The 57,671-nt window shown below is 49.9% G+C and carries 48 protein-coding genes (1 of these 48 running past the window's edge); 34 read left to right on the forward strand and 14 right to left on the reverse strand.

Annotated features, from left to right (window positions below):
• Both LSE01S_RS05185 and LSE01S_RS05190 read left to right on the forward strand, forming a co-directional pair.
• Positions 1-823 (forward strand): MFS transporter (locus LSE01S_RS05185; protein ID WP_061776568.1); only part of this gene is annotated, 823 nt, incomplete at its 5' end.
• A 13-nt stretch (positions 824-836) separates the two neighbouring features.
• Positions 837-1,496 carry a GTP pyrophosphokinase gene (locus LSE01S_RS05190; RefSeq protein WP_061776569.1) on the forward strand — a complete coding sequence of 220 codons (660 nt, stop codon included), beginning with the start codon at positions 837-839 and terminating at the stop codon, positions 1,494-1,496.
• Positions 1,497-1,649: 153 nt separating this feature from the next.
• Here the strand turns inward: LSE01S_RS05190 and LSE01S_RS05195 are convergent, their stop codons facing one another.
• Positions 1,650-1,865 (reverse strand): YjzD family protein, encoded by a 216-nt coding sequence (locus tag LSE01S_RS05195; RefSeq protein WP_061776570.1) that lies wholly within the window; start codon positions 1,863-1,865, stop codon positions 1,650-1,652.
• Positions 1,866-2,110: 245 nt separating this feature from the next.
• Between LSE01S_RS05195 and LSE01S_RS05200 the strand changes: the two genes are divergently transcribed.
• On the forward strand, positions 2,111-3,301 hold the full coding sequence (locus LSE01S_RS05200; protein ID WP_061776571.1) for a cation:proton antiporter: 1,191 nt from the start codon (positions 2,111-2,113) through the stop codon (positions 3,299-3,301).
• Between the two features lie 204 nt (positions 3,302-3,505).
• Here LSE01S_RS05200 and LSE01S_RS05205 read toward each other — a convergent pair whose 3' ends face one another.
• Positions 3,506-6,223, reverse strand: coding sequence for a YfhO family protein (locus LSE01S_RS05205; protein ID WP_061776572.1), 2,718 nt, complete (start codon positions 6,221-6,223; stop codon positions 3,506-3,508).
• 219 nt (positions 6,224-6,442) lie between these two features.
• Here LSE01S_RS05205 and LSE01S_RS05210 point away from each other — a divergent pair, with 219 nt between their 5' ends.
• From LSE01S_RS05210 to LSE01S_RS05230, 5 genes are all read left to right on the forward strand, one after another.
• Entirely contained in the window at positions 6,443-7,135 is a 693-nt protein-coding gene (locus LSE01S_RS05210) for a response regulator transcription factor (protein WP_061776573.1), read from the forward strand.
• A complete protein-coding gene (locus tag LSE01S_RS05215) occupies positions 7,125-8,450 on the forward strand; it encodes a HAMP domain-containing sensor histidine kinase (protein ID WP_061776574.1) in 1,326 nt (441 codons plus the stop codon). The genes LSE01S_RS05210 and LSE01S_RS05215 overlap by 11 nt, the downstream gene beginning before the upstream one ends.
• A gap of 177 nt (positions 8,451-8,627) precedes the next feature.
• Positions 8,628-9,593, forward strand: coding sequence for a LacI family DNA-binding transcriptional regulator (locus LSE01S_RS05220; RefSeq protein WP_061776575.1), 966 nt, complete (start codon positions 8,628-8,630; stop codon positions 9,591-9,593).
• A gap of 203 nt (positions 9,594-9,796) precedes the next feature.
• Positions 9,797-11,158, forward strand: coding sequence for an SLC45 family MFS transporter (locus LSE01S_RS05225; protein ID WP_061776576.1), 1,362 nt, complete (start codon positions 9,797-9,799; stop codon positions 11,156-11,158).
• An 88-nt stretch (positions 11,159-11,246) separates the two neighbouring features.
• Positions 11,247-13,502, forward strand: a complete 2,256-nt coding sequence (locus LSE01S_RS05230; protein WP_061776577.1) for a glycoside hydrolase family 65 protein — start codon at positions 11,247-11,249, stop codon at positions 13,500-13,502.
• A gap of 56 nt (positions 13,503-13,558) precedes the next feature.
• Here the strand turns inward: LSE01S_RS05230 and LSE01S_RS05235 are convergent, their stop codons facing one another.
• The 3 genes from LSE01S_RS05235 to LSE01S_RS05245 all read right to left on the reverse strand — a co-directional run bounded on the left by LSE01S_RS05235 (position 13,559) and on the right by LSE01S_RS05245 (position 15,545).
• The gene (locus tag LSE01S_RS05235; protein WP_061776578.1) at positions 13,559-13,993 is read right to left on the reverse strand and encodes a hypothetical protein; all 435 of its coding nucleotides are present in this window, start codon (positions 13,991-13,993) and stop codon (positions 13,559-13,561) included.
• A gap of 98 nt (positions 13,994-14,091) precedes the next feature.
• On the reverse strand, positions 14,092-14,361 hold the full coding sequence (gene rpsN, locus LSE01S_RS05240; protein WP_061776579.1) for a 30S ribosomal protein S14: 270 nt from the start codon (positions 14,359-14,361) through the stop codon (positions 14,092-14,094).
• A 152-nt stretch (positions 14,362-14,513) separates the two neighbouring features.
• Positions 14,514-15,545 (reverse strand): aldose epimerase family protein, encoded by a 1,032-nt coding sequence (locus LSE01S_RS05245; protein ID WP_061776580.1) that lies wholly within the window; start codon positions 15,543-15,545, stop codon positions 14,514-14,516.
• A gap of 228 nt (positions 15,546-15,773) precedes the next feature.
• Between LSE01S_RS05245 and LSE01S_RS05250 the strand changes: the two genes are divergently transcribed.
• The gene (locus LSE01S_RS05250) at positions 15,774-16,595 is read left to right on the forward strand and encodes an alpha/beta hydrolase (RefSeq protein ID WP_061776581.1); all 822 of its coding nucleotides are present in this window, start codon (positions 15,774-15,776) and stop codon (positions 16,593-16,595) included.
• Positions 16,596-16,665: 70 nt separating this feature from the next.
• Here LSE01S_RS05250 and LSE01S_RS05255 read toward each other — a convergent pair whose 3' ends face one another.
• A complete protein-coding gene (locus LSE01S_RS05255) occupies positions 16,666-17,484 on the reverse strand; it encodes a Cof-type HAD-IIB family hydrolase (protein ID WP_061776582.1) in 819 nt (272 codons plus the stop codon).
• Positions 17,485-17,731: 247 nt separating this feature from the next.
• On the opposite strand from LSE01S_RS05255, the gene LSE01S_RS05260 reads away from it, so the two are divergent.
• The 13 genes from LSE01S_RS05260 (at position 17,732) to LSE01S_RS05315 (ending at position 36,961) form a co-directional block, all read left to right on the forward strand.
• Positions 17,732-18,115, forward strand: a complete 384-nt coding sequence (locus LSE01S_RS05260; RefSeq protein WP_061776583.1) for a MarR family winged helix-turn-helix transcriptional regulator — start codon at positions 17,732-17,734, stop codon at positions 18,113-18,115.
• Positions 18,116-18,256: 141 nt separating this feature from the next.
• Complete coding sequence (locus LSE01S_RS05265; RefSeq protein ID WP_061776584.1) at positions 18,257-20,068, forward strand: hypothetical protein; 1,812 nt, start codon at positions 18,257-18,259, stop codon at positions 20,066-20,068.
• A 562-nt stretch (positions 20,069-20,630) separates the two neighbouring features.
• Positions 20,631-21,062 carry a Spx/MgsR family RNA polymerase-binding regulatory protein gene (locus LSE01S_RS05270; protein ID WP_061776585.1) on the forward strand — a complete coding sequence of 144 codons (432 nt, stop codon included), beginning with the start codon at positions 20,631-20,633 and terminating at the stop codon, positions 21,060-21,062.
• A gap of 427 nt (positions 21,063-21,489) precedes the next feature.
• On the forward strand, positions 21,490-22,197 hold the full coding sequence (locus LSE01S_RS05275; protein WP_061776586.1) for an MIP/aquaporin family protein: 708 nt from the start codon (positions 21,490-21,492) through the stop codon (positions 22,195-22,197).
• Between the two features lie 355 nt (positions 22,198-22,552).
• The gene (locus LSE01S_RS05280; RefSeq protein ID WP_061776587.1) at positions 22,553-24,625 is read left to right on the forward strand and encodes a MucBP domain-containing protein; all 2,073 of its coding nucleotides are present in this window, start codon (positions 22,553-22,555) and stop codon (positions 24,623-24,625) included.
• Positions 24,626-25,136: 511 nt separating this feature from the next.
• The gene (locus LSE01S_RS05285) at positions 25,137-27,245 is read left to right on the forward strand and encodes a MucBP domain-containing protein (protein WP_061776588.1); all 2,109 of its coding nucleotides are present in this window, start codon (positions 25,137-25,139) and stop codon (positions 27,243-27,245) included.
• A 395-nt stretch (positions 27,246-27,640) separates the two neighbouring features.
• Positions 27,641-30,196 (forward strand): MucBP domain-containing protein, encoded by a 2,556-nt coding sequence (locus LSE01S_RS05290; protein WP_061776589.1) that lies wholly within the window; start codon positions 27,641-27,643, stop codon positions 30,194-30,196.
• Between the two features lie 239 nt (positions 30,197-30,435).
• Positions 30,436-32,496, forward strand: a complete 2,061-nt coding sequence (locus LSE01S_RS05295) for a MucBP domain-containing protein (RefSeq protein ID WP_061776590.1) — start codon at positions 30,436-30,438, stop codon at positions 32,494-32,496.
• A 391-nt stretch (positions 32,497-32,887) separates the two neighbouring features.
• Positions 32,888-33,229: a hypothetical protein gene (locus LSE01S_RS05300; protein WP_061776591.1), complete on the forward strand. Its 342-nt coding sequence runs from the start codon at positions 32,888-32,890 to the stop codon at positions 33,227-33,229.
• 201 nt (positions 33,230-33,430) lie between these two features.
• Positions 33,431-34,141 (forward strand): KxYKxGKxW signal peptide domain-containing protein, encoded by a 711-nt coding sequence (locus tag LSE01S_RS11230; protein WP_338048246.1) that lies wholly within the window; start codon positions 33,431-33,433, stop codon positions 34,139-34,141.
• Positions 34,101-35,456, forward strand: coding sequence for a collagen-binding domain-containing protein (locus LSE01S_RS05305; RefSeq protein WP_338048247.1), 1,356 nt, complete (start codon positions 34,101-34,103; stop codon positions 35,454-35,456). Before LSE01S_RS11230 ends, LSE01S_RS05305 begins: the two co-directional genes overlap by 41 nt.
• A 175-nt stretch (positions 35,457-35,631) precedes the next feature.
• Positions 35,632-36,486 (forward strand): SDR family oxidoreductase, encoded by an 855-nt coding sequence (locus tag LSE01S_RS05310; RefSeq protein ID WP_061776592.1) that lies wholly within the window; start codon positions 35,632-35,634, stop codon positions 36,484-36,486.
• Between the two features lie 37 nt (positions 36,487-36,523).
• A complete protein-coding gene (locus LSE01S_RS05315) occupies positions 36,524-36,961 on the forward strand; it encodes an Rrf2 family transcriptional regulator (RefSeq protein ID WP_061776593.1) in 438 nt (145 codons plus the stop codon).
• Between the two features lie 42 nt (positions 36,962-37,003).
• On the opposite strand, the gene LSE01S_RS05320 is transcribed toward LSE01S_RS05315, so the two are convergent.
• The 3 genes from LSE01S_RS05320 to LSE01S_RS05330 form a co-directional block, all read right to left on the reverse strand.
• A complete protein-coding gene (locus LSE01S_RS05320; RefSeq protein WP_061776594.1) occupies positions 37,004-39,310 on the reverse strand; it encodes a bifunctional glycosyltransferase family 2 protein/CDP-glycerol:glycerophosphate glycerophosphotransferase in 2,307 nt (768 codons plus the stop codon).
• Between the two features lie 10 nt (positions 39,311-39,320).
• Positions 39,321-40,235 (reverse strand): hypothetical protein, encoded by a 915-nt coding sequence (locus tag LSE01S_RS05325; protein WP_061776595.1) that lies wholly within the window; start codon positions 40,233-40,235, stop codon positions 39,321-39,323.
• A gap of 162 nt (positions 40,236-40,397) precedes the next feature.
• Complete coding sequence (locus LSE01S_RS05330; protein ID WP_061776596.1) at positions 40,398-40,760, reverse strand: winged helix-turn-helix transcriptional regulator; 363 nt, start codon at positions 40,758-40,760, stop codon at positions 40,398-40,400.
• A gap of 123 nt (positions 40,761-40,883) precedes the next feature.
• Between LSE01S_RS05330 and LSE01S_RS05335 the strand changes: the two genes are divergently transcribed.
• Positions 40,884-42,092, forward strand: coding sequence for an MFS transporter (locus tag LSE01S_RS05335; protein ID WP_061776597.1), 1,209 nt, complete (start codon positions 40,884-40,886; stop codon positions 42,090-42,092).
• Between the two features lie 318 nt (positions 42,093-42,410).
• Positions 42,411-43,190 carry a (S)-acetoin forming diacetyl reductase gene (locus LSE01S_RS05340; protein ID WP_061776598.1) on the forward strand — a complete coding sequence of 260 codons (780 nt, stop codon included), beginning with the start codon at positions 42,411-42,413 and terminating at the stop codon, positions 43,188-43,190.
• Between the two features lie 176 nt (positions 43,191-43,366).
• On the opposite strand, the gene LSE01S_RS05345 is transcribed toward LSE01S_RS05340, so the two are convergent.
• From LSE01S_RS05345 to LSE01S_RS05355, 3 genes are all read right to left on the reverse strand, one after another.
• On the reverse strand, positions 43,367-44,020 hold the full coding sequence (locus LSE01S_RS05345; RefSeq protein WP_061776599.1) for a TetR/AcrR family transcriptional regulator: 654 nt from the start codon (positions 44,018-44,020) through the stop codon (positions 43,367-43,369).
• Positions 44,021-44,143: 123 nt separating this feature from the next.
• A complete protein-coding gene (locus tag LSE01S_RS05350) occupies positions 44,144-44,413 on the reverse strand; it encodes a hypothetical protein (RefSeq protein ID WP_061776600.1) in 270 nt (89 codons plus the stop codon).
• A gap of 160 nt (positions 44,414-44,573) precedes the next feature.
• Complete coding sequence (locus tag LSE01S_RS05355) at positions 44,574-45,524, reverse strand: aldo/keto reductase (protein WP_061776601.1); 951 nt, start codon at positions 45,522-45,524, stop codon at positions 44,574-44,576.
• A gap of 173 nt (positions 45,525-45,697) precedes the next feature.
• On the opposite strand from LSE01S_RS05355, the gene LSE01S_RS05360 reads away from it, so the two are divergent.
• The 7 genes from LSE01S_RS05360 (at position 45,698) to LSE01S_RS05390 (ending at position 54,228) form a co-directional block, all read left to right on the forward strand.
• Positions 45,698-46,456: an ABC transporter ATP-binding protein gene (locus LSE01S_RS05360; protein WP_061776602.1), complete on the forward strand. Its 759-nt coding sequence runs from the start codon at positions 45,698-45,700 to the stop codon at positions 46,454-46,456.
• A 14-nt stretch (positions 46,457-46,470) separates the two neighbouring features.
• The gene (locus LSE01S_RS05365) at positions 46,471-48,282 is read left to right on the forward strand and encodes an FtsX-like permease family protein (protein WP_061776603.1); all 1,812 of its coding nucleotides are present in this window, start codon (positions 46,471-46,473) and stop codon (positions 48,280-48,282) included.
• A 29-nt stretch (positions 48,283-48,311) separates the two neighbouring features.
• On the forward strand, positions 48,312-48,686 hold the full coding sequence (locus LSE01S_RS05370; protein ID WP_061776604.1) for a GntR family transcriptional regulator: 375 nt from the start codon (positions 48,312-48,314) through the stop codon (positions 48,684-48,686).
• Between the two features lie 108 nt (positions 48,687-48,794).
• A complete protein-coding gene (locus tag LSE01S_RS05375) occupies positions 48,795-49,199 on the forward strand; it encodes an iron-sulfur cluster biosynthesis family protein (protein ID WP_061776605.1) in 405 nt (134 codons plus the stop codon).
• Between the two features lie 157 nt (positions 49,200-49,356).
• Positions 49,357-50,646, forward strand: a complete 1,290-nt coding sequence (locus tag LSE01S_RS05380; RefSeq protein ID WP_235808304.1) for a collagen binding domain-containing protein — start codon at positions 49,357-49,359, stop codon at positions 50,644-50,646.
• 135 nt (positions 50,647-50,781) lie between these two features.
• Positions 50,782-52,575 carry a heavy metal translocating P-type ATPase gene (locus LSE01S_RS05385; protein ID WP_061776607.1) on the forward strand — a complete coding sequence of 598 codons (1,794 nt, stop codon included), beginning with the start codon at positions 50,782-50,784 and terminating at the stop codon, positions 52,573-52,575.
• Positions 52,576-52,692: 117 nt separating this feature from the next.
• Positions 52,693-54,228 (forward strand): multicopper oxidase family protein, encoded by a 1,536-nt coding sequence (locus tag LSE01S_RS05390; RefSeq protein WP_061776608.1) that lies wholly within the window; start codon positions 52,693-52,695, stop codon positions 54,226-54,228.
• Positions 54,229-54,324: 96 nt separating this feature from the next.
• Here the strand turns inward: LSE01S_RS05390 and LSE01S_RS05395 are convergent, their stop codons facing one another.
• Positions 54,325-54,663: an ArsR/SmtB family transcription factor gene (locus LSE01S_RS05395; RefSeq protein ID WP_061776609.1), complete on the reverse strand. Its 339-nt coding sequence runs from the start codon at positions 54,661-54,663 to the stop codon at positions 54,325-54,327.
• A gap of 71 nt (positions 54,664-54,734) precedes the next feature.
• On the opposite strand from LSE01S_RS05395, the gene LSE01S_RS05400 reads away from it, so the two are divergent.
• On the forward strand, positions 54,735-55,340 hold the full coding sequence (locus tag LSE01S_RS05400; RefSeq protein ID WP_061776610.1) for a CadD family cadmium resistance transporter: 606 nt from the start codon (positions 54,735-54,737) through the stop codon (positions 55,338-55,340).
• Positions 55,341-55,379: 39 nt separating this feature from the next.
• On the opposite strand, the gene LSE01S_RS05405 is transcribed toward LSE01S_RS05400, so the two are convergent.
• Complete coding sequence (locus LSE01S_RS05405) at positions 55,380-56,411, reverse strand: YeiH family protein (RefSeq protein WP_061776611.1); 1,032 nt, start codon at positions 56,409-56,411, stop codon at positions 55,380-55,382.
• Between the two features lie 113 nt (positions 56,412-56,524).
• On the opposite strand from LSE01S_RS05405, the gene LSE01S_RS05410 reads away from it, so the two are divergent.
• Positions 56,525-57,391 carry a LysR family transcriptional regulator gene (locus LSE01S_RS05410; RefSeq protein WP_062473500.1) on the forward strand — a complete coding sequence of 289 codons (867 nt, stop codon included), beginning with the start codon at positions 56,525-56,527 and terminating at the stop codon, positions 57,389-57,391.
• 106 nt (positions 57,392-57,497) lie between these two features.
• A protein-coding gene (locus tag LSE01S_RS05415) for an MFS transporter (RefSeq protein ID WP_061776613.1) crosses the window boundary here: on the forward strand, positions 57,498-57,671 show its start. Its footprint extends 1,023 nt past the window's final position; the window shows 174 of its 1,197 coding nt (coding positions 1-174); the start codon lies at positions 57,498-57,500; its stop codon lies beyond the right edge, outside the window.

A 57,671-nucleotide genomic window follows, 5' to 3' on the forward strand; every position in this document is an offset into this window, starting at 1 on the left:
AAAGAAAAAAAGTGGCAATGCCTTGGGAATTTTGACCACGGGCTATGTGAGTGGCAATCTGATTGGACCGGTGCTAGGCGGGATTTTGGCGCAGGTGTTCTCGATTCGCTGGACCTTTATGCTCACGGCTATTTTCTTGGGGATTGTATTTGTGCTGAGTGGCACGTTGGTTCATGAGCACTTCACGCCAATTAGTGCCGCAAAACAGGCTCAGGCCGGGAGTTGGTTGTCGCAGCTCAAGAGTCCTAAGCTGATTATTATTCTGCTGGTTTCAACTATGATTATTCAAATGGGGAATAATTCGATTACGCCAATTATCAGTCTTTACGTGCGGCAGTTGATGCATGGTACTGGACCGGTAACGTTGGTGGCCGGGATCATTGCGGCCTTGCCAGGCCTGTCGACCTTGTTGGCGGCGCCCAAGTTGGGTGAATATGGTGACCGCCACGGGACACGTCGGGTCTTGGTATTCGGTTATATTTTTGCGGTCTTGATGTACTTCCCTCAAGGGTTCGTCAGTAGTGTCTGGTTGTTAGGGATTTTACGATTCATGATCGGTGTTTCCGATGGGGCCCTGTTCCCGGCGGTTCAAACGTTACTAACCAAGAATTCTCCGCAGTCTTTGACAGGCACCGTCTTCAGTTGGAATCAGTCGTTTCAAGCCCTGGGCAGCATGTTGGGCGCGATGCTGGGCGGTTTTATCGCCAATTGGTTCAACTACAGTGGGGTCTTCACTTTTACTGCGTTGTCGTTACTGGTAAACTTAATCTTACTATGGTGGTTGGTGCCAGCGATTCGTCAATGGCATGTGAAAGCGGCCTAGTAAGGAGGCCAATATGGCAAACGAAAATTTACCCGTGCAGATCCCTACCGATCCCGCGGCTCTGGAAGCGCTCGATCAGTTTCGACAGTTGATGCTGATGTATAACAGTGCGGTTGAAGTTGTGCAGACTAAGATTAGGTATCTGGACGAAGAATATCAGATTGAGCATGGCCATAGCTTAGTGGATAGCCAGCAATCCCGAATCAAGTCGCCTGAAAGTATTTTGGAAAAGGCCCAACGGAAGCATTTAGATGTTAATCTGACCACGTTGCCGGCGGCCATGCACGACATTGCTGGGATCCGCCTGATCGTCCGGTTTGAGGACGATATCATCACGATGGAACGGCGTCTAGCCCAACAACCAGATATCAAAATTATTAAGCGTAAGGATTACGTTAATCATCCGAAAGGGAATGGTTACCGGAGCCTGCATTTGATTTTGGCGGTCCCCGTCTATCTCGCTGCGGGGATGCAGGCCGTGACGGTTGAGGTGCAAATCCGCACGATTGCCATGAATTTCTGGGCCTCGCTAGAACATGAACTAAATTATAAAAAGCCCGTGCAGCATCAGGCCGAGTTACAGGCTGAGCTCCGCAAAAAAGCCAAGCTAGTCAACCAACTTGATCGCGAAATGAATGATATTAAGAATCAAATTCGGGCGGAAGAAACGTAAAAAACAAGCCTAAACCGTTATGGTTTAGGCTTGTTTTTTATGTAGTGCGACCAAAAAAGTGACTCGATCGGCGCTTCTTCGTAAGCGCTGCCATCTAGTCGCTAAAAGAAACATTTGTGTGAGTTATGGGTTAAACAGACCAAGTGACAGCCGCTACTTGTCAGTGGCAACCGGCTGAGCTTGTTGCTGACTCTTGTCCCCAAGTAACTCGAAACCATTAATGGCAATAAACCCACCAACGGCGGAAACGACACCAACTGTTACCCAGTTGTAGTTCATCTGTGAAAGGGTCGAGGTAATGAAGCCCAGGACTTCACCGAAGATGAAGGCCCACACAACGACCACGATATTTCTTGCTAACCATTTCATTTGTGTCACCTCACAATCGATACTAGTTTAACACGATTAATGAATTAGGAGTAGTTCTGATTTGGTGAATTTCCAAATTTCCAGGTGACCGAGCGTGGTCATTGCGCTTTGAAGGGCGCTACCGTATAATACTAGTTAAATAAACGAACGTTGGTTGAAGCGACAGCTTTCAAGAATGGCGTCCTCCTTGGGTTGGGGGGGCCAATTTTGAGCAGTCGCTTTTTTTCTGCGTAAGGAGGACACTTGTGGAACTATTAAAGGATTTAACCTTAATTTTATTGGTGACGACAATTGTCGGTCACTATTGTACCCGGATCGGGATTCCTGCCGTGATCGGTCAACTGTTAGTCGGGGTCATTATGGGTCCGGCCATCTTAGGTTGGCTGCATCTGACGCATGAGCTGGATAGCTTTGCGGAAATTGGGGTCATTATTCTGATGTTTATTGCGGGATTAGAGAGTGACCTGCAATTGCTGAAACGGTACCTCAAGCCGAGTGTCCTCGTTGCGGCGTTGGGGGTCTTGGTGCCGGTGGCCGGTAGTTACATTGTTGCCCGGGCCTACCAGTTGCCCTTCGTGGAGAGCCTCTTCATCAGCGTGATCTTTGCGGCAACTTCCGTCTCAATCTCCGTTGAAGTCTTAAAGGAAATGAATGCCCTGAGTAGTCGCGAAGGAACGACCATCCTAGGGGCAGCGGTGGTTGACGATGTGTTGGCCGTGGTTATCCTGAGTGTGCTGGTTAGCACGACCGGGACGGCGGTTGGCGACACGGGTTCTTCTAATCTCTTCATCACCACAATTGAGCAGATCATCTACTTCGCCGCGATTTACTTTGTGGTTCGGTGGGTGGCGCCTTACATGGCCAAGATCGGTGAAAAGTTAATGATTCCTATGGGTTCAACCTTGATGGCCATCATCCTGTGCTTTGGCATGGCGTATGTGGCTGAATTGGTTGGCCTAAGTAATGTGGTTGGGGCATTCTTTGCTGGGATTGCGATTTCACAAACGACTGCTAGAGAAACGGTGGACCATCACATTGAACCGATTGGCTATGCGTTATTCATTCCGGTTTTCTTCGTTAGCATTGGGCTTAACATGAGTTTCAAAGGTTTGGGTCATCAAGTTTGGTTCATCGTGATCTTGACGGTGGTTGCGGTCCTAACCAAGCAGTTTGGTGCCGGACTAGGGGCCAAGATGGCGGGCTTCTCCTGGTCGAGTTCAATGGCCGTTGGCGCCGGTATGGTCTCGCGGGGGGAAATGGCGCTAATCATTGCCCAAATTGGGTTTCAAGCCAAGTTGATGTCTGCTATGCGTTACTCGGCCATTGTGGCGGCGATCATTCTTGCCACGTTGCTGGCACCGTTCCTGTTACGGTGGACAATGAATCGGGTCGAAAAAGAGTCACAGCGTGAGAAGGATGAAATGAAGAGCGCTTAGGCAATCGCGACCGATGCGATAGCTTAAGGTGTTCCGCAGGTTAACTAAACTTAATCGAGTAAAGGCGACGTGTCAATCCGATTTTTCCGGATTGGCACGTCGCCTTTCGTTGTAGAGATAGCCATTTATGTTGAACTCTCAATTTATGTGGCGTCGGGCGGTGTTGGTCGGGAAGGCTTCCCGATGGCCCTAGATCACTTAAGCCTAGTATTTTCGTGCCGCCTGTAACAGGCTTTTGCGGGGGTGGCGCCACTCGGTTGCCAGCCAGAGACCAGCGAAGATAACGGCACTAATCGCACTAATCACGGCGCCAAGCTTCAGTCCTGGTGCTTGGTAGCTAAAGGTCACGTGGTTCCGCCCCGGTTGTAGCCGAACCCCGATCATTCCCGGGTAGTTCTTCTGGAGTGGGGTGGTTGTTTCGGCATGCATCATGGACCGAATCTTGGCTGGTCGGCCGTTGACAGTTGCCGTCCAGCCCGGTGTATCCGGAATGGACAGGTATAGCCAGGGCCGTTCTCGCGATCCGGTGACATGACCACTAAGCCAGCTAACGCCACTCTTCTTAGTGAAGTGTAATCGTTGTTGCTTAAGCTTGGCGACGAGTTTGAGGTATTGTGCCTCGTTCATCGAAACAAATTGGTTACTGTAGCCGGCTGCTGGTTCTAGGGTAATGTAGCTGATCCGGATGGTATCACCCATCTGATGTTGGCCCAGCTTGACCATGTAGCGACTGCCATCACCGTTTACGAATGGCTTGGCCGCGTGGTTATCAAGGCGCAGGCTGGAATAGATCATGGTGTTGGAAGGCGAATAGGCATGGAGCATCCCCGTTGCCGTTGCCCGAATCGTAAACGTTTGAATGTAGCGCGGTCCTGGCATCGGGGTGTGGCTAGGGATATTATTGAGGTCTTCGACGGTTGCCCGGCGGGTTTTAACGTTAAGGACCTTGGCGGGCGATAGCGTTTGGGCCTGGCCACCTAGGGCGGCCAAAACGTGTTGTTGATTGATGATCGGATTGCCATCTGTGAGTTGTAGGTTGGCAAGGTCGTTGCTAACCGCGAAGCCCAGTCCGGCATAGGTGTTAAGTTTGTTGGCCGATTGGGGCTGGGTGGCATACAGTCGGTATTTGAGCCCTAGTAAGGTATCACTCAAATGCGTGTAACCTTGAGCACTGATCCGGCGGGCATTGGGACTGAGATAGCCCAAGTCCGCTTGAAAGACCCGGGCCTGTTCAATCAGGGTGGAGCTGTATGAACTAGTTCCGGCATAGTTGAAGAGTACCGGATCGTTGTAGTGGGCGTAAGCACCTTGATAGGCCTGCCCAATGTCGGAATGGAGGAAGTCGACTCGCGCTAGGTTAGGCGTGACTTTTGTCGCACCAAGCTTAGCCAGGGTAGCCGTTTCACGGTTGAAGTCACGTTCAAACTTAGCTTGTGAGCCGGTTTCCATCCCGTGGGTGGCAATCGTGAAGTTCGCGCCAAGTTCACCGGCAATGACGATGCCCATGAGGGCAATGCGGATTGGTCGCCATTCACTAACGAACAGCAACATGGTGTTGAGTAGTAACAGCCCGAGGGAGACCCAAAATAGGTGGAAGGCGGGTTGACTGTGGAGGTAGAGCTCACTGTTTAAACTCGGTTGGGCATAGTGCCAGATCCGTGGGATGATTTGTGCGGAGAGGTAGCCAATAGCATAGAGGCCAATCCCCCAGACCAGTGCCAGGACCTTCTGCGGATCGTTCATGGTCTGTGCGGGATGGGTCTGCCAAGCCCGGTAGGCCGTCACCAGTGCCAAGAACGTGAAGAAGTAGACGTTGCGGAAGGGAAAACCGGCGGGTTGTTGGAACATGTGCCAGATGGTATTGAAGAGCATGATTAGTAGTCCTAGGCCCATGATTGCCAAGACCCACATGGCACGACGCTTTTCAATTGCCGCAACCTTGGGTGAGACGAAGAACACGATGAGCAAGAGAAACATCAAGGTGCCCATGAACAAGCTGGGTGCGTGATATAGATGGGTGGCATAAGTCCCCCCACCTAAACCGAATTGCGCCAAAACCTCCGTCCCGAAGGTTGGTGTCGGCAGGTAATTGTTAATAAAAAAGTTACTCTTACCCGTGAGCAACATGCCATGGGCGGTTGGGATGAGAATGACCATGCTCATCCCGCCGGCTAGTAATGACCCGATCAAGAATTGACGGACCGCCGGCCAGTGAATCTTGCAGACGGTCTTAAAGGGAGTCTCGTTGGGCTGTTGTTCAATGATTAAATAGATAAAATAGATGACCGAGAAGATGCAGGTCATATAGCCCATGTAATAGTTTGATAGAATGGTTGCCGTTAAACTCACGGTATACAACCCATAATGGTGGCGACTAACGATTCGGTGCATGCCTAGGACCACCAGTGGTAACCAGATTAAGGAATCCAGCCACATCAGGTCGTAGAAGTACATTGCTACGAAGCCACAGAGACTAAAGGCGGTTGAGAATAGGAGAAGGGACCAACCACTACGGGTGAAGGCATTGCGCAGGAAGATGGCCATAGTGAGACCGATGGTGCTGATTTTTAGAATGAGAATCCAGGTCACGGCCATTGGTAATTTAGCGGCGGAGAAGAGCAGGACGATCAGGTTAAAGGGGCTGATCATGTAGTAGGCCATGAGCGGGATTAGGCCGCTACCTGTACCTAAAGAAAACGAAAACAAGTGAAAATGACCACTCATGAGGGTCGTCCGCAGATTTTCCAAGATCGGAATGTACTGGGCACCCATGTCGCTAAAGAGTGGACTATTCTTGCCAAACGGCGTAATTTTTAAGTGGAAAAAGACGGCACACATGATGATTAGCGGGATTAGGAATGCCCCCAAGTACACCCAGCGACTCACCCGCGTGGATCGCTGTTTTGGTTGATGCTGCTTCATAAAACCCCTCCGTTGTTGACGAACAAGATGTCTGACCTTAATAGGATAACATGCAGACGACTTTGATCAAAGTTTACCCCAATAATTCCGAAAACTCGGCGGTGAGCCTTCAATCTTCAAAAAAAGTTAGCGAATCGTTCTTTAATTGACTTAAGGTTGCGTTATCGTTAATGATTTAGACTATAATTCTAGTTAATCATTATAAAGGAGGAATGCCCGTTGAGTGCCACTGCCAAAGTATTAGTCGTGGAGGATGAACGCGAATTATCCGCGGACATTGTCGAATTAATCAAACCAATCAGTGACCCTACGACCGCCTTCGATGGCGAGCAGGGCGAATTTTTAGCAAGCCAAGGCGTCTTTGATGCCATCATTTTAGACTTAATGTTGCCCGGCGAGAGTGGGTTAGACCTGCTCCTTCACATCCGCAATCAGGGGCTTAAGACGCCGGTTTTAATTTTGACCGCTAAGGATACGATTGCCGACAAGTTGCGGGGGTTCAATGATGGGGCCGATGACTATGTCACGAAGCCTTTTCACCGCGAAGAGTTACTTGCCCGGATGAAGGCCTTATTGAAACGGACCGGGCACTTGAATAGTACCGATGTGATTACTCTCGGACAGCTGGAAATCAACACCAGCAAGCATATAGCTAGCTTTGACGGTGAGCCATTGACGCTTAAGGGGCGGGAGTTTGATCTGCTCGCCTATCTGGTCGCCAATCCGGGAACGATTATTACGAAGGAGCAAATCTTCAATCGGCTATGGGGATTTGATTCGGAAACCAGTCTGTCCGTGGTTGAGGTCTATATGAGTAACCTACGAAAGGAGCTCAAGCACGTCGGTAGTGACCTTTCCCTGCGGACGATCCGCAACGCAGGATACATTGTGGAGGCCCCAAATGAGCAATAAAGTTAATCGGGCCCAACAGTGGCGCCTGTTTTTCAATAATCTGATCGGTTTCTCGGTGATCTTCATGGTTCTGGGGGTCATCGTGTTTGTTTTGTTTCGGCGCGCCATGCTGACCAGTACCGATCAAGCGTTGCGGGTGGAACGAGATGCCCGGTTGGCGGGGCCGCCTCGGCAAGTTCGGCCGCTGACCGGGGGCCACGCGTTCCAGATGAAGGGCAAGTCCATTCATCCCTTCATGACGACTACCTTGATGTATAACACGGACGGTAAGTTGTTGAACAAAGACCAGTTGGGGTCCCGTTATGAAACCTTGAAAGATATTGTTTTGGATAAGAGTGAACTTGGACGATTACACTCCATTCAGGTTGGTGGCAAATATAACTTCCGGACGCTCTTGGTGAAAGTGCCGAAGAGTAACGCGGATAAGTCGGTGGCTGGGCGCTACCTGTTGATCATGGAAAATATCGATCCGCAAAAATCGGCGATGAAAAGTTTTAAACGAGTTATTTTAATTACGATGGGGGTCTTCTGGCTCCTTTCTATCTTGATGAGTGTCTGGATGTCGCGGCTGACAATGCGACCGATTCTAAAGTCTTGGGGACGGCAAACCGAATTTGTGGGTAACGCTGCTCATGAGTTGCGGACGCCGTTGACGATCATTCAAAACAAACTGGAATTGTTGTTAACCAGGCCTAACGATCGAATCATCGATCAGGCCGAGAATATTGCGATTGCCAACAGCGAGAGCCAAAGACTACAGAAGCTGACGCACGACCTCTTGGCCTTGGCTCGTTCGGATTCCAACACGGTACAGACGAACTTTGAGACCACCGATGTGTCGGCTTTCTTGGTGCGGACCATTGAACCGTATGCTGAGATTGCGGCCAGTCAAGGTAAGACCTTGAAGCTGGAGCCCGTCGCTAAGTTTAAGGCCACATTGGATCAAAACTTGATTCATCAATTGATGAATATTTTGATTGATAATGCGCTGAAGTATTCACCAGCGGACAGTACGATTACCGTGAGTGCGACCAGTATCGGCCGTAAGTGGCAATTGACGGTGGCCGATCAGGGGATTGGCATCAGTGCGAATGATCGCCGCCGCATCTTCGATCGGTTCTACCGGGTGGATTCTTCTCGGAGTCGCCAGACTGGGGGGAATGGTCTGGGCCTGTCCATTGCCAGTTGGATTGTGTCGCTGCATCATGGCACAATTGTGGTCAATGACAATCAGCCCACGGGAAGTCGGTTTGTCACGACGCTGCCGGTTAACCCGACGAGTGGGTTGACGACCCATCATGACAAGCAGGCTTAGCCGCAAGGGTTGTGCCCTAAAATCAATAAATCAGTGGATCTGTGACCGGTGTCCAGGTCCATTTTTAATTGGTGTGACGTAAAATAAAGCGTTTTCTATAAAGATTTTCAAAGCAACCGTTTGTATGGTAAGATCTGTGTCAATAATGCCGTTTCAGTGCAGAAGGAGCCATTCAAAATGTTAACAATCCGTGATATTGCGGCCAAGGCTGGTGTGTCGGTCTCTACGGCCTCACGGGCTTTAAATAATAATCCCCGTATCAGTCAGGCAACTCGGGACCGAATTCAAAAGTTGGCTGCCGCCGAGGGCTATTTGCCTAACTACAACGCTAAAAATTTAACGGCCGGCGAAGCCAATGCGGTCGGGGTCGTCTTTCCAAACGCCGAATTGAGCCTGCCGGAGAACCCCTTCTTCATTGACCTGTTACGTGGTATTAATACCGAGTTGGTTCAACGACACTATGTCTTGTCGGTCGCCATCAGCAAGACGGCCGCCGACCTGTTAACGAATGTGAAATCGATGGTGGTCCAGGGGAAGATTAAGCGATTCGTCCTGTTCTATGCCCACCAGGATGACCCTATTGCGGCGTTTCTTCGTGACCATCATCTCCGGTTCGTGACGATTGGCCAGCCGGTCGACAGTCCTCAGGACATGTTTGTGGATAATGACAATCTCGAGGCGGGAATCGGTGGCGCGAGTTACCTGCTGGACCAATTACAGGTGAAGCATCCCGTGTTTGTTGAGTCGGAGCACGAGTGGGCCTACGAACGGCAACGGCGCCAGGGATATGAACGGGTCGCCGCTAATTTTAATGTCGCGCCACTAACTTGTCGGCTTGGGGATTTGGATCGTGTCCAGCGATTCGTGCGGCAACATCCGGCGATCGATGGCATCATGGCAACTGATGATTTTAATGGCATTGAATTTTACCGTTTGTTCCGCGAAGAGTACGCGGTCAGTCATTTTCCAATTGTCAGCTTTAATCAGTCGTTACCAGCCGGATTATCCGACGCAGATCTCCATTCGGTCAATTTATTTCCAGAAAAAATGGGTGCGGCCACGGTTAAATTGTTATTCGCCGACCGGGAGCCGTTGAGAACCGATACACCGGGACAAATCAGTATTCCGTATGAAATTAAATAAATAGACTTAGTGAACGCTCGGTGGCCCTTTGGTGCCGGGCGTTTTGTGTGCTATCAGGGGAAATGCGAAGCTAAATGGCGAAAGTTTCTGTTGAGGAAAAATTTTGCGCAAACGGTTGCATTAAAATGTAAGCGGTGTCATAATAACTTCAGGTCATCACGTGATTGCAAGTATGATTAAATGAGATTGAGGAGGTTTTCGTTATGGCAGAAGCGTCTTCTGCTGCAGCGGCCAAGGCCCATAATCGGCTACCGAAGCTACCTGCTAGCACAATTTGGATGATTAATTTTGGTTTCTTAGGGGTGCAAACCGCGTTCACCCTGCAAAGTTCACAAATGAGTCGGATCTTTCAAACTCTCGGGGCTGACCCGAACAGTTTGGGATGGTTCTTTATCTTGCCACCATTGGCTGGACTAGTGGTTCAACCGATCGTGGGGTATTATTCTGACCGGACCTGGGCACCGAAGTTCGGTGGTCGGCGGCTGCCGTACCTCTTACTAGGAACGATTATTGCCGTCATTGTCATGTTCCTCTTACCCAACTCTGGAAGTTTGGGCTTCGGTTATGCCTCAGTGGCGGCGCTACTGTTTGGAGCGGTTACCGTGGCGTTCTTGGACCTGTCCTCAAACGTTGCCATGCAACCTTTTAAGATGATGGTGGGGGACATGGTTAACGACGATCAGAAGAGCTATGCGTACGGGATTCAAAGTTTCCTGTCCAACACTGGGGCCGTCGTGGCGGCCGTGTTGCCATTCCTCTTTGCCTTAATGAGCATTCGCAACACGGCTGCTCGAGGTGTGGTGCCCGATACGGTTAAGGTCGCCTTCTATGTGGGGGCCGCCTTACTCATCATTACCAGTCTATTTACGATTTTTCGCGTTAAAGAATACGATCCCGATACTTACGCACTCTACCATGGGATTGATAAGGAAGATAACACTTCCGGTGGCAACTGGTGGACACTGCTGAAGTCCGCGCCTAAGGTCTTCTGGACGGTGACCTTGGTTCAATTCTTCTGCTGGGTGGCCTTCCAATATCTGTGGACTTACTCCGTTGGGGCGATTGCCTTAAACGTTTGGCATACCACCGATCCAGCTTCGCATGCCTACCAAACGGCCGCAAACTGGTACGGGGTTTTAGCCGCCGTTCAATCAATTGCTGCCGTTGTCTGGTCCTATGCGTTAGCCAAGTTGCCTAACCGATTACATAAGCTTGGTTATGCTGGGAGCTTGGGCTTAGGAGCCCTTGGATTCATTTCGGTCTTCTTCATCCACGACAAGAACCTGTTGATCCTGTCCTTTGTCCTGGTGGGAATTGCCTGGGCAGCGATGAATACTTACCCGCTAACGATGGTCACAAACGCTTTGTCTGGGGCCCACATGGGGACTTACCTCGGCTTGTTTAACGGGTCCATCTGCCTGCCACAAATCGTGGCCTCATTGGCTAGTTTCTCACTGTACCCATTACTGGGTGGACGGCAAGTCAATATGTTCCTCTTGGCCGGCCTGATCATGGTCATCGGGGCGCTGTCAGTTGGGTCGATCAAGGAAACTTATAAGGCTTAGCGGAAAGCTAACGTACTTGAATTTGGATGTTCCGGCTGGCGGAATGAACGGTCGGTCATCGTCAATTAATTGAAGGAGACTTACGATCATGAAAAGAATTTTTGATGTTCAGCCGTGGCATGTCATTACCCATACCTTTGATCCCAAAGACAAACGGCTCCAGGAGTCAATGACCAGCCTCGGTAATGAGTATATGGGGATGCGGGGCAACTTTGAAGAGGGCTACAGCGGTGATTCGCTCCAAGGCATCTACCTCGGTGGCGTCTGGTATCCCGATAAGACCCGGGTCGGTTGGTGGAAGAATGGCTACCCTAAATATTTCGGCAAGGTGGTTAATGCCGTTAACTTCATCAAGGAACCCATTGAGGTTAATGGGACGCCACTCGACTTAGCCCAAGATGACATTAGTGACTTTACCCTTGATCTCGATATGAAGCGAGCGGTGTTAACCCGGTCCTTTACGTTAGAACGGGGGACCGTGCGGGTCGCCTTCAAATTTGAACGGTTCTTGAGCGTTAGCCAACGTCAATTGGCGGTCCAACGGGTTAGCGTGAAGAATTTGGGGGCTGAGGCGATCGACGTGACCGTGAAGCCTAGTATCGATGCCGATGTTAAGAACGAGGAGGCCAACTACGACGAACGTTTCTGGGACGTTCTTGACACCGAACAGGCCACCGACCGGGGGAGTGTGGTTGCCAAGACGACGCCCAATCCTTTTGGTACGCCGCAGTTCACCTCGGGGATGGAGATGCGCGTGGTCACCGACCTAACCAATGTGGCCATCACCCAACCGAATGCCAAGGAAGTTATGACGGCTTATACCGGTCATTTGGCGGCAAATGCCAGCGTCGAGCTGGAAAAACGCGTGATTGTTGTCACCTCCAGAGATTATGCCGATCAGGCCAAGTTGACCTCAGCCATGCATGCACTGAGCGACCGGGTTGCCAACGAGAGCTACGCCGCTCTGCTGGCCGACCACACGGCCATTTGGGCCCAACGTTGGGAAAAGTCCGACGTGATCATTGAGGGCGATGACGAATCGCAACAAGGAATTCGCTTCAATCTCTTTCAGTTATTCTCTACCTACTATGGGGAAGACTCACGGTTGAACATTGGACCCAAGGGATTTACCGGTGAAAAGTACGGTGGGGCCACCTACTGGGACACCGAAGCCTTTGCGATTCCCGTTTATCTGGGGATTACGAACCCTGAGGTCACGCGTAATCTGTTGATGTATCGTTACAAACAACTGGATGGGGCTTATGTCAATGCCCAACAACAAGGTTTGAACGGGGCCCTCTTCCCAATGGTGACGTTCGACGGGATCGAATGCCATAACGAATGGGAGATTACCTTTGAAGAAATTCACCGTAACGGGGACATTGCGTTTGCCATTTACAACTACACCCGTTACACCGGGGACACCAGTTACGTGCTGCACGAAGGAGCCAAGGTCTTGACCGAGATTTCACGGTTCTGGGCCGACCGGGTCCACTTTAGCAAGCGAAATCAAGCCTACATGATCCACGGGGTGACCGGTGCCGATGAATACGAAAATAACGTGGATAACAACTGGGACACTAACATGCTGGCTCAGTGGACGTTAAAGTACACGCTGGGCATTTTGGACCAGGTCGATTCGGCCACGGCCAAGAGCTTAGCCGTCTCTGACGCTGAACGGGCCCAATGGCACGACATTGTTAAGCGGATGTATCTGCCCTACGACAAGGATCTCAATATCTTTGTGCAACACGATGGCTTTCTGGATAAGGACATTGAACCCGTCAGTGCCATTCCGGCCGACCAACGACCAATCAACCAACATTGGTCTTGGGATAAGATCCTCAGGTCGCCCTACATCAAGCAAGGGGATGTGCTGCAAGGTATTTGGGACTTTATTGATGACTACACGCCAGAACAGAAGAAGGCCAACTTCGACTTCTATGAACCATTGACGGTTCATGAATCCAGCCTGTCACCCGCGATTCACGCGGTACTGGCCGCTGACCTGCACTATGAAGACAAGGCCGTTGAACTCTATTCACGGACGGCACGGTTGGATCTCGACAACTACAACAACGACACGACGGATGGCTTGCACATTACGGCCATGACCGGTGGTTGGATTGCGGTGGTCCAAGGCTTCGCTGGAATGCGGGTCCGCCATGGACAGTTGCATTACGCGCCATTCTTACCAAAGACCTGGACGAGCTACACGTTTCGGCAGGTCTTCCGGGGACGGCTGATCGAGGTCAGCGTTCACGCGGATGGCTCGCACTTTAAGTTAATCAGTGGGGACCCACTGACCATTGATGTGGCCGGTGACCCCTTAGAGCTTAAGTAAAGTAAAAGGCCATCACGAGAAATTTCTCGTGGTGGCCTTTTTGGCTGGAAACGGTCTTAGAACATTTGTGACCGTTGTTGTTCGTTTTTAAGTTGAACCAGCTTAGAATCGTTCCGCCAGTAAGTTACCCATTCACCGGTGGTGGTCAAGCTTGAAAGGTCCAAGTTATCAGAAGTCGTGATTTCCTTTTCGATCCGATCACGGAAAGTCGTGATGAGGTCGTTAAAGGTCTTCAGGTTTTCTTCCAGGTCGGCGCCGCCTAATTTGACGAGGCGTTCACGGAATTCTTCCCGAACTTCTTTTTCAATGTTGCGCAACTTACGTTCGTTGTTGCGAGCCAGCTTAGGCTGGTTGTCAATGTCAAATGACATTTCTGGGGTGTAACCAACGAATTGGGCGTTCAACTTGGGGGTGTTGGCTCCTGCATAAGGGGAGTTAGCACTCTGACCGAAAACGTCAAAGACATTGATTGCGGTTAAAACTTCTGCCAATTTAAGCACTCCTTTTAAGTGTGATAAATTCAGTGTAAGCCACAAAAAAACCCACGTCAAACGCAAATGATAACGTTTCCGTGGGATTGATTTTGGGGTTACCAGCTGGCCTTAGTCACACCAGGGATTTGACCCGCGTGGGCGAGCTCCCTGAAGTTTAGCCGAGAGAGCCCGAATTTTCGCATATAGGCGTGTGGCCGGCCATCTAGATGGTCGCGACGATGAATTCGCGTAGGCGACGCATCCCGAGGCAACAGGGCGAGTGCCGCATAGTCACCGGCGGCCTTTAATTCAGCTCGTTGGTTGGCGTATTTCGCAACGGTGGCCTCAATCTTACGGGCCTTAGCAATTTTTGATTTCTTAGCCATGATCAGTCTCCTTTTTAAATGATAATGATTACGTTTTACCAATGTATCATAGGGTCATAGGAGCGTCAACGACAACGACTCAATCGGATAAAATATTTTGGACCCAATCGAAAAAGCCCGCCATACTTAGTGGCGGGCGGATCGATCGTGTTTTAGTAAGTCAGGTCGTAGCTAATTTGGTAGCAACGCGTCTCACCGGCTGGGAGACTCACGTCGCCGAACTCTGGATGGTTGGGGGAGTCCGGTAAGCTTTGAGCTTCTAGCGCAATCCCCATGTAAGGCTGACCGGGTCCGCTGGCGAGCTTCATGGTCGAGTTAAAGGAATTCCCCGTGAAGACGACCAGCGCGTTACGGTCGGACTTAATGGTGACACTCCGGTGGGTTAGCGGATCGCTGAGCTTGGCAATGGCCAGGTCGGCGTCTGGTGTCACGTGGTAGACGTCATCGAGGCCTTGTTCGGGGATGTCTTGCAGTGCTCGCAACGACTCGCCCAGGTTTTGACCGTTGGCGAAGTCATAAGCCGAACCCGTATTAGGCAACATCCGACCGGTTGGTAACTTTTCATCATCCAATTCAAGTCGTTCCGTGCTATTAACTTGCAGGGTTTGCCCAGCAATCAGGTCGTCGTCGCTCAGGTTAAAGTAGAGGTGGGCGGTTGGGTTGAACAAGGTCAGCGCTGTACTATTTCCAACAAATTCCAAGTGGACGCGATCCTGGTTATCGAGGGAATAAATCATCTGCGCAGTTAAATCACCAGGATAAGTGTCATCGGTCGATTTGAAGGTGTGGGTAAGAATAATTCGGGGTTCGTTGGGATCGGTCGTATCAATTTGACCAGCCCAATTGACGGTGTTAAAGCCATCAGGGCCCCCATGCAACGTATTCTGGCCCTCATTCGTGGCGACGTGGTAGGTTTGTTGACCTAGTGAAAAGGTTCCGCGGCTAATTCGTCCGCCGGTTCGACCAATTCCCATGCAAACATAGAACGGATTATCAAGGTAATGGGCCATCTTGTGGTAAGATAGCACCAAATTCCGGTCACCCTTGTCAGTCGGGACAGACAGCGTGTGTAGCGTAGCGCCCCAGCTTAGGACAGCTAATTTGACCCCATGGTCGTTTTCGATCGAATATTCAGTGACGGCCTCATCTTCATAGGTATCCCAGTGCTTCGTAGCAGTTTGCATAGCAGCTCCTCGATTCCGAATATTTTAAAGCGTTTTCATTACATTTCATTATATTTTTTCTGATGGGCCAATGTCAAATAGAGAATGTTGTTCCGAGCAGAAAGTTTTTAAGTTGGTGGGCATTGTCAGCGTCTCACGATTGGCAATAAATTGCGTTCGTAACCAGAACTTAACTTGTGCACAATCGAAAAAACTGGCATAATGGTTTAATTATGAGGGGGAGCATCTATGAACCGCACGCAATATTGGCGGGTAGGATTGTTTGCCGGAAGTTGGTTAGTTTGGCTGAGTCGCCGTCACCGGGGAAATCGCCCGGTGGCTTTAGGTGAGCGTCGCGCAGATTGCCACTATGCAGCTCGTCCCACCTTATTAATCCCCGGTTGGGGCGGTCAAGCGGGAACCTACCGCGGATTTATTCGTTGGTCAACGCGTCAGCATCTGGCGCATCCGGCGCTAGTGGTTCACGTGGACCATCTTGGTCACCGCCACTGGCATGGTGTATGGGATGGTCAGGCGACGAATCCCTTGGTTCAGGTCCTATTTGATCACGCTTGGACGCGAACCTATGAGCCACAGATTCGTTGGCTGACCGGGGTACTTAGTGATTTGTCCCGGCGATACGGGGTGACTAGTTTCAATGCGATTGCTCATTCCTGGGGTGGCAGCGCCCTGATTCATAGTGTTTTCGCTGCCCGGTCAGCCGATCACCTGCCGCGACTCCATCAGTTATTACTGCTGGGGGCGCCGGTTGATGAGTCTCCCAGAAATGCCCCGCCAGATGCAGCCTTTCGTCGTCTAGCCACGTTGAAAGCTGATCTGGACCATTTGCGTGGTGGCCGGGTATTGAACGTCTACGGGACACTAGGGGGGCGTCCAACGGATGGTGCTGTACCGGTTAGTCAGATTACCCCACTTCGCCGAGTGGTCGCCAGGAGTCCCTTGGCTTATCGGGAACACGAGGTCGTTGGGATTGGGCACAGCCGGTTGCATTCTGCTCGTCAGATGTGGGGACTCATGAGTCAGTGGCTCTGGTTATCCACCAGTGATTAAGACTCACAGAACGGTTAACGCCAAAAAGAACCTGGAATATTATTCCAGGTTCTAAATGGTTTAGCTGACGTTAAAGTTGTTCCGTTAGAATACGATCAATCACGTCTAGAACACCATCGTGGTCATTATCAGTTGGTGTGATCAACTGGGCGACGTCCTTGACCGATTCGGTGCCGTTCTTCATGGCCACACCGAGACCGACATGGGCGAGCATTTCGCGGTCGTTATCGTTGTCACCAAAGGCCGCCACCTCGCTGGGCTTGATGCCCCAGGATTCGGCCAGTTGGGTCAGTCCCGTGGCCTTATTCATGTGTGGGGCAATGATATCGATGCTGCCGAAGCCACTGGCGGTTGCGTGAATTTTGCCGGGAAACTGGCGATTCAAGCGGGCAGCAATGTCGCGGATCGCGCCATTTGGCCACTCGCCGTTGACTTTATAAATGGTGTCGTCAACCTTTAACAGGTCATCGACGGGAACCAAGTTATTGAAGAAATATTTTTGGCCGATGGCGTCATGAGGCCGATCATGCCGATTGATATAAGTGCCATGAGCGCCTGAGAGTCGTAAGACATTGGGCCGGACGGCGTCATCGGTTAAGAGGGTGGTCACCACATCGTGAACCACCGTCATGGGCAGACTGGTCTCGAAGAGCGTCTGTCCGTGGTCAACAATCAAGCTGCCATTTTCGGCAACGAATGTTTGGACCGCCGGGGTTGCTGCAAAAACGTCCTGCAGGTGGCCTAAGTGATTCCCGCTCGCGACCACAAAACGAATGTTTTGGGCAGCCAGTTGGTTAAGTTGCTGGGCAAACCGTGGGTGGTTGTATGTTCGCTGCTGAGTTAAGAATGTTCCATCAACATCGGTTGCTATCATTTTAATTGATGTCATACCGTTCTCCTCCGTGTTTAGAATTTCTTAATCTTAATCATAAAGGCTTTATTTAGGGAATTCAATGCACCCGTTTACAGAAAATATGACAAAAAGGTTGCTGATCACTAGTTTTTTCATTTACAATGCTATAAACTATTAATGAATCGGTAACATAAAGACTGAAAATAAGGGCTATAATAAATGGTTAGCGGCTAAGAATAGTAACAGTTTCGCCGAAGCATAAGTAGAAAGGAAGAAAGATTAAATGACGCAAACGAACGATTTGAACCAATCCTTGGAATGGTTCTCCCAACTACAGAAAATCATGCGGCCGGTAACGACCATTAAAACGGAGGATTTGACGATCTCTCTGGAACAATTCAATTTACTTCATGCCATTACGGATCAACGTGAAGAATTTACCCCAACCAAGTTTGCTGGTCAAATCGGGGTTTCCAAGTCAATGATCTCCGGGCAAATTTCGCGGTTGCTCCGGGCTGGCTTGATCGAGAGTATTGCTTCCCAAGTTGACCGCCGTCAGCACAACTTGAAGCTAACGCCAGATGGCGTTAAGGTTTATACGCAAGTTCGCGGCCAAGTCGTGGAAAGATTACAAGGCCTCCACGCCGATATCGCGAAGTTAATGTAAAAAACTGACAATTTAAAATGAGATCCCGTTTACGACCGGAATCTTTCAATCGTGTGACAATTAGATTAAGATGACCCAATGGTTAAAAATCTTAGTTTATAATGAAACTGATGAAAGATTTAGGAAGTGGAGGGGATTTTTTTGCGATTAAGAGTAAAGATGGGCCTGGTGGCCTTGGTAGCAATGGGGACTACCTTATTGGGACTAAATTTCGTTTCAGTAACACCACGCCAAGCCAGCCATACGGTGGCTTACGCATCGACGGTCATTAATGCCAAGCATCAGGGGATGGTTGGCAACGCCAAAAAGGTGAATAATGACGCCTTGCAAAAGATGATTAATAAGTGGGACGGTGCGGTAACGATTCACGTGCCTAAGGGGACTTATCTGTTTGATACCGGGAATATCAAGTTGCATTCGAACATCACCTTTAAGTTTGATAAAGGCGCTGTGTTCCGGATCACCGCTGGTCACCGGGTAAACTTCTTCTATCCTAGTCCTGAAGCCGGATACGATGGTGGAATTAGCAATGTTAAGTGGGAAGGTGCCACGTTCCAAGGGGACCACACGGCGAAGGGCCAAAGTGTCTTCACCCAAAGTCTTCATCACGCCAAGGATGTTAGCTTTAACAAGTGTGTCTTCGACGATGCCGAATCCCCAACTGGGCACTATATCGATATCGATGGGAGCCATGATATCAAGGTAACGAATTCTGTGTTTACCGGGTTCAATGGGTCACTCGATTACAAAGAAGCTATTCAGGTTGACTACTCAAACTACAAGGCGATGTCGTACAAGCATCCTGGCGACCAATACGATAACTTACCTAGCTACAACGTCCGGGTACATAAGAACCAATTTTTACCGGTTTCTCGGAAGTCGGGCGAGGTGCAATCCTATGCGCCCAATCCGATTGGCCAACACGCAATCTACGATCACGGGAAGGCCGGGATTATCCACAACGTTTACTTCACCAACAACACCGTGGTTGATCCTAAGCCATTGATGGCGAAGGGTGTCGCAACGATTCACTTCAAGGATGTTTCGAATCTGTGGATTACGGGCAACAAATTTATTAACCAACATGTTTTGGGATCGGGGAATTATATTTACTTATTAAACACCGAACCCGATTACAACATGACTAACTTGAATATTCAAGACAACACCTTTACCAATGTCCGGCCGACGCGGCAATACATTTTCTTAGATAGCAGTTCCGCCACGGACCCGATGACTCATATTAAGATTAGCGGGAATAAGGCCACAACGACCAAGAAAAAGAAAGCTGCCTTCCTCAAGGCTAACTTTGCCTTAACCGGCGACACGGTTAAAATTACGCGCAACTCGGTCAAGACGACCAAGGCCAAGAAGACCCATGTGAAACCACAGCAGACCATTACGCATACGTCGGTTGCTCAGAAGTTAAAGAAACGTAAGCAGACCAATAAACATGAGAAGTATGTCAGTGGCTTGGCGAGTCAACATGCACAGCTGACCAAGAACTATAAGAAGTACGCCGTGTACAATCACATTCGTGGTCACAAAAACTGGAATGTTTTGAAGTTTAACCTGAAGAAGCACAAGGGCAAGCGAGTTTACTTGGATATGCGGGCTAAGGCCGACACCGGCCTGTGGTACCGTATCCGTTTCAGTAAGAAGACTTCGGCTAAGCGTTATTGGATTCGCAAGGGCGCCCTGACCTTTGATAAGTTCAGGAAGGAATCCTTTGACCGAGAATTCGATTTAATGAAGATCTATCCAATTTATACCCATCCATTCAACGATCCAGCATTGGCTAAGCAAAAGGGGACCACTGCCGACTTGGCTAGCCAACGGGTTAAGGTGACCCATCGGGTTCGCCGAACGGATTCCAACGGTAAGGTGACGACTTACTACCAGTTGACTAATGGGAATTGGACGCGCGCATTAGCCTTCGATCCTAAGTCTTAAAGAGTTTGTGAGTAGGTTCCAACGTTATTGGCGTTGGAACCTTTTTTGTGGTGATAATACTTAATCATGCGGGGCGTTATTAGTAATAAAGGGACTCGTGAACATTCATTAGGGGATGTGGGTTCTAAGCGGGCAGCTTGAAAGAAGCTGACGGTGTTTAGGATTGTTTATGAAAATCATGGGATAGCAGATGGTTGACCAGATAAACGTGGGGTGCTAGGAAGGCGACCGCGCTAACTTGATCTGCCTCAAGGACGAGCGTGTCCAGCTGTGTTAATCTGAAAATACCTGGATGAGGGGATCTTCAAGAAAAATTCAACTTTCGGACGTAAAACGATTGCATTCGCCTGGTAGAGTTAGTTGTAGGCCCAGCGGATAGGCTTTCGACCACCTTAAGCAAGCCGGGAGAACCTGAAGAAATTGTTAAATGGTGGCCTAGACCGAGAGTAATGGGTTTCATCATTTTCCGTTGTGGTGTACAATGAAAAGCATAAATTAGCACTCGAATTATAGAGTGCTAACTCTAGTACCTCATCGAAGACAGACATTGGAGGGCGATTTTATGATTAAAATGTATTTCCATGCAAAAACGACGGCGGTAACCAAGGCAATGAAATGGTTAGCTAACCATGACGCCATCTTTACGGCCCGTGATATTAAAAAACAACCCTTAACACGGGATGAAATTTTATATATGTTATCCTTAACTGAATCTGGAACGGACGACTTGATTTCCACCCGTTCCAAAGCGTACAAGTCACTTCCAGCTAACGTTCAAGATATGGGGATGAACGAATTAGTCGATTTACTCCAGACTAATCCTGGAATTCTCAAGAATCCGATCGTGGTCGACCGCAATAAGTTAGCCACTGGATTTGACCTCGAAACTATCCGTGAGTTCGTCCCTGCTGCATACCGGAAGCGTGAATTAGCCAGCTTCTTCAAGATTTTAAACGGCGGGAACAAGAATACCCTCGGCGTATCACCAGCATAATAGAAGAAATAATGGCGTGGAATGCTTCTGCGCCATTCACAAAAATCAAACAATTGAAATATTAGGCGATTTTAGAATGGCACGATCTCGATATCTATTCGGGATCATGCCATTCGGTGTTTTCTGGAGTTGTTTCAACTTGAATAACTAACCATTCAAAAGGTCGACTGGACGCAGTGTTGCGGACAGCCGACTATTTTTAGTTAACTAGTACGAAGGGTTCCTTCGAGCGGCTGCGGGTAAAGGTCATGAGGGGGCCGTTTAGCGAGTCAAGTTTTGCCGGTTAACCGAATAGTTTAAGATAAGACTATGTTTTGTAAGCGTATCCATTTAATTTCACCCATTCGTGGTGGGCTGTGGTAGACTGTTAATGGCTCAAATGATTGTTTATTTTATACATAATAATGATGAGGTGGGTGTAACAGTTATGAATGGTTTTATTGGTGAGTTCTTTGGCACGATGATTTTAATTATCTTAGGTGCCGGAACTGGCGCTAGTATTAATCTAAATAAGACTTACGCAAAGGGGTCCAACTGGACGTATGTCAGTGTCGCCTGGGGAATGGCCGTGACGATGGGGGTCTATGTTGCCGGCATGTTAGGCTCCGATGGTCACCTGAATCCGGCCGTAACCATTGGGTTTGCAGCCTTTGGATTCTTCCCGTGGGCTAACGTTGTGCCATATTTGGTGGGACAATTCTTGGGCGCCTTCATTGGGGCAGCGATTGTAATCCTACAATTCTACCCACACTTCAAGGCCACGCCCGATGAGGCCTCTGGCAACTCGGTTGGGATCTTCGCGACTCGACCGGCAATTAAGAATCCCACGTTTAACTTTCTCTCTGAAGTGATTGCTACCTGGGCCTTCATTTTCGTTCTGTTGAATCTGGGCGACTTCACGGATGGTCTGAAGCCATTCATTGTGGGGATGCTCATTATGATTATTGGGATGGGTCTGGGGACAACCACAGGGTTTGCCTTGAATCCAGCTCGGGACTGGGGACCGCGTTTGGCTTACGCCATCCTACCGGTGCCCCATCGTGGTTCGGCTGAGTGGAGTTATGCTTGGGTGCCAATGTGTGGTCCAATCGTCGGAGGCTTGTTAGCAGCGGGACTCCAAGTGATGATCAAATAAATCAATGATATTTTTTTGGAAACGGTTAGCTCAGCTGACCGTTTTTTTTATTGAAAAAATGACCAAACTTTTTGGATTCTTTTGGGGAGCAGGCTTTACCGATCATAAACATTGGCGACGGATTGGTTAGGGTCTATGAAGGCGGGATCGGCGCAACGCGGAGTTGGTTTTGAGGACAAATTGGGCTGCTTAAAGTTTTTGTGTGAGATATATGGTGAACTATTAATGGGAGCTTAGACAAATAGAAGCCATGCCGCTATGATAAAAATGTCAGCAAGGCTGACCCAATATTTATCTGATGATAATGAAGCACAACGCTTGTTTGATAATTTGAATACTTAGAGGAGGAGCTCTATTGAGACCAACAGATGTGACGGGGACATATAACAAGTTGTATAAACACGGTAAAGCTGCGATTTTAACAGGAATTATCACGACTTCCCTGGCGGTTGGAGTAACCGGCGTTGTGGCGAAGGCGGATGAGCTTACTGGCGATTCCGCGGTTACGGAACAGGAAGAAACAGGCGCGTCACTAGATGAACGGGATGGGGGCACGTTAAAACCAGTCGCAAGCTCTCTAAGCGATGAAGACACTGGGTCAACATCCGTTGCGAATGAGGTCGCAGGCGTGGGGACAGGCGACCTGAATGCGTCTAGCGCCACAGAAAAGCAACCGAGAAGTCGTCAGGATCAGCCGACGCCGACAAGCTTGAAGTTGGTCGATGACGATCGGATTAAGCAAGTCGCGGTAGGTGAACGGCGAGCTGACTCAACACTGCATAAGGTCAGGTCTGTAGCGGCAATACCAGTACCGGCGCCAAGCCCTACTCCGCGGGCATCTAGCATTGACGAATGGATGCCGGATAAAAATCTGCAGCAATTGGTGTTATGGCAGTTGCAGCGAGGATTGGCGGATCAGGCAACCTATCCCCAACGGCCAGGGTTAGCCATTAAAACGGTCGATGAGATTACGCCGGAAATGCTCAGTGACAATCTGTACGAATTAGATGCGGATGTTCAGAAGCAATTGGCGGACCAGGATTTCTTTTACATGACGACGTCAATTAGCTCACTGAAAGGATTAGAGCATGCGACGAATTTGCGTGAAATTTCCATTTATCCTGATTTATTGGCGGTGGACAAATGGGACCATGAGCTCATTGAGTATGGGGCCGTCGAAGATATCGCTGCGCTGGCTGGCCTTAAAAATTTGACGAGCGTTAACTTTCAGCTGAATCAGATTACAGATATCTCGGCTCTAGCTAATAAAACATTAGATACGGTTAGCTTGAGTCAGAATAATATTACGGATCTGTCACCACTAAAACACTCGCTCAAGCCGAACGCCCAGGTAGGCTTGAGTGATCAGGCTATTTATTTGCCAGCAATCCCCCTGGGCAAAGACGATAGCTTTGTGTTTGACCAATTTACAATTAAGGATATCGATGGGACGGTCATTCCCCTAAAGGGGGTCGATGACGCCAATGGTTATGACCTATCCAGTGACGGTACGTGGCATAATGTGAGTCCAAATAAAATTGTTTGGTCGCAACTTTCGGCGGATGGCGGTTACCTGTTCATGGACTGGGATATCTCTGAAGGAGATTACGAAGGATTTTCCGGAGAAATTACTCAGGAGTTCACAATCGACCCGAACATCGGTCGCGAGGAAACGGCCATTATTCACTATAACTATGCCAATGGGAAAAAGGCGGCGCCCGACAAAACCGTTACGGGTAAATATGGCCAACCGATTAATTTCCCGGCGTCACCAATTATTTCGGGATACACCGCGAGCCCATTGCCAGTTGCCAAGTATGGCGCTACCAAGAATGAATTCACGGTGACGTATACCAAGGCTAAGACTCCCCCGGTGGTGATGCCTAACCCGATGACAACGGTAACGGTTCACTATCAAACGTTGGTGGGACAGCAATTAGCGGCTGACCAAATATTAACGGGACATCCGGGTGAGGCGTATACGACAACGGCGGCGTCGGTGCCGGGGTATACCCTGATCGCCACCCCAACCAATGCCACCGGGGCCTTTGGCAACACAGATATGTCGGTTAATTATTATTATGAGGTGGCTAAGCAGCCTTCCACGAATGAACCAGACGATGGCGCGGGCGATCAGGGGGTCGCGCAACCTGAGACGCCAGCCGTGGTCACCCCTGATCCGACACCGGACGATGGTGGTGCGGCGGCTAACATCGTGGACGAAATTGCTACTGATGGTAATACCGTTCAGCTGGGCCAACCTGACAAGCAATCGAATAAACTGGCAACGGGTCAGGGGACTACTAATAAGCCGCAACAGATATTACCCAAGACGGGTGAGGCCCAGGGCTCGCCGTTCTGGGGATTCGCTATCATCAGTGGTCTAATTGGACGCTTAAGATGGCGGGTGTCTTCAAAGAAGAATTAAGTCATTATTTGAGAAGAGAGTGGTACCAAAGGCGATTAGCCAGCGAGCATTAAGGCTGCCTTTGGTCGCACGTTTCGGCCATATCGACTGGTACGAAAAAAGGTGAGGTTAGTGTAAAGATCTTTAGAACGATTTGACCGACCATTAAAGCGTTCATAGATGCATAGTTAGTTGGACTGACCATCCTCAAAAACAATGTTATAAATTTTGAATTGTGTAACGCGTTCCTTGGGCCGCTAATATACGGATTCATGTGAAAAAATTACATCGATGTACTTATCTAAAACACCGCAATGGCGGTAATTATTCACAAGTGTACATGACTTATCCAATAATCTTTTAAACATAAAAAGGCAAAAATCTTTGCGGGTATGGACTAGATTTTAACCAACCGATTAGCTATAATTGAATTTGTAAAGGGCTTACATTATTGAGAATAAAAATTGGGTGGCCACCAAACAACAGACCATTCTGTAAACGACTATAACCTGTTTTGGAGGGGTGTTATTTTATGTTTAATTCAATAAATACCAAGGAACATTATAAGATGTACAAGAAGGGAAAGGCCTGGATTTTTGCTGGCATCGTGACGGCTTCCTTGGCGCTAGGTGTGGTTGGTGGTCAAACAGCTCATGCGGATACGCTGACACAGAGTTCTGGAGAACAAGATCAAGCAGCCGCTTCGGGTAAATCGGCGGCACCAGATAAGCAGGTGGTGTTGGGTTCATCGAAGACCGCTGACAAAGTTGGTGACCCCCAAAGCGATGCGGTTGACTCTGATATAAACAAGCCAGCCGATGATAAGGCTGGTGATCCAGCACCGGTCGACAAGCCGGCTGACGATACGGGCAAAAGTGGTACTGGCGATTCAGCCGATAAAGGAACCGTCGTTACAAATGACGACTCCTCAGAAGTAGTCAACAACCTCAGTCGCAAGGCGCCAGCTGCACCAACTGCTCGAATGGCAGCGCCAACGGCCAAGGCCGATGAATCGATTGATGCCTGGATGCCTAACAAGATTTTGCAAGCAGATGTTTTATCGATGTTTCAAGGCGACTACCTCTATAACAATCCAGCTATTGCAGCTTCGGGTAAGACCTGGTCCACGGCCGCGGATATTACTCAGGATGACATGTTGCTTCTAAATTACCTATACTTCAATGATACCTACATTGATGGCAAGAGTTCATTCTCCTTAAAAGGGTTAGAGTACGCGACCAACTTAACGGACCTGGTCATCTCTGATCAATTGAATTATGCGCCATACATGATTCGTGGGGATGTTACGGACATCACGCCATTACAGGGACTGACAAAATTAACTTCACTTGAAGTATTAGGTCAACGGGTGACTGATATTACACCGATTTCTGGTCTGAAGGACATTACTAGCCTGTCAATTGCACAGAATTGTATCGCAGACTTCTCTTCACTAAATGCCGCACAATATTCAGACTTGAGACTAGATGACCAATTCATTGAGAACAAGGTTATCTATATTCCCAAGTCCAACGAATATGCCTTGGTCAGCCCAATCAAGGCGCCACAAGGACTAACTTTTACGCTGGATGACATCGCACCAGCGAACGGCCTCCCAATCACCGCGCCATTACATCCTGAGTCAACCGTCCGTGTTTTTTGGAATGGTGCAACCGGGTATTCATTGGATGGTGATAAGATTTCTTTCACAGGAATTAAAGACCAAATTATGCCAGGACAGACGGAAAATCCTTGGGCACAGCTTTATCCCAACTTGGTTGCAGAAGATTACACTTACTTCTTGAACGCCGTTTATACCACGAAAATTAACGGCATCAACGTGAAGGTTGCTCAAATGGTGACGCCATACATCAAGGCCGACCAAGCAGCCGACGTCACCGTAAACTATGTCGACGACAGTGGCAACCAGGTCGCCGATCCCGATACCCTGACCGGATTTATTGGTGAAGGCTACACGGCGGTTGCTAAGGCTATCGATGGCTATGAGTTAACTAAGACACCGGACAATGCTACGGGGGCCTTCTCCGATACGGCCCAAACCGTAACCTTTGTCTACAAGAAGGTTGGCGGAACGGTCACCCCACCAGTTGTTACGCCTAGTCAAACGGTGACGATGACGGTCCACTACGAAACATCCAATGGGACTAAAGTGGCACCGGATGTGACCTTGACGGGTAAGGCAGGGGATAGTTACACGTCTAGCCCAGCCACGGTTGATGGCTACAAATTACTTACCGCACCGGCCAACGCCAACGGCACCTTTGGCAACACAGATGGGTCAATCACCTACGTTTACGCCAAGACTGGCGGCGATGGTGACCTGGTTACCGATGGCAATGGTGGCGATAAGCCAAGTACCAACAAGCCTGGTAAACCCGCAACCAAGCCGGACGGTGGTAAGACGCCAACGACTAGCAATGGCGGTCAAGCGGCGATGGTAACCAGTAACCTGAAGGCTAAGCCGGGGACAACTCACACAGCAAATCTGGCCAACCCGGCTAATGCCGCCAAGGCGACCCTACCTCAAACCAATGATGAAACGATTTCACCACTTTGGGGATTAGCTGTTCTGGGGTCACTCCTCGGATTAGTAGGCTGGCGGAAACGTACGCATAAATAAGTGAAAAATGTATTTATTAGGAGCGATCGGCGTAATGCTGACCGCTTTTTTTAATTCTAGTAGGCCCAGAGCAGCTATGTAAGTGACACATTCGGATACTTGTGACTGCCCGGTATAGTCTTAAAATCTTCGATCCGGTCATTTGCTTATTTGGCGATAAAATCATGATCAACGCTGGTATAGAAGCGTTCTTATTGGCGTGAACACGGATAGGAATGCATATTTTAATATATGTGGACCCCCGTAAACTTTTTCTTATATTCGATAGTATTTTTAATAAAATGCGTTATAATCTAATTGTAAAGGCCATATATCAATTTCTTGCATACTGATTAGTGAAGTTTTTACATATGGATAAAAATTAATCATTGAGTATCAGATGAGGAGGGGCTTTCATGTTCAATTCCACGAATACGAAAGAACATTACAAGATGTATAAAAAAGGCAAGGCCTGGATTTTTGCCGGTATTTTCACCGCAACACTCATTCTGGGATCCGGTGGCGTTAAGACCGCCCAAGCGGATACAATGGCCACGGCTGGTGAAGATGCGCCAGCCAGCGAAGCGACGGCGAAGGATGCTACAAATTCGGTAGACAAGTCTGCGGTGCTTAAGGGGTCGACCGGTGATGATTCGGGGAACGGGACAACCGACAAGTCTACGGGGTTGCCAGCGGATAAATCAACTGGCGACAGAACGGGCAAGTCGGCTGGTGTCGATACCCCTGATAATGTCGTTAAATCAACGCCTCCGGCCAAACCTGACCCGACCAATAAGAAGCCTGATTCGACAACGTCAGACTCCGTGACCGATAAGTCGGCGGCTAAGGTTACCATTGCGGAACCGAAGGCGCCAACCGGGTCCAGTCGGTCTGCCTTGCTACGAAATAATGTGGTAGCCTCCGTTGCAGCAGCACCATTGGCTGCAACCATAACCGAGTCCATCGATGACTGGATGCCCGATAAGAATTTACAGACCTTCGTTTACTATACAATCAAGAATACTTTTGGTCTGACCTCACCTGCTCAAATTACGAAGGACATGTTAAGCCAGGTCAAGACTTTGGTCATGGCGCCTAAGCTAGCTGAAGAAAATAAAGAATACTTCCTGTCGACCATTCAAATGAAAAATTTGGATGGGTTGCAATATGCGACTAATCTAGAATATTTGTCTATTTATCCGGATATAGATGCATCAACGATCTGGAATGGGAAATTCGCGATGGGTCAATTGTCAGATATTAATGGTATTGCTAATCTGCCCAAGTTAGATGACGTTAACCTGCAAATGAATAATTTGACCGATGTTTCAGTCTTGTCAACGTTACATTTAACTTCAGTGAGTCTCTCCTACAATCACATCACGGATATTTCACCTTTACTAAGTTCTATCGCGAGTCTTCCTGCTTACCAAACGGTGGCTTACCAAACAATTAAATTACCAGAGATTACGTTAAATTCGAAGACCAAGTCATACACGGCACCATCCTTTATCATCAAGACGGCCGATGGTGGCAATGTGCCGATTACCGGGGTTGGTCCTTCCATGTATTACGCTGGTATGAACAGTGGGGCAACACCGACTAGTGTTAGTCCGACAACCGTCTCCTGGAACAACTTTACGGCGAATAGCGGCTTTCTCTTTATGGACTGGAGCGACCCGTTGTTCGGGGAAGCTGGTTATCCGTATGAAGGGGAAATCATCGTCCCATATCGGTTGAGCGACACGGTGGGCAACGTCAATGTAAACTTCAAGCGGGCCGATGGGACTATCCTAGCACCGCAAATCACAATGGCTGGTGATCTCGGGACCAACTTCGATCTGAATAAGGATGCAAATGTTATGAACACTGTCTCCGCAATCATGAATAAGGGTCTGCAATATAACGGGACCGAAAACGGCGAAGCGATCACCGGGGTTTATGCGGAAGATCCAAGCAATATCACCCTGATCTTTGGCGACAAGCAAATTGCCACCACCTTCAATTACCTTGACGACAAGGGCAATACTTTGGCAGCTTCACAAACGATGACTGGAAACCTGGGTCAAAACTGGCAAGTGGCCATCCCTAGTGTGACTGGGTACACCTTCAAGAGCGCCAACCAAGACGGCACGGCGATGACGGTGACCAATAATCAGCTTTCGGGGACCTTGACGGCCGACTCAAACGTTAACCTGATTTACGTTGCCAATGATGAAACTGCCACCATTCACTACGTTTACGCGGATGGTACGACGGCCGCGGCCGATAAGACGGTTACCGGAAAGTTCGGGGATGCGATCGTCTTCCCAACCGCACCCGTCATTAGTGGTTTTACGCCAAGTACTTTGGCGGCCACAAAATACGGCGATGGGACCACAGCAAATGTCTTTACAGTGACTTACACCAAGGACCCAGTGACCCCAGTCACGCCGAGTCATCAAGTGACGGTTACCGTTCATTACCAGGACGCAACCGGCAAGACGGTTGCGCCGGATGAAATCTTAACCGGGCATGTTGGCGATCAATACGCCTCAACGGCGAAGACCGTGACGGGTTACACGCTGACCAGTACGCCAAGCAATGCTACTGGCACCTTTGGCGATACGGACAGTGCAATTACCTACATCTACACCGCGGTCACTAATGGCGGCGCCGGTGATAAGCCAAGTACGCCAAACAAACCAGGGACCCCCAATAAGCCGGGGCAACCTAGCAAGCCTGGCAAGATCACGCCTAGCAAGGGGGGACAAGCTGCTGGCATTAATCCGGGCAGTCACGTCGTCCCAGCCGAGGGTGCGGCAGCCGCAACTGTAACGCCGCTGACTTACTCGACCACGTTGCCTAACCCCAAGGCGAAGACGACCCTACCTCAAACCAATGATGAAACGACTTCACCACTTTGGGGATTAGCTGTTCTGGGATCACTCTTCGGATTAGTAGGTCTTAAGCGGCGTAAGCACAACAACTAAAAAGCTATTTGATCGGGTCCGGTTCCGTTGGGAATCGGACCTTTTTTGGCACTCGAAAACTAGATGCTACCGTAATACATAGCACGTATTAACTACTATAAGAATAGTTTAATCTATGCTAGCTTTTTAGCGGGTAAGTCGTTATAATTGGCATTGTAAAAGGACATTAATGACTTCACACCGATTTAGTTATGATCACCGTTGCTGGTTCTGATAGAGACTATTTGAGGAGGATTATTGTGCTGAAGAGAACGGAAACACGCCAACACTATAAGATGTACAAGCAGGGCAAGCACTGGCTATTTGCGAGCATTACGACGGGAATTCTGGCTGTGGGCTTGGGAAGCGTGACCGCCCAGGCGGATGACCAGCCGGCCACCAATCAACCAGCGGTCACCACGGCTGCCGGCGAGATGGAAAATGAGGAATCGACCGTCACCCTGACGCCACCGGCTACCACGGATGTGGCCGCCGCGGTGGCCGATCAAGACTTGACGTCCCCGGTTGCCAGCGATCCCGCGGTTGAACAGCCGGCCATTAATGAAAGCGTTAACAAAAATGGTGAGGCGACCCCAACCCCAACCTCAACCTCATCCACCACGGCCGGGGCAACCGCAGAAACCGTCACCCCACTACCGGCACCGACCGATACTGAATTAGGTGCCACGCCGAAGATCAAGGCGGTAAAGTTGGTTCAGGCGGAGCTGACGCGCCTGAACCAGGCCGACCCAACGATTGACGATTGGATGCCCAACGAACGGCTACAAGAGGTCGTTCTTGCCGCTTTACGCAAACAGAACCCCGGGCAGGCGTGGGCTAACGCTCAGGCGATTACCCAGGCAGATATGTTGTTACTGACCAGTATCTATGCGGATGGTCGTAATGGCATGGGCACCTATATTGACGGGGAGACCGAATACTCCCTGGAAGGCCTACAATACGCGACGAACCTGACGTCACTAACGTTAATCAATAGTTTTAATTATGCCCCGGGTGCCTACTATGGGGATATTGTTGATGTGAGCCCGCTGAAGAATTTACAGAAGCTCACCAAGGTTGATTTGCAACATAATCGGATTGAAGACGCTACGGACCTAGCTAATCTAGAGAATGTGACGAGTATGTTGGTCAATTACAATCATATTCGGGATCTATCGCCATTTGGAAAGCGCGACTACCAAGAATATGGTGATAGCTCCCAGGTCATCTATCTCGATCCGATTGTGATCAATGATGCTACACGGGAAGGACACCTCAAGGTTCAATGTATCCGGCGCGATGGGACCGTGGTGCAACTCGAATGGTCGGAACGGGTCTTAGTTCCGGTATTCTTCTATAATACGTTCACCTACATGTTCCATTACAGCGCTGGGGATGCGGTTTCTGACGGCGAGGGTGGCTTGTACTATAGCAATATTGCCGATCAGAAGCCGGGACTGACGACTTACCCAAACGTAACGGTGAAGCCCCTCAAGGACTATTATTTCTTGACGGGGAAATATGCATCGGCTAATCCGTCCGGGACGCAAGACTTCGCGGTGATTCAGCCATATACCATTGCCGCGACCGCGGAAAGTGTCACGGTGCACTACCAGGATGAACAGGGGCAACAGATTGCTCCCGACACGGTGTTGCCTGCCGGCGTTGTTGGTGAGGACTACAGTACCGAGCCCTTGAAAATCACCGGGTACACGTTGGTTAAGACGCCGGATAATGCTACCGGTCAATACGGAGCGGATCCCATCGAGGTGACTTACGTGTACCGGAAGGATACCGGGACGGTAACGCCACCAGTTGTGACGCCAACCGAAGAGAGCACGGTGACCGTGCATCATCAGCTGGCCAATGGAACGGCGATTGCGGCCGATCAGATTTTGAAGGGAAAGGTTGGGAGTGCCTATCAGAGTCAACCCGTTCAGATCGCCGGTTACAAATTGGTCACGACGCCTAGCAATGCCAGCGGAGTCTTTGGTGACACGGATACTGAGGTGACTTATGTTTACGAAAAGGTCGAGACTGGTGGCGGTGGTGACCTTATCACGGACGGTGACGGAGACGATAATGACGGTGATTCCGGGACTGGCGGCCAACCGGGTGAGATTACCACGACGGCGCCCGCGGGGGATACCGGCAAGCCAACGACACTCACCAACGGCAACGCTGGTGATCAGGGAGTGGCGGCAACCACTCTTCCTCAGACCGATGAAAAACAGGTTTCCAGCTGGTGGGGAATCGGTGGCTTGATTCTGGTCTTGACGGGAAGTTGGTGGCTACGGCGCCGCAATTCGCGTCGGGAGTAGACTTGACTGACAAGATTGATTGGTAATTGAACGGCAGAACATGACCAAACGTCGCAGAGCTCGTGGACCACTCACGGGCTTTTTTTCTGCCATGAATGGGTGGTTAGTGGCCAATTGGTCTAGGTACAATTGTTCATCATTATTATAGAATCATTCATGCACAAATCCGCTGGATGAAACTTTGTACAGTCACTGATTTAGGGCCTCAATTCCCTTGTAAAGGGCGGAAAATATGAGACAATAACCTTGAAAAGAGAATCGTACACAGTGTTTAAAGTATGAGTATTCCATGGCAATGGTGATAGGATTCTCAGAATTATAAGCGACACTTATTAAGTGAATCTGATCTAGTAGGGGTTCTGAAGAGGACCCGCACGAGGAGGAAGCTATCATGACAAGAGCAGTTTTAAAAGGATCTAAGAGTATTTATGCTACCCTGACTGTTTTGGCAGTGAGCATGGGACTAACTGGTATTGGTGTTTCTGCCCAGGCCGATAATGTACCGACAAGTCATGTTTCAATTACCGACGTTAAGACGGGCCATCAAACTGGCCATGTAACCAACCTTGATGCCAAGTCGGCAACGGATGTTAAATTAGCTTCAGCACATAAGACAAACCTGGCACAAGACCATTCGACTCGTTCACAACCGGCTGACTGGTTAACAGCCGGAATCGCTGTGGCCATGGCTGTTTTGGCGCCAGCCGGCTTGATTACCAAGCGTCAGCATTAATAGCTATTATTCCTGCACTGCCGACAATTGTCGGTAGTGCTTTTTTTTCGGAGTTTTCACCCCAGATTGGTAAAATTGGTAAATTAACTCGTTATAAACTAGTTTGTTATTAAAATAATTTTACGAACGTTATTGATTGTTGGATAAGATAGTACGAAAATAAAGGTGAAGTTTTAATTGGAAAGGTAGGGACCAATTGATATGGAAACTAAACGGACGCATTACAGGATGTACAAGGCCGGTCGTCGTTGGGTATTTGCCTGCGCCATTGTCTTGGCTTTAGGGAGTGGCGCAGTGACTGCGCACGCCGCTACTGTTGATGCTGGGACCGATAGTCACGTGGAAAGTTCGCTGATGAAGTCGGGGGGCACAGGTGACGATGCTGGCGAGGAGACTGCTAATCAAGATAATGACTCGTCTACCGCGACCGATAAAGACCAGAATAACGGGGCTAATCAGCATACCGGTACTGATCAGCATACTAATACGGAGACAACCGACAATAAGGATGATGTGACGGGGTCTAAGCTTCAAGGCGGCTCAAAGCGAATGCTGGCTTTGCAACAGCCACAAGGCCGAATGGGCGCTTTGGCAGCTACGGACCAAGGAACAACGACGCCCGCTGGCAGTACAGGGACAACAACCACTCCAACCGCTACCAAGACCTCGGCGGCCGTTAAAGCGGCACTGGCGCGATTAGCCGCAGCAGCCAAGAAAACGACTGTGACGACTGCATTGACGCCATATGCCGAGACGGGTATTCAAGCCGGTGGCAGTGTTTACGATGACTATCCCGACTTGGACAACATTTTAGGCGTCTCCTCCGTTTTCCATATTTTTGCTCGTGAAGCCGAATTGAACGCGCATACCAATGGGGAACGTCGCCGTTCAAAACTTGATTGGCAACGTTAATTTCGGAACCAATATCATCGAAGAACTATTGGACAAAGATATTTCCTATATTCAAAACATCACTAATATTGCCGGAAGTTCCTTTGTTTCAGGCGGGAGCTCGCGGGAAAACAAGGTCGTCTTTGGCGATGGGATCGACATTGACATCAGTAATCCTAACCGGCCAATGGTCAATGGGGTTTATATCGACCATTTATTAGCGCAAGAAGTTTACCAGGATCAAATGGGCCAAAACTACATAGATTTCGATGCCGAATTTGCCCGCTTGAAGAAGGTTAACCAACAACTGGCTGAAAGCAACAGCACGGCCTCATACGACGTCAGTGACTTCCCCGACCAAAACAATCGGGTCATTGACGTCAGCGATATGAAGCCGAATGCGGACAACAAGATTATCATCAACATTACCGCGGACATGTTGGCGGGCAATACGCCGTTGACAATTGCCGGCTTATCACCGGAGGAATCCGGGACAACCGTGATTATTAACGTCGACACCCAAGGACAAGCCGACCTCAAACTCAATTCGCAAATCAAGATTAAGTACAGTGACGGTAGTGATCGGAATAACCAAGAGACCGAAGACTTTGGGGATAATCACTTGTTGTGGAACTTTTACGACAGTACGGCTAGTGACAAACAGTACGGGGGGACGATGACGATCGATGCCCCATTCCAGGGGAGTATCTTAGCTCCGTCTGCCGAAATCATCGCCAACCAAAACCTCGACGGAAATATTATTGCTGATAAGGTGGTTATTAATGCCGAATCTCACCGGTGGGACTTACAAGACCATACCGATGAGGAAGAGGATGGTGACGGCAATGAGCTTGAAATTGCGGTCCCACTTCCGGGGATTGATGTTCAATTCCCTGAAGAGCCCAATACCGAAACGCCGGATACTGAGAATCCGGACACCGAGAATCCTGGAACGGAAATTCCTGGGGAACCAAACGAGGGGACGGATGAAGGCGAAGAGGATCTCTATGAACACGAACGGCCGGATTACGAGGATAATTTTGAAGACGATCTGATCGACTTCGAGAGTGAAAGTCCGAGTGAAGCCCACGCGGATGAAGAGGCCTTGCTGAACCGGGTGGATGCCGCGATTGCCCAGGCACGGGCTGACGGCAATGCTGCCTTGGTGGCTCGGTTGGAAGCGGTTCGTGGAGACATCTTGGCCGCCTTAGGTTTGTCGGACGGGTTACCACAAACGGGCGAAGCCGCCGACAACTGGTTACGAATTGTTGGGTTGGCTTTGGCCGGTGGCGTTTTAAGTACCTTTGGTATCACCCGGCGTCGGCGTCATAACTAGCATAAGAGTAAATGAATAAAAATGACGGGTATCCGCAACTGATCGGTTGGAGGTTCCCGTCATTTTTTACCACCATTAATCTAATTGGTGATAAAAAAATGAGCTATTCAGTGGCGCCGATTGAACAGGTGGTGTAACTTATAAAGTAACATCAAAACGAACGGGAGTGGTTGATATGAAAATTGTTGTCACTGGCGCAACGGGTCATTTAGGCCAACAGATTGTGGAACAAATGGTTAAGCTGATTGCGCCCGATCAGTTGACCTTAGGGGTGCATACACCAGCCAAGGCCGCCAAGTTTGCGGCACGGGGCATGGAGGTTGAACCGCTGGACTACCAGGATCCGACGAGTGTCACGGCCGTTTTGAACGGCGCCGACGTGGTGGTTTATGTTCCTAGCAAGAGTCATGACAGTTTCAGTCGGGTCACTGAGTTCGAACATATTATTCAGGCGGCCGAAACCGCCAAAATCGGTCATTTAGTGGTCATGGGGTTCATTGCCGACCAAGCGAATAATCCGTTCGACCTGTCCGCCTTTTACGGCTACGTGCCACGGCGTCTGGCGGCTAGTGACTTGTCCTACACGATCCTGCGGAACGCGTTGTATGCCGACCCATTGGTGCCTTACTTGCCAGAGCTCGTTGAACGACGGAACGTGATTTACCCAATGGGGGATGCCTCCTTGAGCTTTATTAGCCTGGCCGATAGTGCCGCCGCCTTCGCCAAGGTTGCGGTTACGCCGGCATTGTGGCGACAATCGATATACACGTTGACTCAGGAACGGTCCTACACGATGCCCGCATTGGCGGCGGTTCTGAGCGATGTGACGGACGAACCAATCGGATATGCACCAGTGACGTTGCAACAATTTAGCGCACTCTATAATGCGGGCAATGAAGGGCACATGCTGGCATCGATGTACGCTGGCGGTGCCCGAGGACTCTTGGCAACGGTCACCGATGATTTCGAAAAAATCATGGGCCGGCCGGCACAGACGTTACCGGATTTCTTACGGCGGTCGCTTAAATAGGCGGGGCCCTTGGCTTAACTAGTAAAGGAGGGTCAACTTGCGATATTCACATAAATTGAGTGATGCTGTGCATATCTTGGCGTATGTGGTTATTTATCATGATGCTGACTTATCGAGTGCCGCCATTGCGGCAAGTATCGAGTCCAATCCAGCACTGGTTCGCCGTCTGATGGGATTACTGCGTCGGGCGGAACTGCTGACAACCCAACAAGGTTCGGCAACACCCCAGCTGGCTCGGGCGGCGGACCGGATTTCTCTACTAGACGTTTATCACGCGGTAGAGGCGGATACACCGTTACTTCACGTGGATGATAAAACGAATCCGGCTTGTGTCGTGGGTGGCAACATTCAAGCGACATTGCGGGCGGCGTATGTCGCAGTTCAGGACGCTGCCGAACAGCAGATGGCTGCGATTACCCTGGCAGATCTGATCACCGACATTTTACAACGGGAGCAGCAAAAGAATCGTGCATAATAAATAGGCTTTACCACGAACGACTTGTGGTAAAGCCTATATTTAGTTGGTTAAGTCTTCGTTGAAGAAGGCATCAACCACGCGTTGCGTGGCATGGCCATCTTCCCAATTGTTGAAGCGTTCGCTGAAACGCTGGTAGGCCGCCGCATAGTTTTTAGTCACCGTGGGCAGGTCGTGGAGCGCGGCCAGCACGTCATCGTTGGTCTTTAACAGTGGGCCAGGCAAGTCCTTTTCCATGTTGAGGTAGAACCCCCGTAGGACACTGCCATACTTCTCGTAGTCATAGACGAAGTACAGGATGGGCCGTTTGAGGATGGCATAGTCGAAGAACACACTGGAGTAGTCCGTGATTAAGACATCGGCAATCAAGTAGAGCTCACTAATGTCATCGTAACTCGATTCGTTGTAAACGAAGTCACCGAACCCAGTCGTATCTAAATGCTCCGTGATGAAGTAGTGGGTCCGCAAGACTAACACGTACTCGTCACCGAGTTCACGACGTAACCGATCGATGTCTAGTTTCAAGGTGAATTTGTAGTCCCCGACGCCGTAGTAGTCATCGTCACGCCAAGTTGGTGCATATAGAATAATCTTTTTATCCAACGGAATTCCGAGCTTAAGCTTAATCTGCTTGGCTTGTTCATCCCGATCAGGGGCGCTGAGGATATCGTTACGGGGATACCCGGACGGCAACATTTGCTTCACGGGATACATGAAGGCGTGTTCGAAAACGTCGACCGAGAACTGATTGGCGGTGACCAGGTAATCCCACTGGCGCGATTGTTCATAGAAAATTTCCTTGTACAGCGGATTGGCACTTGCGACGTTGTCCATATCAAAAACCAAGTGCTTTAAGGGTGTCCCGTGCCAGGTTGCCAAGAACTTGGTCCCGGGTCGCTTGACGAACCACTTCGGTTGCCGCATATTGATCACCTGAAATTTAGCGGTTGCCAAGTAATACATGTAGCGCCAGCCAAACCGTTTGACGACAGTCGTATTCGGTTGTCCGGCGGGGGTCTCTTCGACGCCCGGGTTCATAATCCAGACGTGTTTGAATCGGCCGGGATAATTAGCCTGCAGGTAGTTGTAGATAGCCTTCGGACTATCGGAGAAGTTCCGGCCCAAGAAGGATTCGTAGAGAATTGTCCGAGGCTTGACGGGCATCTTGGTAAACCACCATCCATAGGCTAGCCGAGTGACACCGCGGCCATGGTGATGAATGACCCGATTCAGTTGGCGTAGACGGACAATCACGTTAATGGCCGTTTGTGGTGTCTGTGCCCGACGTCGTAACTTGTGTAAGATGCGGCGACTAAGATGCGGCACCGTTTTGAAGGCAGCCGGTTCGACCATTTGGAGGTAGTCGTGTAGCTGCTTAATCAGGGCCGGGACGTCATCAACTTCCGTGGGGGTGCTGGTGGCTAGTGCCTGATAGAAGAACCGATGTAATCGTTGCAGGGTGTATGTACCGAAGGCGAGGTGCAAAGCAGGGTCCTTCAGGTCCGCCAGGGCATCTTGCCAAGCAGCGATTCGTTGTTGCCATCGATCGGGAGCGGTTAATTGATGGACCGCTGGCTGGTTGATGGGATCGTTGTGTTTGACTCGAATGTAACTAGGTTCGCTGAGTCGTAGGTAGCCCGTGGTATGACTCATGACTTGGGTCATGAAGTGAAAGTCCGGGTAGAGCTCGCGGTCTTCGGCAAATTGGAGATGGTGTTTTTCCACTAAGCGACGGTTAATCACCTTGCCGGCTATTTTTAGCTGGCGGTTGAACAGGTCCCAGCGTTGGTCGCCATCTATGTAGAAGTACCGGTGACTCAACCAGTTGGCGGTTTCAGGGTCCACATCGATCTGGGCTGGAAGCTGGTCGAATAGTTCTGGTGGCAAGTTCAGTGACCGATTCTTCGGTTCCCGTTTCTTGGCGCCCCCCCACTTGGGCAGACTGTCATGAACGTTGGTCTGTTCCAGGCTATTCTTGAAGGATGAATGGGGTTCGTATGTAGGAAATTGATTGAGATCTCCCAGAACATCGGGGTGAAGGCGGTCGATGGCGTCCAGGTCGGCCAAGGCATTTGGCAACAGGTAGTCGTCGCTGTCGACGAAGACTAACCAGTCACCGGTTGCCAGGGCCATGGCCGCGTTACGGGCGGCGCCCAGCGTTGCGGGGGTGTGGTCCACCTGTTGAATCGTGTAATCAGCCTGCCATGCCGGTTGAGAGAAATCAATTTGGCCGTTTAAGGCGATGATCCATTCGAAGTCATGGGTGTTTTGCCGATCAAGGTTGTGTTTTAAGCTGAGTAATTGGGGGTACTCGGCCGGTTTACAAGGGGTAATGAGAGAGTATTTCAAGATGGTCCTCCTAATAGAACAGTTGGTGAGCCATTTGTGGCGACAACAACTGGAGTAGGCCTAAGCGAGTCCACCAGTGAGCGGGCTGGGTGTTCAGGTCTTTAATCCGGGTTAATAACTGGCGATGATCGGTGGCGGAGACATGCCGCCGCCCAGCGACGCCTAACAGCGTGTTGAGCTGATGATCCATGAAATCCGTGTAAATGGGTGCCCATTGGACGTCTAGGTGGGAAACATCGACGGTTTCCAGTTCATCTAACCAGGCTAACGGCGTGACCTCTGGCCAGTCACGAGTCAGTATCGTGGGCACGTGGAGCCGGATGACATCATTTCCCTGTTGGAGACCAGCGAGAATTTGGTTCAAACTAGCCAATGGCCATTGATTATCGTACAGCGTAGCCGGGATGAGGATACCGGTTGGCCGTAACCGTTGAGCTAACTGTGCCTGGCTCTGCAGGTTTGATTGTACGCTGTAACTCTGCAGGCCCCACAGGGCAATCCACCGTTCGTCGGCCGTTTCCGGCTGTGTGTTGAGTGGCGTTCCTTCCGCCGAGTAGTTAGCCAGGTAGGCTGTCATTTGGTCGTCCAGCGAGGCGGATTCCGCAAAGCTAGCCAGACTAATGAGACTGGCCGGGTGCCGCTGACTTACTTGTTCCCACTGAAGGAACGCACCGGGTAAGACGTGATCGGTTTCCCGCAGCGTTAGGGCGTATGTTTCGGCAATGCTGGTGGGTGCCGGTTGATTGATCATTAAAGACCAGGTAGCAGCAGTGCTGGCCTGGTCAGCGGACAAAGTTTGGTCCGCGGGTAATTGTAAATTAAGTTGTGTTGACGCAAACCCCTGGGAATTAATTTCTCCAATCAGGGTGGTTAATGCCGCCCAATTCAGGTGAGCTTGAGGCACTATGTTGATAAATAACTGCATAAGTTGTCCTTCCCCGATAGGCTTGTCGGATTGACAAGCCTATTAATACGTAAGCCATTTTACTAACAATAGCTATTATACCTGTTTCTATAGCCCTTGTCAGACCCATTTTAACCGGCATTCAAGAAGCTTAAGCTTTAATGATAATAGTTGTTTTTAGATTTAAACGTCGTCCCGATTCAAGAGGGTAATATTTTCGCCTTCAGCTTGCCGGCGATCGATGTTTTCCTCGCCCCAGACACATAGCTGATGCAGAATTGTCGAAAGGGTTTCACCATACTCGGTGAGCGAATAATCGACTTTGGGTGGAACCTGTTTGTAGACATGGCGGGCGATGATGCCCGCAGATTCTAGCTCACGTAATTGTTGCGTGAGCATTTTTTGTGAGATTTGGGGGATGGCCCGGGAAAGCTCTCCAGTCCGCATAGTTTGGTGCCGGAGATGGCAAAGAATGATGGATTTCCATTTGCCACCGATGATTTCCATCGTGGCTTCGACACCAATGTGATAAGTTTTTGTGGGCATAAAGCCGCCTCCTGTTCAATTGTTACCTTTTGGTGGGTATCGCACTTTGAAGTGGGTTCTTGTTTGTCGGTTCCTTGCAAGTATAATCATTACTTATCACGTTAGCAAATAAGGAGGGACATCATGTCTAAGAAAATTTCACCTACATTTACGTTACTGGCTTTGGCCATCAGTGCCTTTGCCATCGGTTCCACGGAGTTCATCAGTGTTGGGTTAATTCCCATGCTCGTCCAGAACTTTCACATTAGTCTGGCTCAATCGGGGTTAACGGTTTCCGTTTATGCCATGGGTATCATGGTGGGGGCGCCATTAATGACGCTCCTTACCGGGCAAATTAACCGGCACACGTTGATGACGATTATTATGTTGTTGTTTATTACCGGGAATTTAGTGGCGGCCTTTGCGCCCACCTTCGGTATCTTGTTGGCAGGTCGGGTGATTGCGGCTTTAGCTCACGGGATCTTTATGACCGTTGGGTCTGTGATCGCGGCGGACGTGGTGGCCCCATCCAAACGAGCCTCAGCGATTGCCGTGATGTTTACGGGCCTGACCGTTGCTACGGTTACCGGGGTGCCAATGGGGACCATGATTGGTCAATTAGGCGGCTGGCGCTGGTCATTTATCTTCATCAGTGTAATTGGTTTGTTGGGCTTAATCGCCGATTACATCTTGGTCCCACGGAATCTGCCGTTGCCTAGCAAGGCCACGGCTCGGGGGATCATTCGAGTTTTAACTAATCCACAACTGTTGCTGGCCTTGCTGGTCACGGCCTTGGGGTATGGTGGGACCTTTGTGGTCTACACGTATCTTTCACCATTGTTGGAAAAGAAGATGGGCTGGTCTGCCGGTGCGGTCGTTGTCATCCTGGTTATTTATGGATTGATGGTTGCCGTTGGGAACACCATGGGTGGTCGTTGGGCTAATCGCAAGCCTTTGACCGCGTTGCTTAGAATGTTCACGGGCTTGTTTGCCACGCTGGTGGTTCTAACCTTTACGACTAACAGTCATTGGTTGGGCTTACTGACGGTTCTGGCAATGGGATTCTTTGCATTCATGAACGTGCCCGGTTTGCAACTCTACATTGTTCAATTGGCCGAAAAAAATACGCCGGACGATATTACCATGGCTTCGGCATTAAACATCTCGGCCTTTAATGTGGGGATTGCGTTGGGGTCTGGTATTGGGGGTCAGGTCACGAGTCAACTAGGTCTGGGATGGACACCGATCTTTGGTGCCGTGATGGTCGCTATTAGTATTGGTCTCACCTTTGGCTTGATTCGTCTGGCTAAGCCGGTTGCAACGCGACTGGTAAAGAAGTTCAATCGTAGTTAATGGCATCATGGTCGGGAGAATATTCCCGGCCTTTTTTATTGAAAGAGGTCGTCGCTAACGGAGGGTACGAGATAATTGATTCATCATCAAAGAGGTATTTTGATTGACCGGTTTACGGTTGTTTGTACTCCTAGGGAAGAGCAGAAATGGGGATCGGTAGGAAGTATATCAGGACTGATTCTGCTTAGCATTAGGGAGTTATTTCAGTCCGTCACCGAGCAGAGTCGTGGCGTGCGAAATCGCTTTCAATACCGATCTATTTCCGGTAAGATGTAGGTGTATCAAGAAATCTACTTATTCTGAAGGAGTGAATGGCACATGGTATCAAATGGTAAAGTAGCAATGGTTACTGGCGGCGGACAAGGAATTGGAGAAGCCATTTCCAAACGCTTAGCTCATGACGGATTTGCGGTTTCAATTGCTGATTTGAACTTAGACAATGCCAGTAAGGTCGCCGCTGCTATCGAAGCTGATGGTGGCAAAGCGGTTGCTGTGAAGGTCGATGTTTCCGACCGTGACAGCGTGTTTGCGGCGGTTAACACAACTGCAGACAAGCTCGGTGGATTTGACGTGATCGTCAATAACGCCGGCCTTGGCCCTACGACGCCGATCGACACAATTACCCCAGAACAATTCGATTTAGTTTATCACGTTAACGTTGCCGGAACCCTTTGGGGTATCCAAGCAGCACACGCTAAGTTAAAAGAACTCGGCCACGGCGGGAAGATTATCAATGCGACCTCTCAAGCTGGGGTGGTTGGGAATCCTAACTTGGCCCTTTACAGTGGCACCAAGTTCGCCATTCGGGGAATTACCCAAGTGGCGGCCCGTGACTTAGCCGATGAAGGTATTACGGCGAATGCTTACGCACCAGGAATCGTTAAGACCCCTATGATGTTTGACATCGCCCACAAGGTTGGTCAAAACGCTGGTAAGGATGACGAATGGGGCATGCAAACCTTCGCCAAGGACATCACACTCGGCCGTCTGTCAGAACCAGAAGACGTTGCCGCTGGCGTCGCCTTCCTGGCCGGACCAGACTCCAACTACATCACTGGTCAAACGCTGGAAGTCGATGGCGGGATGCAATTCCACTAGAAGTTTACCTTGAACTGATTTGAATGACTGGACGCCGTGATGATGACGGCGTCCTTTTTGGTTGTTCTAAAGGCGACGAGTCGTCAATCAACAGCCGGTGACTTCAATCTAACTGGAAAAAAACAACCCCGGCAGCGGCTCACGGACCGTTACTTGGGTTGTTTTTTAGCAATTATTTAGGGTTCGGGCCGAAGTACTTTCTCCAGTTCTAAAACCAGGTAGTGGGCCTCATGATCGTCGTCCCAATCACGCTCGGGGAAGAGAATATAGCGATCGATGATGTAGCCCAAGACCACGGCCACAATGAACCGGAAGATTTCCGAGAACGGCCAGTCGACAATCAAGCCACGCTTGCGGAGGTCCAGGATGGTGGCCTGAAAGGTGGTCAGGAGTTCCTGACGGGCAGCCGTGATGAAGTCTTGCCGCAGGGCCTCGTTGTACAGAATTTCACTGAGGAAAACCTTGATGGCTTCTTGGTTGGCAGCGGCAAAGGCCATGCGATCTCTGACTAAGAGGGTCAAGAAAGCATGCAGGTCAGGTATAGGCGCTTGCGTTTTTTCAATCAATTCGCTCGATAACTTGGGAATGATTTGAGTAATAACGGGAGCCAAGGCCGTTCGGAGAATATTGGCCTTGGATTTGAAATGCTTAAACATGGTGCCTTCGGACTGATGGGCCGCCACCGCAATCTGGTGTGTGCTGGTGTTGGCGTAGCCCTGTTCGGCGAAGAGCCGTATGCTGGCGATGAGGACATCCTTTTGCTTTTGGGTCAGGTCTTCATCTGCCTGAATGGTAGCAGGAAACGCCGCCAGAATGCTTTTATTACTCATAGTGTGACCACCTTTGTCTGACAATTTATCTCTATCTTACCAGGGTGAACCAGAAATACTAGCCGAAAAAGCCGGCCGTCTTCAGGGAGACGCACCGGCTCTTGGGGGTGTGAGGAGGACAGATTAACTGTTCCGAGTAGCAGGCATGTGGCGGTAGGCCAGGTAGAATTGGCAGATGGCCAAGACAACGTTGACCCAGTTAACCGTTGTGAACCAACCGGTCAGGCTGGCAACACTGACGGCACCGTAGAAGGCCCAGAAGCCCCAGACGATTGCAATCACGTTGATCCATCCGAACCATTTCATGAGGTCTTGGTTCTTCGTAGCAAAACAAGTCCAAATTCCGTTAATAATCAGCCATACGGCTAGAATCCAAAATGATGTGGTAAACATGATCAAAATCCCCTTTCTGCATTGGCGAGCGAGTAATCACTCGCCCTCAAGAACAACTTCAGTTTACCACCAATTTAGACAACGTCAACCCTTTTTTAAAAAATTTTTCGCACAAAAAAACCGGACATTTCTGTCCGGTTTAACCGCGTTACAGCGGTCTTTATGGTAGGTAATTGCCCGCAGCAAAGTACAGGTCGTACCATTCTTGTTTGGTTAAGGTGACGTCCGCACCGGCGGCACTGTCCTTGATATGGTCGGGATTCATCGTCCCTAGTAAGACTTGGATGTTGGCTGGGTGGCGGAGAATCCAAGCGGTCGCAATCCCGTTCTTGGAAACGCCATATTTGTCGGCTAATTTCTGTAATTCGGCGTTTAGCTTAGGGAATTTCGGATCGTTAATGAACATCCCTTCAAACAGGCCGTATTGGAAAGGTGACCAGGCTTGGATGGTGATGTTGTGACGCCGAGCAAATTCCAACATACCGCCATCGGTGATGGCCGGTGAGTCGTCCATGTTAACCCGTAAGCCAGCGGTGACCATTTGGGCATGGGCGGCGCTGAACTGAAGTTGATTGAACATTAACTTCTGATCAACGGCGTCTTGAACCAGTAGGTATTGTTGGACATTGAAGTTAGAAACCCCAAAGTGCCGAACCTTGCCGGATTGTTGGAGGTCGTTAAAGGCATCCGCAACTTCTGCGGGCTCCATCAGAGGATCTGGCCGGTGCAATAGGAAGGCATCGAGGTAATCGAGGCCCGTCCGTTCAAGAATGCCATCCACGGCATCCAATAGGTGTTGCTTCGAGAAGTCATAGCGTTGGCCAAAGACTAAGCCATCGTGACTCCGTTTGGGGTCTAAGACGATGCCACCCTTTGATTGGATGTAAAAATCATCGCGTTTCAGGCCGGAAGCCTTGAAGGCCTCCTTGAAGATCCGTTCGGATTGGCCGTCGCCGTAAATGTCAGCAGAATCGATGTAGGTGATGCCAGCCTCGTGAGCTGCTTGTAAGGCCTTCGTGGCATCCTCAACGGATAAGGTACTCATGCGCATAATCCCTAAGGCAACTGCGGAAGCCTGCCAGTCGGTACCGCCTAAGCGTAGTTGTTTCATTAGAAAAAACTCCTTTGCTGTCAAATTTATAACTCCACTTATTAGTTTACACGTTTTTTGCCGGCAAGGCCTAGCGGCCCGCTCGGAAAAAAGGGTTGACTTTTTTACGGCAACCGTTATAGTTAATTACACAAGTAACTAACCAATAAACCAAAGAGCGAGGGAATTTGAAAATGACAACAAATACTGTAGTTAGCGTCAATGGGTTGGAAAAGACGTATGGCAAGGCAAATGAGCGTCAGTATCGGGCATTAAAAGATATTAACCTGACCGTCGAACAAGGGGAGTTTGTCGGCATCATGGGGGCTTCTGGTTCCGGAAAGACGACACTGCTGAATATGTTATCAACCCTAGACGTTCCCACTAGCGGTGACGTCGTGGTTAACGGTCATGACGTGACGCAGATGCGGGGAAACCAGTTGGCAGACTTTCGAGCCCAAGAGGTTGGTTTCATCTTCCAAGACTTTAACCTGTTGGAAAGCCTGACGGCCGAGGAAAATATTGGCCTGCCACTGGCGTTACAGGGCACGGCCTCACAGGTCATGGATCAGGCGATTCATGAGGTCGCTGCAACGTTATCAATCAGTGATTTGCTACAAAAGTACCCCTCAGAATTATCTGGTGGGCAAAAGCAACGGGTCGCTGCGGCCCGGGCCATCGTTCATCATCCAGCCATTCTCATGGGGGATGAACCAACTGGAGCCTTGGATTCCACGAGTGCCCGGGAACTGTTGGATCTGTTAACGACGATTAACCGTGAACAGGCGATGTCCGTGCTGTTGGTCACCCATGACCCCTTCTCGGCGAGCTTCTGTCAGCGGATCTTGTTCATTAAGGACGGGGAGATTGGGTCGGAGTTACGGCGAGGCGATCAGGACCGGCGAGAATTCTATCAAGAAATCTTGAATGAACTTGGCACGTTTAACGAGTAGGGGGAACGGCATAAATGTTAGGTAAATTAGCACTGGCTGGGATTAAAAACCGGCGGCGAGACTACTTGGTCCTGCTCGCGGGCTTGACCATGTCTGCAGCCATCTTCTATATGTTTGCCAATCTGGCAACCAACCAGGCCTTTATCAAGGCCAACGCGGCCATTCGTTCGGCGAATGTCATCTTTGGCTTCGGGGCCGTTCTGTTGATTATTATCACGGTCGTTTACTTGATGTATGCGAATAGCTTTTTGCTGAGCATGCGGCAACACGATTACGGTTTATTCATGATGTTAGGGGCGACGCGCAAGCGGGTTGGCCAGTTGGTCTTCTTGGAAACCTTAATCCTGGGGACAGTCGCGACAGCGATTGGGATTGGCCTGGGACTACTGATGAGTAAGTTTTTGGTTGGATTTCTCTTGAATCTGTTGGGTCTACACCTGGTGCATCTGACTTCGTTTTACGTGCCCGCCATCCTGGCAACGGCCGTCTTGTATGTGGGACTCTTCATCCTGGCGTCGGTCTTTAATCTATTCCGGTTAACGCGAACGACCGTTTTGAAGCTGTTACACAGTGATTCGGAGGCCAACCAACCTCAGGTTAAACCGGGACGCCAGTTTATTCAGGCAATCTTGGGTATTCTGAGCCTGGCGGTGGGTTACTGGGCCCTGGCCAACATTAAGGTGTTGATGATGTCGGCCATTCCATTAGCCCTGGTGACGATTACCATCGGGACCTACCTATTATTCAAAGCGACGATCCTGATGGTCATCCGCCAATTACGCCGGACGGCTTGGTCAAAGAAACACTTGAATGGGTTCCTCTTGGGCCAACTGAACTTCCGGGTCTATAACTACACCAGGATGTTAACGATTGTTTCCTTGTTATTTGCCATGGCCTTGGGGGCCATCACCGTGGGATCGGGCTATCATCGCCAACTCCCACGGGTCGTTGACCACTTTAGCGGCTACTCCGTTGCCTTACACAATGTGTCTGGCAAGGAGGAAAAGTTAATCGATCAGCTACACATTGCTCATCAGGCGACCTATACGCAGAAGCGGCAGGGCAAGGTCGTGGCCTATAACGCAGCCGAGTTTGAACGGCAACCGTTCGAACAACAACGTTTTTCAAAGAACGGTCAGAAGCTGATTGGTTACGACACCCAGTCGCTGAAGACGTTCAAGAAGTCCGGAATTAAGGAGATGGACTTCATGGCGTTAGCGTTGAACGGCGCGGGTCCATATGCACCACAGATCCTGTCCGCTAGTCAATTCAAACAACAAAAAGGGACCAAGATGACGGTCACCGTGATTCGGGTCACCAACTTTACCCGTGACATGGCCGTGCTCAAGAAATTGAATAAAATTGAAACGTCGCGGTTTGTTCAACCAGCTTACATGACGGTGGGGAGTTACCAGTCCTTCGAGATGATGACCGGTTTCTTCGGTGGCTTTGAATTCATTGGCTACTTCCTGGGGATTGCCTTCTTAGCGATGCTTGCCTCGTGCCTCATGTTCAAGATTCTTTCAGGAGCGCCGGGCGACAAACAACGTTACCGGATGCTATTTAAGATTGGCGTGCGGCAAAGCAAGATGCGCCAGGGGATTGCAAAAGAAATTGGGATTTTATTCCTGATTCCTGGTATCATGGGTGTAATTGATGTTTTGTTCGGGTTGCAAATGTTTAAGCCGCTGATGGCATCACCGATGAGCCCTTATCTGGGAATTGGCAGTACGTTCCTGATTTTTATTGGCTTGTATGTGATCTATTACTTCATCACGCTGGCTCTATATTGGCGAATTGTGTTACCACAAGCCACGAACGACTAACTGAGTTCACAAAGAATGTGGGAAATTGTATGAATTTTAACTTTGATAGTCCGGAACCTATTTACCTGCAGGTGGCGGAGCAGATGGAAGACGCCATTTTTATGGACATTTATCGTGCAGGTGAACAGGTTCCGTCGACGACGGAAATGTCCAAGGAATTTCATATTAATCCGGCCACCGTTTTAAAGGGGATCAATCGGCTAGTTTCTGCTGGTATGATCGAGAAGCGTCGTGGCGTGGGAATGTTTGTGACGACTGAGGCTGCCGATATGATTCGGGAGAAACGGCGGGCGGAATTCTTCGACCGCTACGTTAGTCAGTTCACGAACGAGGCCCGAAAGCTCAACCTCTCAGAAGAAGATGTTGTGGCTTTAATTAAACGTGGATACGAGCATGATTCTTAGGAATCATGCTTTTTTCTTTGGAGCCGATCAGTGTACAAAGTGCGGGTGACGTGGTTAAATTGAGTTGTACACAATTCATTAACGAATAGTAAGAAAGAAGGGGTTGCTGTGAAGTTAACCTTGAAGGATGTTGCTTTAGATTACTTGAAGGCGACTGTTTCCCCAAAGGACGTGTTGTTGTTAACCACGGATGACGGGTCAAACCGGTACTCGACCATTGGTGGGACCTGCGCCATTGGCGATAAATTTCAGTTTGTGGCGTTGACCGCCGGAGACCCGGACTATGATTTGCCCATCGAAAATAATGCCGACCTAACTATCTGGACGAATGCCGATACGGCACTCTACTTGGGTAACGGTTTAATCCTTGACCGCGTCTTCAATCAACTGGCGTTGCGCGATGATAGTGGTGTGCTGGATAGTGCCGTTGGCTTAATCACTTATACCGCCGCAGAAAAGTCTGATTTGGACCTGAAAAAAGAGATGCAGACGTTAGGAACGCGGATCTGCTAACTCAATATTTCCGATGATGTGGTGACTCGCTTCAGAGTTGCCACTTTTTTTAACAAAAAAACACATCAACCCTTAGGAAATGTCCCATACAGTATTGCCAAGCTAAAACGGATACGCGTATACTCAGGGTATGCAAAAGTTGTGGGAGGGGATTTTTTTGAGTAAAAATAGTAAAGCATTACGACTAATAATCGGACTTGTTAGTTTGATTGCTTTGTTAGTTGTGAGTCAGGTTGCCACGCCTGCCGAGGCGGCCACTAATTATAAGGGGTCAGACTTCACGACGTCGGCTAGTGTCACGAATGGGCCCGACTTTAAGCACGCGGATACCATTGATATTCAGTACAATCTGAATTTTGGGGAGACGCCGATTAAAGACGGGGACACGATCACGTTGGATTTCCCAGAAAACTTGAAGGGGAAGAAGCCTGGGGACACCTTTGATGTGACCGATCAGGATGGCACGGTGATTGGTAAGGCCGTTGTTTCTGATACCGGCGTGGTCATCACGATGAATGACAAGCTGGAGGGCAAGACCAACGACAAGCTGACCTTGAACCTGGCCACGAAGTATCGTTACGAAGATACCGGCGAGAAGGACGTTGTTTTCCCATTGGAAAATAACGGCAGTAGCACATCAAAAATCAACATCGTTTCAGATGACGCTAACCTTTCTAAGAAGGGGACACTGCAGGATGATGGCACGGTCAAGTGGACCATCCTGGTCAACCGGAACGAATTGAAGTTAGACAATCTGGATATCTCCGATACGATTGGTGATAACCAAGAAATGATTCACGGCGTCACCGTCAGCAACGGGACCTGGGTTAACACGACCACGTACAAGCGTGAGAAGCCAGAAATCTCCTCTGATGAATACAAGGTTACATACAATGATAATGGGTTTGACCTGTCCTTCAACGCCCCAGTCAGCAACCTGATTGTCATTGACTACTACACGAAGGTTACCGATCCTTCGCTGATTCATTCCGGTTACAAGTTTAGAAACAATGCCGTGATGGAATGGGGCGCAGGTAACTCCGGTGATCGGAATTCCGAAGAAGCCAATGGGAAGGTTTCCTCATCGACAGGTAACAGCGGTTCCGGTGGCGGGGACACCAACGAAACCGATGAAGAAGAGGAAGAAGAAAATACTGGGACCATTGACACCGATGGGGGCTCTGAAACGGACAAGGAAGAAAAGGACCGTGAGGGTGCCGAACAAAATGCCAAGAATGAGGCTGTCGAGAAAGCCGCCGCTGCCAAAAAGACCGCTGCAGCTGCCAAGGCCGCAGCCTTGAAGCCTAGGGCCGCTAGTGTCACTAAGCATGCGGGCAACACGAAGTTACCACAAACCATTGACAACAATGGTTGGGCAACGACTGCCTGGGGCTTGAGCATTGGCTTATTGACCCTTGGTGGTGCCGTTATCCGGCGTCATTTCTAAATAGAACGCTTAAGGCTCGGAGCAATCCGAGCTTTTTTATTACCCGATTATTAGCGGGTGAATGATCAAGAAGTGCATTAAGTCACAAGCATTGGTATACTCGAGGTAAATTGATGGGATGAAGGAGACGATGGGATGCAACGACTTAAACAGTACCGGCGATTCTGGTTCGTGATCGTACTGGGGACAATTGCCCTGTGGCTGCAATTTGTTCAGCATCAGGGACGGATTGCCCAGTGGATTGTCACTGGATTGGGTATTTTGTTAGCTATTTTGATGTTTATCGAAATGGTTCAGACCCTGCGCTCTGGCAAATTTGGGGTGGACCTGTTGGCCATCACGGCGGTTGTGGCAACACTGGCCGTTGGTGAGTACTGGGCCGCCTTGATTGTTCTGCTGATGTTGACCGGGGGAGATGCCCTGGAAGACTTTGCTGCCAGCAAGGCGAATAGTGAGCTACAGGAATTGTTGAACAATTCACCGCAAACCGCCCACCGTTTGGTCGATGATCAGGTGACGGATGTGCCTGTGGCTGCCGTCAGTGTTGGCGATCAAATGATGGTCCGTCCGGGTGAAGTCATGCCGGTTGATGGAACGTTGATGACCGGCCCAACAACGGTTAACGAGTCCTCACTAACTGGTGAGGCCCGCCCCATCGATAAGGCTGCTGGTCAGACGGTTATGTCCGGTAGTGTCAATGGCGAGGCCTCGGTGGTTTTGCGCGCGGACCAAACCGCCGATAATAGTCAATATCAAAACATCGTTCGTTTAGTAAAGCAGGCCGAAGCCCAGCCGGCTAACTTTGTTCGGATGGCGGACCGGTATGCTGTCCCATTTACCTTGCTGGCCTACGTGATTGCAGGCCTGGCCTGGTTCTTCTCCGGTGATCCCGTTCGGTTAGCAGAAGTATTGGTTGTGGCCTCTCCTTGTCCACTGATCTTGGCGGCGCCGATAGCGCTAATTTCCGGGATGAGTCGGGCCAGTCGTAATGGGATCATTGTGAAGACGGGGACCACGCTGGAAAAATTAGCTCAGGTCAAGACCTTTGCCTTTGATAAAACCGGGACGATTACGCAGGGCCAATTACTGGTCGACCAGGTGGTTCCGGTGACGGCAATCACCGCCGATAAACTGTTACAGCTTGCGGCTAGTACCGAGCAGCATTCCGGCCACGTGTTGGCCCAGTCCATGGTCGCGGCCAACGAGCAGCCACTGTTAACGGCAACGGATGTTCAGGAGACCACGGCCCGGGGGGTGCAAGCCACCATTGACGGCCAATTGGTTAAGGCGGGGAAGGCCGACTTTGTGGCGGAAACGCCGATTGAACGGCCCGACCAGACGGCTGTCTTCGTGTCGATTGCCGGCATTTACCAAGGGTACGTGAGCTTTAGTGACCGTGTCCGGCCGGAGGCGGCCACCACGATGCGGGCGCTTCACGAGTTAGGCGTGGCCAACCTGTTGATGATTTCTGGGGATCGCCTGGCTATTGCTCAGGCAATCGCCAAGGACGTTGGCATCGATCAGGTGCATGCCGATCGGTTGCCGGCAGAAAAAATCGATGTTTTGACGGAGCTCCCTAAAGAGCAACGGCCGGTCGCCATGGTTGGGGATGGGATCAATGATGCCCCTTCCTTGGCAATGGCCGATGTCGGGATTGCCATGGGCGCCCATGGGGCGACTGCGGCGAGTGAGTCAGCCGATGCCGTGGTGCTGAAGGATGACCTGACGCGAGTGAGTGTCGCCCGTAAGATTGCCCAGGATACCATGCGGGTTGCCAAACAGGCGGTGTTGATTGGGATCTTTATCTGTACCGGGCTGATGATCATTGCCAGCTTTGGGGTCATTCCCGCGATCATTGGTGCGGTCTTCCAAGAAGTGGTGGATACCGTGACGATTCTCTATGCACTACGGGCGCGGAGCGATCGTTAACCTTTTCAATCAATTAAACTAAGCGAATTTTTCCGGCCGAAACTTTTCGTGTTCCGGAATGGATGCGGTATCATGGACATGTAAGATTTTTCAATAAATCGTAGGGGAGCCTTAAAGATGACAAAATCAATTAACACCGATTATTTCTTTGATGAAGCGGCATATAACACCCATGACGGGGGCTATGTGCCACTGGCAGAACCGAAAACGCCACAACAACCGTTGCGGATTCCACCATTATTGAAGCCAGACAAGGAAACGGCAACGGATACTTATTACACGGTCGAAGCCCAGGCTGGGGAAACGCAACTCCTCCCAGGTAAGAAGACGAAGACCTGGGGCTACAATGGGTCGTTACTGGGCCAAACGGTAGTCTTTCCTAAGGGGAAGACGATGCATATTGATTTAAAAAATAGTTTGCCAGAGTTGACCACTTTCCACTGGCATGGTCTGAACGTTCCCGGACCCTATACCGATGGTGGTTGTCACGCCCCGGTTTACCCCGGGAAGACCCGGCACATTGATTTCAAGGTTGACCAACCGGCCGCAACCTTGTGGCTCCACGCCCATCCGTGTCCATCGACGGCCGAACAGGTTTGGCATGGCTTAGCTGGGTTGGCATTGGTTACCGACGAAGAGGAAGCCAAGTTACCATTCCCACGCAATTATGGGGTCGACGACATTCCGTTGGTTTTGCAAGACCGGCGATTCCACGAAGATAATCAATGGGATTACGAAGCAGACTACGATCCAGATGGTGTGCAAGGCCCAACGCCAATGATTAATGGCACGATCAATCCATACTTTGACGTCTCGACCCAACGGATTCGTTTGCGGATCCTCGATGGGGCGAACCGGCGTGAATGGCGGTTGCACTTCAGTGACGATCTCCCATTTACTCAAATCGCCTCGGATGGGGGCATCTTGCCTAGTCCCGTGAAGTTTACCCACCTGATGTTGACCTGTGCCGAACGGGCCGAGATCATCGTTGACTTTGGCGATGTCACCCCTGGACAAACGGTCACCTTGTATAGTGATGACGTGCCAATCGTTCGGTTCCGGGTTCACGATTTTGCGGCGGACGATGTGACGCTGCCCAGCCACTTGGTCGACATTCCCGATCCAAGCGTGACGCCCGATATGCCCGTCCGGAAGGTCGTCATGTCTGGGATGGACGAAGCGGTCATGATGGACGGCAAGAAGTTTGAAATGCAACGGATTGATGCCAGACAAAAGGTTGGCAACGTTGAGCTTTGGGACGTTACCAACACGAATGATATGGAAGGTGGCATGGTCCACCCATTCCACATGCATGGGACACAATTCCTGGTGATCTCACGGAATGGGCATGCGCCATACGCCAATGAACATGGGTTCAAGGATACCGTTGGGGTTAATCCGGGCGAAACGGTTAGACTGAAGGTTTGGTTCGACAAGCCCGGCGTCTTCATGTATCACTGCCACATCATCGAGCACGAAGATGGTGGGATGATGGCGCAAATCGAGGCCTTTGACCCCGACCATCCACAAACATACAAGCTGATGGACATGGATACCTTGATGAAGGCGGTCGCGGAAGAACGGGGCATCGACGTCAAGGACCTCCATTTGGCTGGGATGAGTTCGTATGAGAAGATGGGGATGAAGATGTAAACGTCCAACGAACCATGGGATTCCTTGCGACTTCGTTCTAGTTAAGTGAAAATGAGTCACAAAAAAGCTGTTTGGAAGTAAAATTCCAAACAGCTTTTATTGACCATGCTTCTTGCCCCGCAGCACGTGGTCAACGTGCGCTAACGTCTCGTTCACGATATCTAAAATGTGGGGATCGTCTAATTCGTAAAAACTCTGCTTACCAACCCGTTGGGCGGTAACCAACTGTTCCTTCTTCAGCAAGGCCAATTGATGGGAAACCACCGATTGTTCAACGTCCAGCAACTCACTGAGTTGGCTGACATTGAGTTCCTGTTGTTCCAATAAATAGAGAATTTGTAGGCGCGTCGTATTGCTGAGGAGTTTAAAGATATCCTGTGAGGCCGCTAAGGATGGCTGAGCAATCAGATGTAGCTCTTTTTCAGAATCTGCCATTAAAAAGCTTGCTCCTTTCATATGTACATGTTAACATATGTTAAAGATAACATACATAGGGAGATGGGATGATGTACAAGACGATTTTGACCGGAGTCACGGCATATATCTCTACCGGACTTGATTACCTAGTTATTCTAATGGTAATTTTCGGCCGCGTAAAGCATCAAGATCGCTGGTTAGTCTTGATTGGAGACTTTTTAGGAACGATTGTTTTAGTCGGGAGTTCGCTAGCATTGGCGTTCTTCCTAGGATTTGTGCCGGCACCATGGCTGTTAGGCCTGCTGGGACTCATTCCAATTTTCTTAGGAATTAAGCTGTGGGTGCAAGGGGATGACGATGATGAGGCGGCCATTGCGTCGAAGGTGACGGACCCTAAGAGCCTCATTGGGAGTGTTGCTTTGATCACGATGGCGACGTGTGGGGCTGACAACGTGGGCATTTACGTGCCTCTTTTTACCACGGTGGCCACAAATGAAATTCCTTTAATCTTGTTGACCTTTGCGGTGATGGTGGTGATCTTTTGGGAACTCGGTTATCGACTGGCTTGTTTACCTAAGGTGGCGATGATCCTGGATCGGCAAGGGCGCTACATTACCGTGGCCGTCTATATTCTGTTAGGATTGTATATTCTTTGGGAAAATGGGACGGTGCAACATTTGTTGGCGATCAAATAAAGTGCGGAGACCATGACGGTCGCTGCACTTTTTTTGCGTTTAGAAGAACCACATACTGGCAAGCGTCACGCCGGTTAGCAAGATCACCGAAGCGAGGGTCGCAGCCAAAAACGCGTTGCCGCCGCGCTGAAAGATGACGCGGAAGTTAACACTCATTCCTAAGGCGGCCATGGCCATCCCCAAGAAGAGGTAGGCTAGCTTGACGAGACCGGCAATAATGGCTGTCCCCATTGGTAGCCAGGTCCCCAGGATGCTCGTCAACAGGAAGCCTGCCATAAACCAGGGAATGGGCAACTTAGTGTGTTCGTTCGTGGTTGCGGCCGCCATCGTTTGTTTCTGGTACCACCAGCCAATGATTAAGGCGGCCGGCGCTAATAGAAGAACCCGCGAAAGCTTGGTGATGATAGCGGTGTCCAGACTGACTGGGCCGCCAGCACTCCCGGCCGCAACAGCATGGGCAATTTCGTGAAGTGACCCACCGGTCATGACTCCGAATTGGACGGCTGATAAATGCAGCAACGGCTTTAGACCAATTTCAATCAGGGTAAACACGGTCCCAAGAATGGCCACGATGGCGACCGCCAGAACCTCATTTTCTCGCTGGTGTTCGGCCTGTTCGGGAGCGACCTTAATCTGTGGCGAGACCCCTATGACCGCTGCGGCACCACAGATACTGGTTCCGGTTGCGGTTAAAATGGCGAGCTCCCGGTCGACACCTAACTTTCGGCTGAGGTTATAGGTCAGTAGCACCATGCCGGTGACCACCACCGCCGCTAGGGTGATTGTTTTGACCCCCGCCTGGGCGAGTTGGATCAGATTGAGCTTGAACCCTAATAGAATAATGCCTAAACGTAAAAATTTATTGCTGATGAAGCCAATGCCAGCGCGGTTGGTCTGAATGACGCTGGGCGTAACTTGGCACGCCATGCCCAGTAACAGCGCGATGACGAGGGCGCCCACCAGGTTGAGGTAGGGGAGCTGAGTCAAGGCGCTGCCGGCGACGGCACAAACGAGGGTTAGCGCGGTAGCCCCCCAGAAGCTGCGGGTGATTAATGTTGTGCGGATAGTCATCATGAGTCTCCTTTATTCATACTTGATGACTTTAGTTTACTGGATTTTGATTATAAGTTAAAATTGGGATATTTAATAACAATATAAGTAATGATTATAAAGGAGAGTTGAGAATGCTTGATGCTCGGTACCAAACGTTTCTGGTGTTATCACAGACGCGATCTTACACGCAAACGGCCCACAGACGCTACATCACCCAACCGGCAGTGACCCAGCAGATTAAAAGTTTGGAGGCGGAACTTGGGGTGCAGTTGGTTAGTTATCGGCGGCCTCACTTGACTATCACTTCAGCGGGGACGGAATTGGCCATGTTTGTTCAGCGGGTTCAGGTTGAGGCCGATAAACTGGTGACGGGGATCCGGACGCCACAGGGACGGCAATCGCTCACGTTTAGCACGACGCTTTCATTGAGTGAGTTTTTAGCGCCACAGCTCATTCAAACGATTCAAACGGCGACGGCACTTAGGCAGATTAACTGTCAGGTGACGAATACCCGAGCAGCTTTAGCCGCCATCGACCAAGGAAATAGCGATTTTGCACTCATTGAGGGGAATTTTGATAAGCAGCGATATGACTATCGGGTTGTTCGGCAAGAACCCTTTGTGGGCGTGGTTGCGGCCACTAACCCGCTCGCCCAAAAGGTCACGGTTTCCTGGCGTGACTTGGTCAGTCAACCGCTGTTGATTCGTGAGCTGGGTTCCGGTAGCCGCGAGATTCTGGTGAGCTTAGCCCAGGCATCAAACATTGACCTAGCGGACTTTAAACAACTTATTACGGTGAACAATCCGGCGGCAATCCGACAACTATTGTTGCGCAATGTTGGCATCAGCTTTGTTTACCGGTCGGTAGTGGCTGATGAATTGGCTACCGGCACGCTCCGGGAGCTCCCGTTAACTCCGGTCGTTCATGATTTAGCGTTAGTTTACGCTCACAATAGCTTTTTTGCCGACGACTACGCTCGCTGGGCTGAGATGTTATAAGCAATGTTGCCCATTAATAGATAAGCATATGATTAGACATTCTGACCTGAATATTGGTACACTCATAATATTGTTCAAAAAAATTTATGAGAAGGGGTGAGCCATCGTGACGAAAAAAACGAAACGGGCCATTTTTATCTTAATATTCAGTGAATTTCTAGTCTGCTTAGGAATTAGTTTAGTTATACCAGTGATGCCATTTATCAAGAATCAACTTCATTTAACCGCAACGGATATGGGGATCATGAACTCGTTGTTTGCTTTCGCTCAGTTTGTGGCC

This window comes from Levilactobacillus senmaizukei DSM 21775 = NBRC 103853, from assembly GCF_001592085.1.
GTDB lineage: Bacteria > Bacillota > Bacilli > Lactobacillales > Lactobacillaceae > Levilactobacillus > Levilactobacillus senmaizukei.

Bases quoted from the DNA above. Each gene is read 5' to 3' on its own strand.
- LSE01S_RS05190 (WP_061776569.1), top strand. From the start codon at position 837: ATGGCAAACGAAAATTTACCCGTGCAGATCCCTACCGATCCCGCGGCT.
- LSE01S_RS05195 (WP_061776570.1), bottom strand. From the start codon at position 1,865: ATGAAATGGTTAGCAAGAAATATCGTGGTCGTTGTGTGGGCCTTCATC.
- LSE01S_RS05205 (WP_061776572.1), bottom strand. From the start codon at position 6,223: ATGAAGCAGCATCAACCAAAACAGCGATCCACGCGGGTGAGTCGCTGG.
- LSE01S_RS05215 (WP_061776574.1), top strand. From the start codon at position 7,125: ATGAGCAATAAAGTTAATCGGGCCCAACAGTGGCGCCTGTTTTTCAAT.
- LSE01S_RS05220 (WP_061776575.1), top strand. From the start codon at position 8,628: ATGTTAACAATCCGTGATATTGCGGCCAAGGCTGGTGTGTCGGTCTCT.
- LSE01S_RS05225 (WP_061776576.1), top strand. From the start codon at position 9,797: ATGGCAGAAGCGTCTTCTGCTGCAGCGGCCAAGGCCCATAATCGGCTA.
- LSE01S_RS05230 (WP_061776577.1), top strand. From the start codon at position 11,247: ATGAAAAGAATTTTTGATGTTCAGCCGTGGCATGTCATTACCCATACC.
- rpsN (WP_061776579.1), bottom strand. From the start codon at position 14,361: ATGGCTAAGAAATCAAAAATTGCTAAGGCCCGTAAGATTGAGGCCACC.
- LSE01S_RS05245 (WP_061776580.1), bottom strand. From the start codon at position 15,545: ATGCAAACTGCTACGAAGCACTGGGATACCTATGAAGATGAGGCCGTC.
- LSE01S_RS05250 (WP_061776581.1), top strand. From the start codon at position 15,774: ATGAACCGCACGCAATATTGGCGGGTAGGATTGTTTGCCGGAAGTTGG.
- LSE01S_RS05255 (WP_061776582.1), bottom strand. From the start codon at position 17,484: ATGACATCAATTAAAATGATAGCAACCGATGTTGATGGAACATTCTTA.
- LSE01S_RS05260 (WP_061776583.1), top strand. From the start codon at position 17,732: ATGACGCAAACGAACGATTTGAACCAATCCTTGGAATGGTTCTCCCAA.
- LSE01S_RS05270 (WP_061776585.1), top strand. From the start codon at position 20,631: ATGATTAAAATGTATTTCCATGCAAAAACGACGGCGGTAACCAAGGCA.
- LSE01S_RS05275 (WP_061776586.1), top strand. From the start codon at position 21,490: ATGAATGGTTTTATTGGTGAGTTCTTTGGCACGATGATTTTAATTATC.
- LSE01S_RS05285 (WP_061776588.1), top strand. From the start codon at position 25,137: ATGTTTAATTCAATAAATACCAAGGAACATTATAAGATGTACAAGAAG.
- LSE01S_RS05290 (WP_061776589.1), top strand. From the start codon at position 27,641: ATGTTCAATTCCACGAATACGAAAGAACATTACAAGATGTATAAAAAA.
- LSE01S_RS05300 (WP_061776591.1), top strand. From the start codon at position 32,888: ATGACAAGAGCAGTTTTAAAAGGATCTAAGAGTATTTATGCTACCCTG.
- LSE01S_RS11230 (WP_338048246.1), top strand. From the start codon at position 33,431: ATGGAAACTAAACGGACGCATTACAGGATGTACAAGGCCGGTCGTCGT.
- LSE01S_RS05305 (WP_338048247.1), top strand. From the start codon at position 34,101: ATGGGGAACGTCGCCGTTCAAAACTTGATTGGCAACGTTAATTTCGGA.
- LSE01S_RS05310 (WP_061776592.1), top strand. From the start codon at position 35,632: ATGAAAATTGTTGTCACTGGCGCAACGGGTCATTTAGGCCAACAGATT.
- LSE01S_RS05325 (WP_061776595.1), bottom strand. From the start codon at position 40,235: ATGCAGTTATTTATCAACATAGTGCCTCAAGCTCACCTGAATTGGGCG.
- LSE01S_RS05330 (WP_061776596.1), bottom strand. From the start codon at position 40,760: ATGCCCACAAAAACTTATCACATTGGTGTCGAAGCCACGATGGAAATC.
- LSE01S_RS05335 (WP_061776597.1), top strand. From the start codon at position 40,884: ATGTCTAAGAAAATTTCACCTACATTTACGTTACTGGCTTTGGCCATC.
- LSE01S_RS05340 (WP_061776598.1), top strand. From the start codon at position 42,411: ATGGTATCAAATGGTAAAGTAGCAATGGTTACTGGCGGCGGACAAGGA.
- LSE01S_RS05345 (WP_061776599.1), bottom strand. From the start codon at position 44,020: ATGAGTAATAAAAGCATTCTGGCGGCGTTTCCTGCTACCATTCAGGCA.
- LSE01S_RS05350 (WP_061776600.1), bottom strand. From the start codon at position 44,413: ATGTTTACCACATCATTTTGGATTCTAGCCGTATGGCTGATTATTAAC.
- LSE01S_RS05355 (WP_061776601.1), bottom strand. From the start codon at position 45,524: ATGAAACAACTACGCTTAGGCGGTACCGACTGGCAGGCTTCCGCAGTT.
- LSE01S_RS05360 (WP_061776602.1), top strand. From the start codon at position 45,698: ATGACAACAAATACTGTAGTTAGCGTCAATGGGTTGGAAAAGACGTAT.
- LSE01S_RS05365 (WP_061776603.1), top strand. From the start codon at position 46,471: ATGTTAGGTAAATTAGCACTGGCTGGGATTAAAAACCGGCGGCGAGAC.
- LSE01S_RS05370 (WP_061776604.1), top strand. From the start codon at position 48,312: ATGAATTTTAACTTTGATAGTCCGGAACCTATTTACCTGCAGGTGGCG.
- LSE01S_RS05385 (WP_061776607.1), top strand. From the start codon at position 50,782: ATGCAACGACTTAAACAGTACCGGCGATTCTGGTTCGTGATCGTACTG.
- LSE01S_RS05390 (WP_061776608.1), top strand. From the start codon at position 52,693: ATGACAAAATCAATTAACACCGATTATTTCTTTGATGAAGCGGCATAT.
- LSE01S_RS05395 (WP_061776609.1), bottom strand. From the start codon at position 54,663: ATGGCAGATTCTGAAAAAGAGCTACATCTGATTGCTCAGCCATCCTTA.
- LSE01S_RS05400 (WP_061776610.1), top strand. From the start codon at position 54,735: ATGTACAAGACGATTTTGACCGGAGTCACGGCATATATCTCTACCGGA.
- LSE01S_RS05405 (WP_061776611.1), bottom strand. From the start codon at position 56,411: ATGACTATCCGCACAACATTAATCACCCGCAGCTTCTGGGGGGCTACC.
- LSE01S_RS05410 (WP_062473500.1), top strand. From the start codon at position 56,525: ATGCTTGATGCTCGGTACCAAACGTTTCTGGTGTTATCACAGACGCGA.